At 58.4% G+C, this 57671-nt stretch carries 52 protein-coding genes (1 of these 52 cut by a window edge); 30 read left to right on the forward strand and 22 right to left on the reverse strand.

Annotation, left to right across the window (positions count from 1 at the left end; translation table 11 throughout):
• From EI293_RS16330 to aroB, 3 genes are all read right to left on the reverse strand, one after another.
• On the reverse strand, nucleotides 1–250 hold the 5' end (the start) of the coding sequence (locus EI293_RS16330) for a hypothetical protein (RefSeq protein WP_125439608.1). It extends 278 nt beyond the left edge of the window; 250 of the gene's 528 nt are visible here — the first part of the coding sequence; the start codon lies at nucleotides 248–250; its stop codon lies beyond the left edge, outside the window.
• Nucleotides 251–385: 135 nt separating this feature from the next.
• Entirely contained in the window at nucleotides 386–1528 is a 1143-nt protein-coding gene (locus tag EI293_RS16335; protein ID WP_246010683.1) for a 3-phosphoshikimate 1-carboxyvinyltransferase, read from the reverse strand.
• 200 nt (nucleotides 1529–1728) lie between these two features.
• Complete coding sequence (gene aroB / locus EI293_RS16340) at nucleotides 1729–2772, reverse strand: 3-dehydroquinate synthase (protein ID WP_246010684.1); 1044 nt, start codon at nucleotides 2770–2772, stop codon at nucleotides 1729–1731.
• A gap of 98 nt (nucleotides 2773–2870) precedes the next feature.
• Here aroB and EI293_RS16345 point away from each other — a divergent pair, with 98 nt between their 5' ends.
• The 7 genes from EI293_RS16345 (at nucleotide 2871) to lysS (ending at nucleotide 11886) form a co-directional block, all read left to right on the forward strand.
• Complete coding sequence (locus EI293_RS16345; protein ID WP_125439611.1) at nucleotides 2871–3356, forward strand: hypothetical protein; 486 nt, start codon at nucleotides 2871–2873, stop codon at nucleotides 3354–3356.
• 241 nt (nucleotides 3357–3597) lie between these two features.
• Nucleotides 3598–4791 carry a proline dehydrogenase family protein gene (locus tag EI293_RS16350; RefSeq protein ID WP_125439612.1) on the forward strand — a complete coding sequence of 398 codons (1194 nt, stop codon included), beginning with the start codon at nucleotides 3598–3600 and terminating at the stop codon, nucleotides 4789–4791.
• 49 nt (nucleotides 4792–4840) lie between these two features.
• Nucleotides 4841–5293, forward strand: coding sequence for a hypothetical protein (locus EI293_RS16355; protein ID WP_246010686.1), 453 nt, complete (start codon nucleotides 4841–4843; stop codon nucleotides 5291–5293).
• Nucleotides 5294–5478: 185 nt separating this feature from the next.
• Nucleotides 5479–6312: a hypothetical protein gene (locus tag EI293_RS22585; protein WP_317127227.1), complete on the forward strand. Its 834-nt coding sequence runs from the start codon at nucleotides 5479–5481 to the stop codon at nucleotides 6310–6312.
• Between the two features lie 329 nt (nucleotides 6313–6641).
• Nucleotides 6642–8789: a carboxy terminal-processing peptidase gene (locus EI293_RS16365; RefSeq protein WP_125439613.1), complete on the forward strand. Its 2148-nt coding sequence runs from the start codon at nucleotides 6642–6644 to the stop codon at nucleotides 8787–8789.
• 237 nt (nucleotides 8790–9026) lie between these two features.
• Nucleotides 9027–10064, forward strand: coding sequence for a hypothetical protein (locus tag EI293_RS16370; RefSeq protein WP_246010688.1), 1038 nt, complete (start codon nucleotides 9027–9029; stop codon nucleotides 10062–10064).
• Between the two features lie 265 nt (nucleotides 10065–10329).
• Entirely contained in the window at nucleotides 10330–11886 is a 1557-nt protein-coding gene (gene lysS, locus EI293_RS16375) for a lysine--tRNA ligase (protein WP_125439614.1), read from the forward strand.
• A 347-nt stretch (nucleotides 11887–12233) separates the two neighbouring features.
• Here lysS and EI293_RS16380 read toward each other — a convergent pair whose 3' ends face one another.
• A complete protein-coding gene (locus tag EI293_RS16380; protein ID WP_125439615.1) occupies nucleotides 12234–12623 on the reverse strand; it encodes a YtxH domain-containing protein in 390 nt (129 codons plus the stop codon).
• A 138-nt stretch (nucleotides 12624–12761) separates the two neighbouring features.
• On the reverse strand, nucleotides 12762–13196 hold the full coding sequence (locus EI293_RS22590; protein WP_125439616.1) for a CsbD family protein: 435 nt from the start codon (nucleotides 13194–13196) through the stop codon (nucleotides 12762–12764).
• A gap of 254 nt (nucleotides 13197–13450) precedes the next feature.
• Between EI293_RS22590 and EI293_RS16390 the strand changes: the two genes are divergently transcribed.
• From EI293_RS16390 to EI293_RS16405, 4 genes are all read left to right on the forward strand, one after another.
• The gene (locus tag EI293_RS16390; RefSeq protein WP_125439617.1) at nucleotides 13451–13681 is read left to right on the forward strand and encodes a Kazal-type serine protease inhibitor family protein; all 231 of its coding nucleotides are present in this window, start codon (nucleotides 13451–13453) and stop codon (nucleotides 13679–13681) included.
• A 44-nt stretch (nucleotides 13682–13725) separates the two neighbouring features.
• Entirely contained in the window at nucleotides 13726–14097 is a 372-nt protein-coding gene (locus tag EI293_RS16395; RefSeq protein WP_125439618.1) for a cupin domain-containing protein, read from the forward strand.
• A gap of 62 nt (nucleotides 14098–14159) precedes the next feature.
• Nucleotides 14160–15020: a dienelactone hydrolase family protein gene (locus EI293_RS16400; protein ID WP_125439619.1), complete on the forward strand. Its 861-nt coding sequence runs from the start codon at nucleotides 14160–14162 to the stop codon at nucleotides 15018–15020.
• Between the two features lie 660 nt (nucleotides 15021–15680).
• On the forward strand, nucleotides 15681–17129 hold the full coding sequence (locus EI293_RS16405) for a carbohydrate-binding protein (protein WP_125439620.1): 1449 nt from the start codon (nucleotides 15681–15683) through the stop codon (nucleotides 17127–17129).
• A gap of 241 nt (nucleotides 17130–17370) precedes the next feature.
• On the opposite strand, the gene EI293_RS16410 is transcribed toward EI293_RS16405, so the two are convergent.
• Both EI293_RS16410 and EI293_RS16415 read right to left on the reverse strand, forming a co-directional pair.
• The gene (locus tag EI293_RS16410; protein ID WP_170170412.1) at nucleotides 17371–18945 is read right to left on the reverse strand and encodes a M28 family metallopeptidase; all 1575 of its coding nucleotides are present in this window, start codon (nucleotides 18943–18945) and stop codon (nucleotides 17371–17373) included.
• Nucleotides 18946–19133: 188 nt separating this feature from the next.
• Nucleotides 19134–21356: a xanthine dehydrogenase family protein molybdopterin-binding subunit gene (locus EI293_RS16415; protein ID WP_125439622.1), complete on the reverse strand. Its 2223-nt coding sequence runs from the start codon at nucleotides 21354–21356 to the stop codon at nucleotides 19134–19136.
• Nucleotides 21357–21600: 244 nt separating this feature from the next.
• Here EI293_RS16415 and EI293_RS16420 point away from each other — a divergent pair, with 244 nt between their 5' ends.
• The 11 genes from EI293_RS16420 to EI293_RS16470 all read left to right on the forward strand — a co-directional run bounded on the left by EI293_RS16420 (nucleotide 21601) and on the right by EI293_RS16470 (nucleotide 32421).
• Nucleotides 21601–22395, forward strand: coding sequence for an alpha/beta fold hydrolase (locus tag EI293_RS16420; RefSeq protein ID WP_125439623.1), 795 nt, complete (start codon nucleotides 21601–21603; stop codon nucleotides 22393–22395).
• Nucleotides 22396–22509: 114 nt separating this feature from the next.
• Nucleotides 22510–23484, forward strand: coding sequence for a proline iminopeptidase-family hydrolase (locus EI293_RS16425; RefSeq protein WP_125439624.1), 975 nt, complete (start codon nucleotides 22510–22512; stop codon nucleotides 23482–23484).
• Between the two features lie 29 nt (nucleotides 23485–23513).
• A complete protein-coding gene (locus EI293_RS16430; RefSeq protein WP_125439625.1) occupies nucleotides 23514–23804 on the forward strand; it encodes a putative quinol monooxygenase in 291 nt (96 codons plus the stop codon).
• 18 nt (nucleotides 23805–23822) lie between these two features.
• Nucleotides 23823–24374, forward strand: coding sequence for a hypothetical protein (locus tag EI293_RS16435; protein ID WP_125439626.1), 552 nt, complete (start codon nucleotides 23823–23825; stop codon nucleotides 24372–24374).
• A gap of 46 nt (nucleotides 24375–24420) precedes the next feature.
• Nucleotides 24421–24750, forward strand: a complete 330-nt coding sequence (locus EI293_RS16440; protein ID WP_125439627.1) for a hypothetical protein — start codon at nucleotides 24421–24423, stop codon at nucleotides 24748–24750.
• An 89-nt stretch (nucleotides 24751–24839) separates the two neighbouring features.
• Entirely contained in the window at nucleotides 24840–26651 is a 1812-nt protein-coding gene (locus EI293_RS16445; RefSeq protein ID WP_125439628.1) for an ABC transporter ATP-binding protein, read from the forward strand.
• A gap of 337 nt (nucleotides 26652–26988) precedes the next feature.
• Nucleotides 26989–27252, forward strand: a complete 264-nt coding sequence (locus tag EI293_RS16450) for a barstar family protein (protein WP_125439629.1) — start codon at nucleotides 26989–26991, stop codon at nucleotides 27250–27252.
• 243 nt (nucleotides 27253–27495) lie between these two features.
• A complete protein-coding gene (locus EI293_RS16455; RefSeq protein WP_125439630.1) occupies nucleotides 27496–28200 on the forward strand; it encodes a hypothetical protein in 705 nt (234 codons plus the stop codon).
• A gap of 826 nt (nucleotides 28201–29026) precedes the next feature.
• Nucleotides 29027–30097: an SDR family oxidoreductase gene (locus EI293_RS16460; protein WP_125439631.1), complete on the forward strand. Its 1071-nt coding sequence runs from the start codon at nucleotides 29027–29029 to the stop codon at nucleotides 30095–30097.
• A 240-nt stretch (nucleotides 30098–30337) separates the two neighbouring features.
• The gene (locus tag EI293_RS16465) at nucleotides 30338–31036 is read left to right on the forward strand and encodes a hypothetical protein (protein WP_125439632.1); all 699 of its coding nucleotides are present in this window, start codon (nucleotides 30338–30340) and stop codon (nucleotides 31034–31036) included.
• 176 nt (nucleotides 31037–31212) lie between these two features.
• On the forward strand, nucleotides 31213–32421 hold the full coding sequence (locus tag EI293_RS16470; protein ID WP_125439633.1) for a porin: 1209 nt from the start codon (nucleotides 31213–31215) through the stop codon (nucleotides 32419–32421).
• A gap of 154 nt (nucleotides 32422–32575) precedes the next feature.
• Here EI293_RS16470 and EI293_RS16475 read toward each other — a convergent pair whose 3' ends face one another.
• A complete protein-coding gene (locus EI293_RS16475; protein WP_125439634.1) occupies nucleotides 32576–33592 on the reverse strand; it encodes a pectinesterase family protein in 1017 nt (338 codons plus the stop codon).
• A gap of 181 nt (nucleotides 33593–33773) precedes the next feature.
• On the opposite strand from EI293_RS16475, the gene EI293_RS16480 reads away from it, so the two are divergent.
• Nucleotides 33774–34382, forward strand: a complete 609-nt coding sequence (locus EI293_RS16480) for a DUF3885 domain-containing protein (RefSeq protein WP_125439635.1) — start codon at nucleotides 33774–33776, stop codon at nucleotides 34380–34382.
• Between the two features lie 98 nt (nucleotides 34383–34480).
• Here EI293_RS16480 and EI293_RS16485 read toward each other — a convergent pair whose 3' ends face one another.
• From EI293_RS16485 to EI293_RS16520, 8 genes are all read right to left on the reverse strand, one after another.
• On the reverse strand, nucleotides 34481–35299 hold the full coding sequence (locus tag EI293_RS16485; protein ID WP_125439636.1) for an enoyl-ACP reductase FabI: 819 nt from the start codon (nucleotides 35297–35299) through the stop codon (nucleotides 34481–34483).
• A gap of 124 nt (nucleotides 35300–35423) precedes the next feature.
• Nucleotides 35424–37097, reverse strand: coding sequence for a DNA repair protein RecN (recN, locus tag EI293_RS16490; RefSeq protein ID WP_125439637.1), 1674 nt, complete (start codon nucleotides 37095–37097; stop codon nucleotides 35424–35426).
• A 152-nt stretch (nucleotides 37098–37249) separates the two neighbouring features.
• Nucleotides 37250–38173: a type IX secretion system protein PorD gene (gene porD / locus EI293_RS16495; protein ID WP_125439638.1), complete on the reverse strand. Its 924-nt coding sequence runs from the start codon at nucleotides 38171–38173 to the stop codon at nucleotides 37250–37252.
• Nucleotides 38166–38819 carry a phosphopantothenoylcysteine decarboxylase domain-containing protein gene (locus tag EI293_RS22645; RefSeq protein ID WP_125439639.1) on the reverse strand — a complete coding sequence of 218 codons (654 nt, stop codon included), beginning with the start codon at nucleotides 38817–38819 and terminating at the stop codon, nucleotides 38166–38168. Before EI293_RS22645 ends, porD begins: the two co-directional genes overlap by 8 nt.
• 126 nt (nucleotides 38820–38945) lie before the next feature.
• The gene (locus EI293_RS22650) at nucleotides 38946–39503 is read right to left on the reverse strand and encodes a flavoprotein (RefSeq protein WP_125439640.1); all 558 of its coding nucleotides are present in this window, start codon (nucleotides 39501–39503) and stop codon (nucleotides 38946–38948) included.
• Nucleotides 39504–39620: 117 nt separating this feature from the next.
• Nucleotides 39621–39950, reverse strand: a complete 330-nt coding sequence (locus EI293_RS16510) for a DNA-directed RNA polymerase subunit omega (RefSeq protein WP_044001175.1) — start codon at nucleotides 39948–39950, stop codon at nucleotides 39621–39623.
• 130 nt (nucleotides 39951–40080) lie between these two features.
• Nucleotides 40081–40908, reverse strand: a complete 828-nt coding sequence (locus EI293_RS16515; RefSeq protein WP_125439641.1) for an outer membrane protein assembly factor BamD — start codon at nucleotides 40906–40908, stop codon at nucleotides 40081–40083.
• A gap of 111 nt (nucleotides 40909–41019) precedes the next feature.
• Nucleotides 41020–42687 (reverse strand): OstA-like protein, encoded by a 1668-nt coding sequence (locus tag EI293_RS16520; RefSeq protein ID WP_170170413.1) that lies wholly within the window; start codon nucleotides 42685–42687, stop codon nucleotides 41020–41022.
• Nucleotides 42688–42949: 262 nt separating this feature from the next.
• On the opposite strand from EI293_RS16520, the gene tilS reads away from it, so the two are divergent.
• From tilS to EI293_RS16540, 4 genes are all read left to right on the forward strand, one after another.
• Nucleotides 42950–44278 carry a tRNA lysidine(34) synthetase TilS gene (gene tilS, locus EI293_RS16525; RefSeq protein ID WP_125439643.1) on the forward strand — a complete coding sequence of 443 codons (1329 nt, stop codon included), beginning with the start codon at nucleotides 42950–42952 and terminating at the stop codon, nucleotides 44276–44278.
• Nucleotides 44279–44384: 106 nt separating this feature from the next.
• The gene (gene mdh, locus EI293_RS16530; protein WP_044001171.1) at nucleotides 44385–45326 is read left to right on the forward strand and encodes a malate dehydrogenase; all 942 of its coding nucleotides are present in this window, start codon (nucleotides 44385–44387) and stop codon (nucleotides 45324–45326) included.
• Between the two features lie 107 nt (nucleotides 45327–45433).
• A complete protein-coding gene (locus EI293_RS16535) occupies nucleotides 45434–46066 on the forward strand; it encodes a macro domain-containing protein (RefSeq protein WP_125439644.1) in 633 nt (210 codons plus the stop codon).
• A gap of 12 nt (nucleotides 46067–46078) precedes the next feature.
• The gene (locus EI293_RS16540) at nucleotides 46079–46780 is read left to right on the forward strand and encodes a DNA alkylation repair protein (protein WP_125439645.1); all 702 of its coding nucleotides are present in this window, start codon (nucleotides 46079–46081) and stop codon (nucleotides 46778–46780) included.
• Nucleotides 46781–46840: 60 nt separating this feature from the next.
• On the opposite strand, the gene EI293_RS16545 is transcribed toward EI293_RS16540, so the two are convergent.
• The 3 genes from EI293_RS16545 to mutL all read right to left on the reverse strand — a co-directional run bounded on the left by EI293_RS16545 (nucleotide 46841) and on the right by mutL (nucleotide 50784).
• Nucleotides 46841–47737: a rhomboid family intramembrane serine protease gene (locus EI293_RS16545; protein ID WP_125439646.1), complete on the reverse strand. Its 897-nt coding sequence runs from the start codon at nucleotides 47735–47737 to the stop codon at nucleotides 46841–46843.
• A 101-nt stretch (nucleotides 47738–47838) separates the two neighbouring features.
• Nucleotides 47839–48621: a rhomboid family intramembrane serine protease gene (locus tag EI293_RS16550; protein WP_125439647.1), complete on the reverse strand. Its 783-nt coding sequence runs from the start codon at nucleotides 48619–48621 to the stop codon at nucleotides 47839–47841.
• 108 nt (nucleotides 48622–48729) lie between these two features.
• Nucleotides 48730–50784 (reverse strand): DNA mismatch repair endonuclease MutL, encoded by a 2055-nt coding sequence (gene mutL / locus EI293_RS16555; protein ID WP_125439648.1) that lies wholly within the window; start codon nucleotides 50782–50784, stop codon nucleotides 48730–48732.
• A gap of 308 nt (nucleotides 50785–51092) precedes the next feature.
• Here mutL and EI293_RS16560 point away from each other — a divergent pair, with 308 nt between their 5' ends.
• On the forward strand, nucleotides 51093–54044 hold the full coding sequence (locus tag EI293_RS16560) for a glycoside hydrolase family 3 N-terminal domain-containing protein (protein WP_125439649.1): 2952 nt from the start codon (nucleotides 51093–51095) through the stop codon (nucleotides 54042–54044).
• Here EI293_RS16560 and EI293_RS16565 read toward each other — a convergent pair.
• Nucleotides 54041–54592 (reverse strand): peptidase associated/transthyretin-like domain-containing protein, encoded by a 552-nt coding sequence (locus tag EI293_RS16565; RefSeq protein ID WP_125439650.1) that lies wholly within the window; start codon nucleotides 54590–54592, stop codon nucleotides 54041–54043. The genes EI293_RS16560 and EI293_RS16565 overlap by 4 nt on opposite strands.
• Nucleotides 54593–54857: 265 nt before the next feature.
• Here EI293_RS16565 and bshA point away from each other — a divergent pair, with 265 nt between their 5' ends.
• Entirely contained in the window at nucleotides 54858–55994 is a 1137-nt protein-coding gene (gene bshA / locus EI293_RS16570) for an N-acetyl-alpha-D-glucosaminyl L-malate synthase BshA (protein ID WP_125439651.1), read from the forward strand.
• Nucleotides 55995–56140: 146 nt separating this feature from the next.
• Here the strand turns inward: bshA and EI293_RS16575 are convergent, their stop codons facing one another.
• On the reverse strand, nucleotides 56141–56680 hold the full coding sequence (locus EI293_RS16575; RefSeq protein WP_125439652.1) for a DUF7935 family protein: 540 nt from the start codon (nucleotides 56678–56680) through the stop codon (nucleotides 56141–56143).
• Nucleotides 56681–56885: 205 nt separating this feature from the next.
• Here EI293_RS16575 and EI293_RS16580 point away from each other — a divergent pair, with 205 nt between their 5' ends.
• Nucleotides 56886–57239: a HesB/IscA family protein gene (locus tag EI293_RS16580; RefSeq protein ID WP_044001160.1), complete on the forward strand. Its 354-nt coding sequence runs from the start codon at nucleotides 56886–56888 to the stop codon at nucleotides 57237–57239.
• 81 nt (nucleotides 57240–57320) lie between these two features.
• Here EI293_RS16580 and EI293_RS16585 read toward each other — a convergent pair whose 3' ends face one another.
• Nucleotides 57321–57662 carry a hypothetical protein gene (locus EI293_RS16585; RefSeq protein ID WP_125439653.1) on the reverse strand — a complete coding sequence of 114 codons (342 nt, stop codon included), beginning with the start codon at nucleotides 57660–57662 and terminating at the stop codon, nucleotides 57321–57323.
• Nucleotides 57663–57671: the final 9 nt, after the last annotated feature.

The following is a 57671-nucleotide window of genomic DNA, read 5'->3' on the forward strand; positions in this document are numbered from 1 at the left end:
TACCTACACTTGCTTGCCAGGGTAGTGGAGTATTGTCATTGGTACGCATCGACAGCTTGTATACTTCGATTCCCTGAATATCAGAAGGCACGAAATCGGCAACTAGGCCATTGATAATGGTAGTGGAATTGAGTAGATAGATAGGGTCCGCTTCGGGCCGTATGTAGGATTGGGGCTGTTGCGCATACGCTACATTGGCCATTGCCCACATACTTACCGCTCCAAGTACCAAGGGTTTACGAATAGTCATTTGGGGGAATAGTGTATATAGTTAGCAATAAACAACCAAAATCCATAAGCTAGTGATATAGGTTACCCAACCAGGTTGCCTACATCAAGCAGATAAATAGGTTGCTCATCTCTGATGGGCAACCTATTTATCTATCTAAAACACCGGGGCCGGCGTGGGGTCAGTCACGAAGCCGACCTTTTCCAGCTCCCGCCAAAACTGCGGATACGACTTGCGCACTACCTGCGGAGCTTCCAGCGTGAGTGGCCCCAACAGAGCCAGCGGGGCAAAGGCCATAGCCATCCGATGGTCGTGGTAAGTAGCTACCGTCTGGCCAGCCACGCGGAAATCCTGGCCGCTAACCTGGAACACGCCTGCGCCCTCGTCAGTCAGGCTCCCGCCGAACTTAGCCAACTCGTTTTGCAAAGCGGCAATCCGGTCGGTTTCCTTGATGCGCAGGCTTTCCAGGCCGGTCATGGTAGTAGGTATACCGAGGGCAGCAGCTACAACGGCTACGGTCTGGGCCAGATCCGGACAGTCGGTGAAATCCTGAGTGAGCGAGGCGTTAGGGGCGCGTTTGGTCAGGCGCAGCGTTTCGTCGGCCAAAAACTCGGTATGTACGCCCAACTGGGCCATAATGGCCACAATGGCTTGGTCGCCCTGCCAGGAGTAACGGCGCAGCGTCGGCAGGGTGAGGTGGGAGCCGGCCGGAGCCAGGGCCACCATGGCATACCAGTAGCTGGCCGCCGACCAGTCGCCTTCCACCGTGTAGTTGGTGGCCTCATAGGCCTGCGGGCGGACTTCCAACACCTCGCCCAAATCCCGGCACTGAGCCCCGAAATGCTGCATCAGCGCCAATGTCATCCGGATATATGGGCGGGAGCCTACCTTGCCGGTCAGCCAGATGCGCAGACCATGAGGCAACGTGGGACCCACCATCAGCAGGGCCGAAATATATTGGCTGCTGATGTCGCCTCGTACTTTTAGCTCCGTGAAATCGGCTTCCTCCGTAGCCGGCTGTGGTGTGCGGCCCAGCAGGCGCAGTGGGGGGTAGCCATCTTGGTTCAGGTACTCGATGCGGGCACCCAGCTCCTGTAGCGCATCGGCCAGTACCTTAATGGGACGTTCCTGCATGCGGGCGGTGCCGGTCAGCTCAGTCTGGCGGCCGGTCATGGCCAGGTAGGCCGTCAGGAAGCGCATGACGGTACCGGCATCCTCGGCGTCGAATACCGGCGCGGCCGGATCGGCCAGTAGCCGCTGCATGAGTTGCGTGTCGTTGGCATCGGAAAGATTTCTCAAATCCCCACCACCGGCCAGAGCACGGATGATGAGGGCACGGTTGCTTTCACTTTTAGAGGCCGGCACCTGGGCCGTGCCCCAAAGCTGGCCCGTAGACCAGGTAAGAGTCAGAGAAGAATTGATGGCGAAGGAGACTTACAGAGCCTGGCCGAAACCGTGCTCCTGAGTGATATAAGGGACCATTCCGGCACGCGGCCAACCTATAGGCGGTGGTAGTATCGCAATGCCTCGGCTATTTCGGTGAGCGTCACCGGCTGGTCGTACACCCCGCGCCCGATGCCTTCCAGCAGCGTGCAGTTGATGATGGAGCCGGAGTTTTTCTTGTCCTGAAGGGCAAATTGCGCAATGGCCTCCGTTTCCAGGCTCACAAACTGTACTTTCTCGAATACGGAGAACAGAAAAGTTTCGATGCTATCCAGCTCCCCGGTGCTCAGCAGGCCCTTCTGCTGGCTTAGCCAAGCCTCGCACACCATACCAGCGGCCACGGCCTCACCATGCAGAATCTCGCGGCCCGGCTGTTGCAACAGGTAGCTTTCCAGCGCGTGGCCTACGGTATGCCCAAAGTTGAGCAGCTTGCGCAAACCGCTTTCCAACGGGTCCTGCTCCACAATGCGCCGCTTCAGTGCCACCGATTCCTCAATAATCGGGGTCCAGTCCTCAATTCCCAGCACGCCTATGGAGTGGTTGCGGTTGAACGCTTCCGCGTCGGCAATCAGCCAGTGCTTTACCACCTCCGCGTAGCCCGATTTAAGTTGGCGCGGGTCGAGCGTCTGCAGAAACCGGGGCTCGATGCACACGGCTGCAGGCTCCTGAAATACCCCCAACTGGTTTTTGAAGCCCATAAAGTCGACGCCGGTTTTGCCACCCACACTGGCATCTACTTGCGCCAGCAGCGTAGTAGGCACCTGCACAAACCGAATACCGCGCTTGTACACGGCCGCCGCGAAACCGCCCAGATCAGTAACCACCCCGCCCCCCAGATTCACCAGCAGCGTGTGGCGGTCAGCCGATTGTTCCGTGAGAGCCGTCCAGACCGTTTCGCAGGAAGACAGCGTTTTGAACTCTTCTCCCGCCGGAATTTCCAGCAGGTGGAAGCCCGCAGGTAGCAAGGCCGTAAGCAACGGCAGGCACTGCCGGCTGGTGTTAGCGTCAACGAGGACAAAAACCTGACTTACAGTTCTACCAGCTACTATTTCCGCTAATGCCGGCAGAGCATCCGCTCCGATGAACAAGGTATCATTCAAAATTAAATGAGTTTTATTAAAAGTTTTCGACCAACGTTTGCAAGAAATCAGACAAAAATAGCTTGCTTTGATGCAACTATCATGATCTGATTCCGCTCATGAAAACGCAACTTACTTTCTATTCAGTTATGAAATCTCTTGTTCGTGGCTTATCCGTCACAACCTTTCTTGCCGTAGGCAGCCTTATTTCGTCCTGTAGCAAAGACGCACTGCCCACTTTTGAGGAGGGTTTGGTGGGCCGTTGGGAATGGCAGCAAACTGCCGCTCAAAGTCAGCGTTTACTAACCCCCGATAACACCGGCCATCGGGTAGTAGTAGAGTTTGACCGCCGGGGCCGGGCCCGGTTTTATCAGGATGGTACCCTAATCAGCGCAGCCGCTTTTTCGGTCCGGCGTGAGTTGGGAGGATTCGGCAAGCAGTCCAAGCATCTTATTATTTATCGGGGTTACCAGAACAATCAGTACTATTCAGTAACCGGTAACAGACTACAGTTGCAGGATACCAATGGTAAGCTGATGGCGCATACCTATATTCGGGTAGTTCCGGAGGTTTCGGCTCAGTTGCCCGACCATAAACCTTACTAACGCTTGGCGTATATGGGTCAACCACCACAGTCCGACACCGGCCGGCGGTAATTGAGCGTGCCAGTGCCTGCGCAGTGTCATCACTCCGCAAGAACAGGCATGAGGCCGGATACGACACAGTGAGGAAGTAAGCGGGAACCGACACGAGAAGCTCAGGCAATCATCCACCCACACGCAATGTTTACCGGTTATCTTTGTACCGGCAGCGTACCACCCGCGCTGCCGTTCAACGCTACCGCCCATGCCTGTAACGCAAGCCCCACCCATTTCCTTCGATGATACTGCCGTAGCCTTTGCGTCCAAGTCGGATGGCGAGTTGCGCAAGATGTATGCCCTGTTTGCGGCCATGAACAACAGTTCTCTGGTAAAAACCGGCGGCGGCCTCATGAAAGCCGCGCTGAAATGGCATCTCCCCGGTACTAAGTTTCTTATCCGAAAATCAATTTTCGGGCAGTTCTGCGGTGGCGAAACCATTCAGGAATGCCTGCCGGTCATTCAGGAATTAGGGCGTTATCATATCGGCACCATCCTCGACTATTCAGTGGAAGGCGAAGGAAACGATAAGAGCTTTGATGCTACTACCACCGAGTTGCTGGCAACTATTGACTTGGCGCACCGTTCCCAGCACATTCCGTTTTCCGTATTCAAAGTCACTGGCGTCGGTGACGCCGCTATTCTGGAGAAGGTGCAGGCCGGCAAAGCCCTGACGCCTGCCGAGCAGACCAGCTTTGAAAAGACAAAAAAGCGCATCAATGCCATCTGTGCCCGAGCCCACCAATACGGGGTACGGGTGTTTGTAGACGCGGAGGAAAGCTGGTTTCAGGATACCATCGACCAACTGGCTTATGAGATGATGCAGCGCTATAACCGGGAGTCAGCTATTGTCTGGAACACGTATCAACTGTATCGGCACGACCGGCTGGACGCGCTCAAAAAAGCCCAGGCAGCTGCCGTGGCCGGTGGTTATTATCTGGGCGGGAAGCTGGTACGCGGGGCATACATGGAAAAAGAGGGTCGGGTAGCCGCGCAGCAAGGACGTGAGAACCCCATCAATCCCACCAAAACAGCTACCGATGACCTGTACAACGAAGCTCTCCGCTACTGTGTGCAACACGCTGACCGCATCAGCATCTGTGCCGGCACGCACAACGAAGCCAGCTCGTTGCTGCTCACCGAATTGATGCAGGAGAATGGGCTGCGCCCCGGCGACCCTCGCATCTGGTTTGCGCAGCTTTACGGTATGAGCGACAACCTGAGCTACAATCTGGCCAATGCCGGCTATAATACGGCTAAGTATGTGCCCTACGGACCGGTAGAGGCCGTTATGCCCTACCTGTTGCGACGGGCCGATGAAAATACCGCCATTGCCGGTCAGACCAGCCGGGAGTTTATGCTGATTCAAAAGGAAATGAGCCGCCGCAAAGCTCGACCTTAGAGAAAAATCCACCGCCTATATAGTTGAACGGCACAGTTTTTGGCTGCCGTTGCCCGTCGCACCGGTTTTAACCCCGGCACGACGGGCTTTTTTTGCTACATTCCGCTTTCGTTTCCTCCCATTATTCCTGCCCATGACCGGCCGAGTACGCAGCCATTTAATTCGTTTCTCTCGCACTCAGGTAGGCACTACCAGCTACCTGAATCTGGTTCAGGAAGCTGAGCTTGGCCTCAACCTGGAAATTTCCCACGAAAAATCCCGGCTTAATGAAATCCTCGCCGAAATTTCCGAGAATGAGTACCAGGCCGGGCGGCCAATTCTGAGTTGCCTGGTAAAGGTGGAAGGCTCCAAGGGCCAGGGCGACAACTTCTATAAGCTGTGTGAACGGCTGGGCCTGGGCGAATGGCGTGAGTTGAAGCAACAGGAAGATTTTCTAAAAAATATGCGTCGGGAATGTCGGGCGTTCTGGCAGAATGATGATAATTTCGAAAAATTTGCGTAAGCAAAAACCGCGTTCCGGGCTCTAAAAAGGGCATAATGAGTGCTGGCAGAAGAAAGAGTGGATATTTTTTCCGCAACCCCGTTTTCGGCGGCTGCGTTAAGCACCATCGAAACCTACCCCGGCTTTCCTTTCCAAAGTAGCCGGTTGGGTAACTCTCTCCTACTCATTCATTAATCCCCCACCCCATGAACAACGATTCGATTAATCCCACTAATTCAGGTACTGGTTCAGGCGCTAACTATGGTACCGGCTCGGCTGGTACCGGCTACGGTACTGGTGCTAACACTACTTCCAGCGGCAACATGGGTAACGCTAGCACCGGCGACTCTTCCCTCAGTGGTTCTGCTGATACCAATCCTCATCATGACCACAGCGCAACCCAGAAGGGTGCCGCAGTGGCTGGCTCGGTTGGTGCCGCAGTAGGTGCTGGTGTTGACGCGGTTCAGAACACGGCTGGCGACGCTGCCCGTGCTGTAACCGGCAGCAACGAGACTTACGGTTCAGGCAACTCTTACGCTACGGCCACGTTCCGTGACCGTGCCAGTGCCGAGCGAGCTTATGAGTCGCTTTCCTCGCGGGGCTACAGCAAGGATGATGTGAACCTAATGATGTCGAACGAAACGCGTGACCGCCATTTCGGTGACAACACGCCTGATACTGACCTAGGTGATAAGGCCATGGAAGGTGCTGGTGTAGGTTCGGCCATTGGCGGTACTGCTGGTGCCATTATTGGTGCTATTGCAGCCATTGGTACTTCGGTGGCTTTGCCCGGTCTGGGCCTGATCATTGCTGGTCCTATTGCTGCTGCTCTAGCTGGTGCTGGTGCCGGTGGCCTTACGGGTGGCTTGGTAGGAGCTCTGGTAGGCTCAGGTATTCCTGAAGAACATGCCGCCGAATATGAGACTGACGTGAAGAACGGTAACATTGTGATGGGCGTACGTCCCCGCAGTGAAGAAGATGCTCGTTACTTCGAGGATGAGTTCCGTCGCCACAGCGGCGACAAAGTTCGTCGCTACTAATCAAGTAGTCAGGTTATTCTGAAAAAAGGCTCTTCCTCTCGCAGGAAGAGCCTTTTTTTTGTTGTTGAAGGCAATATTGTTCACCGCTAATTCATTTTTGGGTGGTTATTTGCTGAACCCTTATATTCACGGACAGGCAGTCCGGATATTGGTGCAACCCTTGGTCGTATTTCCAGCCCTTCACTAGTGCAACTGCTCCTGCGCGAAGGGCACTTATTAGGCTGGTATCTGCGTTGAGTGGTATAACCGGTAGCTCACAACGTGCGTAGGCCATTGTATGGGCTGCTGTCTGCCACCTGACTTTTCTTCATTTTCACCCCCGTTAGTTCATGTCTTCCCCCCGACTCAAAATAGGCCTGTATGCCTCGGTGTTGCTGGCGGTGTTCGTGCTGGCTTCTTACAAGCTATACCGGCGCAACGACGGCAACTCTCCGCAGAAGGACGAAGTGCTTATCAAGGCCATGCTGCAGGGCCTGAGTGCTGCTCACTATCAGCCGGAGCGTATTGATGACGCTTTCTCTAAACGCGTGTTCGATCTATATCTGAAGCGGCTGGATGGTAGCAAGAAATTCCTGCTCCAGACGGATGTAGCCCAGCTCAACCAGTACCAGAAGGAAATTGATGATGAGGTACAGCGCGGTACCCATGAGTTTCTGGATAAGAGTACACTCATTATGAGCCAGCGCGTGAAGGACGTGCAGGGCCTATACCGCGAAATCCTGGCCCAGCCTTTCGATTTCACGACTGAAGAAATCTTCGAAACGGAGCCGGATAAGGCTACGTTTGCCGCTAATGCCGCCGCCCAGCGCGAAGAATGGCGCAAGTTTCTGAAGTACCAGACGCTGGTGCGCGTTTCAGAGATGATGGACGAGCAGACCAAGAAAAAGGACAAGCCCCTGGCTTCAACCAACGTGACGCCGTCTGCTACCACTACGTCGGAGCCGACGCGTACGCCGGCCCAGATGGAAGTAGAAGCACGTAAACGGGTCCTGAAGTATTTTGATGACTACTTCAAGGACCTTTCACAGACGGATGCCAGTGACCGGCTGGCGACGTATGCCAACGTCATTGCTAATACCTACGACCCACATACCGAGTATTTCGCTCCCCGTGACAAAGACAACTTCGATATTGCCATGACCGGCCGATTTGAGGGTATTGGCGCGACGCTGCAGGAAAAGGATGGTCAGATTAAAGTAGCCGATATCGTACCCGGCTCGGCTTCGTATCGCCAGGGCGAATTGAAAGCCGGTGATGCTATCATCCGGGTGGCCCAGGGTGCTGAGGAGCCGGTATCGGTTGAAGGCTGGCGCCTCGATAAGGCTATCGTTCTGATTCGGGGCAAAAAAGGGACTCAGGTACGCCTGACGGTGCGCAAACCCGACAATAGCACCAAGGTTATTCCAATTGTGCGCGACGTAGTGGTTATTGAAGAAACCTACGCTCAGTCGGCTACTATCAATGAAAACGGTAAGAAGCTGGGGTATATCAAGTTGCCCAATTTCTACGCCGACTTCAATGACAACGGGGGCCGCAGTTCGGCTGCTGATGTGAAGAAGGAGCTGGAGAAGCTCAAGCAGGAAAACGTGCAGGGCGTGGTGCTTGACCTACGCTTCAATGGCGGCGGCTCGTTGCAGGACGCCGTAGAAATGGCCGGCCTGTTCATTGACAGCGGCCCGGTAGTGCAGGTGCGTGGTGGCCAGGGTGCCGCTACCATCCTCAACGACCGGGACCCACGCGTACAGTTCGGTGGTCCGTTGGTTATCTTAGTAAACAAGTACAGCGCATCGGCTTCCGAGATTCTGGCGGCAGCTATTCAGGACTACAAGCGCGGCGTGATCATGGGCTCGGCCAGTACGTATGGCAAAGGCACGGTACAGCGTATTTTCGACTTGGATGATGCGATGCCCGCCGAGTTCAATGCCATCAAACCTTTCGGTTCGCTGAAACTGACTACCCAGAAGTTCTACCGCATCAATGGTGGCTCTACTCAGTTCAAAGGCGTAATTCCGGATATCATTCTGCCAGATGCATACAGCTACCTCGACCAGGGTGAGAAAGAAACTGATTACCCGCTGAAGTGGGACGAAATCACGCCCGCCAAGTACCGCTCTTGGAACGGTGCTCCGGCCATCGACAAGCTTCGTCAGGCCAGCACGGCCCGCGTGAATGCCAGCCCCAGCTTCAAGCAGCTTTCGGATATGGTGCAGCGCATGGTGAAGCGCAAGGACGACACGAAAGTGTCGCTGAAGCTGACCAACTACCGCACCGAGCAGACACAAGCCAAAACCGAATCGGATAAGTACGAGGCCATTCAGAATGCGGCCCAGCCGATGACCATTGCGCCTTTGGCCTTCGACCTTCGCCAGTTGGGTACTGATACGCTCAAGGTAAACCGGGCCTCACGTTTTGTGAAACCCCTCAAAAAGGACATCACGCTGCGCGAGGCAGTAGCTGTACTGAAAGACCAGATCTAAGCTGTTTTTCAGGTATTACCCGACTTTACCCAAAGCCTCCGCACATTGTGCGGAGGCTTTTTTAGTGCCTTCTGGCATACCGTATCCCCTTTAGCAAACCACCTCTGCAAAACATTCTTACACGAGACAGCATAATCATTCATAAAGCACTAATAAACAACATATTGAACACCATAGAATCATGACAATATTTTTAGCAAATAAGAACCAAAAAATTAGTATCTTGGTTTATAAAGCATGACGACGATGAACATGGAAACGAATATCATTCCGCTGATTACTGAAGAGCAGAAGCTGGCTGAGGAAACTTGGCGCAAGTCCATTCCGGCCCAGGTGTTTCTGAACTACTTCTTCGCCATCAACTACCACATCCAAGAAGCCGATGACGCCATGGGCGGCCTGCAGCACCTGCCGTTCTTCCGGGCGCACCAAGCGGAGTTGGCCGAAACAGACGTGCAGGCCATTACCAAGATGCTGCACGCCTGCTGGAGCACGGAGTACGCCCTTCGCTCCACAGCCGAGCTCGGTGATGAGGACTACCTGCGCAACGCGTTGCACTGGACCTTCCCACAGGCGTACCACACCATTATGGCCGGGCTGCAGGCGTTTCTGTACACGGCCGGCGTACGCAGTAACAACCCTTCCCTTATCCGCCGGGAAGTGGGCCGGCTGGTAGTGCGCAACGCGTATCCGCGGCCTATTTCCTTCTACGCGGCCGGCGCATACGGCGACTTCAGCATTCACCGCCTGCCCCTGGCTGGCTATAAAGCCGGACTACACATTGCGGGCAAAGAAATTGATGCCCAGGCCCAGATTGGTCAGTTTTTGCGTACTACTCGCAAGATCAAGGCGCAGGCCACCCGCCAACAGGTGCAGGCCAATGCCAACACGGCTATCCGCAGCCAGAAAACCGGCAAGGTGCTGGACAAGTGGACGGCCGCTCACTGGCAGCAGATTACTTGGCGGCTGGGCTACACTACGCTGTTCGATCTGCTAGGCCGCCTGCGCATCTCGCAGACCAGCCGCGAGATTGAGCGTTTCGTGGAGGCTGACATCGACTTCAAGCTGTTCCATTACTCGCTACTCAACATCGTGAGCTACCTCAACGGCATCCACGAAACATATGTGGCGAAAGCCATGGGCCTGGAGCGCTACCAGCAACTGGTGGCCGAGCTGCCACGGCACCTGCAGCACTCCTTTGTAGAAGAGCGCCTGCGGACCCGCGTAGCCCCAACCCTGCGCGACGACGAGCCCACGATGCGCATGGCCGCCTAAATCACGGATTTTCCGGATTTCACGGATCCGTTCTGCTCTGCTTATTTAGTTTCTGACTCCATATACACGTAAGCGCCGGCCCTTTGGGCTGGCGCTTTTTGCTTGTACTTATGCCTGGGAGCAGCCAACATTAGCGGCCCGGCCCGGTAGTGTATTGCTGAAGGCGGAAAGAAATCCGGTACATCCGGAAAATCCGTCTGAATCCCTGATTATTTTTGCAGCTTGATTTGTCCGGCCCCAGGTGGGGCCCGTTACCCCCTCCCCCATGCAGCACCTCAGCGAACAGGAAACCATACGCCGCCAGAAGCTGGACGAACTCCGCAACCTCGGTATCGACCCGTATCCGTCCGAGTTGTTCGATGTGAATTTCTATGCGCAGGAAATTCAGGACAACTACCACCCTGAGCTCAACAACTTTCAGGAAGTGAGCCTGGCTGGCCGGATGATGTCGGTGCGGGTGATGGGTAAGGCCTCGTTTGCTGAGCTGATGGATGCTTCGGGCCGGATTCAGCTCTACATAAACCGCGACGAAATCTGCCCCGGCGAAGACAAAACGCTGTACAACTCGGTGTTCAAAAAGTTGGTGGACCTGGGCGACTTCGTGGGCGTAAAAGGCCATGTGTTCAAGACGCAGGTCGGCGAAACCTCCGTGCACGTTACTAGCTTTCAACTGCTGAGCAAGAGCCTGCGGCCACTGCCAGTGGTAAAAACCCGCAAAGACGAAGCCACGGGTGAGGAAGTGGTATACGACGGCCTGACCGACCCGGAAACCCGCTACCGCCAGCGTTACGTGGACTTGGTGGTGAACCCCCACGTGCGGGAAGCCTTCATCAAGCGCACCCAACTGGTGCAGGCCATGCGTAACTACCTCAACGATAAAGGCTACCTGGAGGTAGAAACGCCTATCCTGCAGCCGTTGTATGGCGGCGCGGCGGCGCGGCCCTTCAAAACCCACCACAACACGCTGGACATGACGCTGTATCTGCGCATTGCCAACGAGCTGTATCTGAAGCGCCTGATTGTGGGTGGCTTCGATGGTGTGTATGAGTTCAGCAAGGACTTCCGCAATGAGGGCATGAGCCGCTTCCACAACCCCGAGTTCACCCAGATGGAGCTGTACGTGGCGTACAAGGACTACTACTGGATGATGGACTTGGTGGAGGAAATGGTGGAGAAAGTAGCCCTGGCCCTGCACGGCAAAACGGAAGTGCAGGTGGGCGAAAACCTCATCAACTTTCAGCGCCCCTGGAAGCGCTACACCATGGCTGAGTCCATTGAACACTTCACGGGCTTCAACATTGATGGCAAGAGCGAAGACGAGCTGCGCGCTGCCGCCAAGGACCTGAAAGTAGGCCTCGACCCGAGCATGGGCAAAGCCAAAATCATCGACGAAATCTTCGGGGAGCATGTGGAGCCGAAGCTGATTCAGCCCACCTTCATCACCGACTACCCGGTGGAAATGTCGCCGCTGGCCAAGAAGCACCGCAGCAAGCCGGGGTTAGTGGAGCGGTTCGAGGCCATCTGCAACGGCAAGGAAATCTGCAATGCCTTCTCCGAGCTCAACGACCCCATCGACCAGCGTCAGCGCTTCGAGGACCAGCTGGAGCTAGGCAAGCGCGGCGACACCGAAGCCATGGTGCTCGACGAGGACTTCCTGCGGGCGCTGGAGTACGGTATGCCGCCTACGGCCGGTCTGGGCATTGGTATCGACCGCCTGAGCATGATCATGACCAACTCCAACTCCATTCAGGACGTGCTGTTCTTCCCGCAGATGAAGCCGGAAAACACCAAATCGGAAAACGCGCCGAAGCCGGAAGCCTAACCGGCAACCAGGGCCGCAGTAAAACAGGAGAGCCGCTTGCTGGTGTAGCAAGCGGCTCTCCTGTTTTACTGCTCCTCTATAGCCCTAACAAAAAGAAAGCCTCCCGCTAAAATGGTGCGAGAGGCTTTCCTACTATACAAACGGCTTACCCTTCTGACTGGGGTGTACGGGAGAACTGTGCGATGGACAGCGTGTGATTTTGCTGGCGGGTTGTTTGACCAGATCCTGCCAGAACCTCCACGAGTCGGCAATTTTACTCACCGTAACCTCTCCAATCTTTTTTCAAGCCGATTATACCGTTTTTTACGACTGCTTAGCCTTAAGGGTTGCAGGAGAGGGCTGTTTTTTTACGAGGCTTTATACCCTGGAAAGTGCCGCGTATCACCCCCAATGCCGTCGTAATCCGAATCGTTTTCTTGGGTGTCGTTATCAGTAGCGGTACCGTTGGCAGGGCCGGCGGCGGGCTGGTTCATGGAACTGAGCAAATCATCGGCCGAGGCGCGGTCAGTGGTGTGCTGCTCAGAATCGGCAGGGGCCTGGTCCTTCAATGAGGCCAGGCGAGATTTACCTTCCTGGAAAAGCTTATTAAGGTCGTCGCTTAGCTTAGAGGCTGATTTTTTGAGGCCGGAACGGGTTTCGTCGCCAGTTTCGGGGGCCAGCAGCAGGCCAGCAACTATGCCCGCCGTGGCGCCCACCAGCAGGGAGAGAATGACTTTGCCTTTCGTGTCGTCTTGCATGAGAAAAGGAGATTTGAGTGACGGGATAGAGCCGCCGGCTGCAGGCCGGGAGTTTTGTAACGCAGGCCAGCCACCGGAGGTTAAACAAAAAGCCGCTCCTTCCGAGGAAAGAGCGGCTTTTTTGGCTGTTGAAACGGCCTACAGGTCGTTCAGCATTTTTACGATTTCGCCTTTGGCTTTGCCCAGCTTGTTCTGCAGGCGGCCTACCAACTCATCACCTTTACCGTCGGCGTAGTCTAGGTCATCGTCGGTCAGCTGCGCATATTGCTGCTTCAGCTTGCCTTTGGCGGTATCCCAGTCACCCTGCAGTTTCAGTTTAGCACCGGAGCCACTCAGGCCTAGGTCTTCCAGCTTCTCGATATAGCCTTTGAACTTCGAATCGAGGTCTTCACCGTATTTCGAAAGCTGCTCACCCAACTGGCCGCTGTACTTAGTGGCAGCGCTGCCAATTTTTTCGCGGGTGGCTTTGCCTTTGTCGGGAGCCATCAGCAGACCGGCAATGATGCCAGCACCGGCACCGGCCAAAGCAGCGAGGAGAATTTTACCGGAGTTGTCTTCTTCGTGATACGACATATTCGTGGGGGAGAGAAAGGGTTGAAAATAGGGTTGCAAGAGAAGCGGTAACCCAGGCTGCCGAAGCAGAGCGCAGTTTGTTAATGGAGCAAGCTGCGCCGGATACCGGATATGGGCAACTATACGAAGCCCTGCGGCCGGGGTTTTGCGGCGAAGCAAAAATTAGCATTCAAAAATATACTTTCCGTGCTGATCAGCTGGGTAGCACTTCCGTATTTTGGCTTATCATCGGCCTTACCACCTATCAACAACTCATGAAAATACACCCTGCCCTACTGGCGCTGCCGCTGTTCCTGGCGGCCTGCCAGCGCGAAACCGCTCCCACTTCCGATTGTATTGATACCAGCAAAATCCGGAAGGACTCTATCTGTACCATGGAATACGCCCCCGTTTGCGGCTGCGACGGCAAAACGTACAGCAACCCCTGCCAGGCCACTAACGCTGGCGTTACCAGCTCCACGCCCGGAGCCTGCGCCGGCCAGTAAGCCTACGGAGCATCTTTTTTACCCTGAACTTTCCGCTTTGTCTCATGTCAGAAAAACGTTATTTCCGCCAGCAGAACCCGTTTGTAGTGCCCACCACCGATGGCAAGCTCATTGAGGAGCACATCGGGCAGGCCAGTACCGGTACCGCCGCGTACAGCGTGGCCCACATGGTGGCCCCGCCCCAGTGGAGCGAGCCGCACCAGCGCCCCGAGTTCGATGAAGTGACTATTGTAGTGCGGGGACGCAAACGGTTTGAAATTGACGGCGACGTGGTGGAGTTGGGCGCGGGCGAGTCGTTGCTGATTAAGGCCGGGGCCCGGGTGCGCTACTCCAACCCGTTTAATACTGAGTGCGAATATTGGTCGGTGTGCGTACCGGCCTTCTCGCCCGCTACCGTACACCGGGAGCAGGAATAACCGCCGCGCCTCCACCGGCATATGCGTAGCTTACTCTTTCTTTTTCACCGTCTTTCTACCCCATGGACCAGCGCATCATCAACCTCTTCGACGAATACACCCACGCCCCGCTCAGCCGGCGCGACTTCCTGGACCGGCTGCACAAGCTGGCGGGTGGCGCGGCCCTGGCGGCGGCGGCCCTAGCCGTACTGGAACCCGGCTACGCCCAGGCCGCCACCGTAAGCGAGCAGGCCGATGATCTGGTGACTGAAGAAGTGACTTGGCCCGGCGAGGCGGGCGTGACCATGAAAGGCTACCTGGTGCATCCGAAAGGCAAGAAAAAGCGCGGCGCGGTGGTCATCATCCACGAAAACCGGGGCCTCACGCCGCACATCAAGGACGTGACGCGGCGCGTAGCCCAGGCTGGCTACCTCGCGCTGGGCGTCGATGCGCTGTCAGTGTTCGGGGGCACGCCGGCCAATGAGGACGAGGGCCGCACGCTCATTGGCAAGCTGGATAAGCAGCAGAACCTGAACAACTACCTGGCCGGCCTGCGCTACCTGCGCCAGCGCCCCGACTCGAACGGCAAGACTGGCTGCGTGGGTTTCTGCTGGGGCGGGGCCATGGCCAACAGCCTCGCCGTGCACGATGCCCAGCTGAACGCCGCCGTGGCCTACTACGGCACCCAGCCCGCCGCCCCCGAAGCGGCCCGCATCAAGGCGCACCTGCTGTTGCACTACGCCGGCCTCGATGAGCGGGTAAACGCCGGCAAAGGCGCCTGGGAGGTGGCCCTAAAGGCGGCCGGCGTGAAGTATGAGCAATACGTGTACGAAGGCGTCAACCACGCCTTCAACAACGACTCCTCCCCCGCTCGCTACAACGCCGAAGCCGCCCAGCTGGCCTGGAGCCGCACCTTGAAGCTGTTTAAGGAGCAGTTGGGGTAATAGCGCCCGGTTATGATTCTATTTATTTCCTTGCTGATTCTTGGGCCACTGCTTTGGATTCTTAGTCTGGTGCTGCTGAAAAGCTGGCGCTACTTCTGGGTGTATTTCGTGGCTAATCTGGTACTACTGGTTGGCTACCTGGCAATTCTTAGTACCAGCTCACTCCCCTATTTCGGGCACGATGAGTACGGGCTCCGCCGGCTACTTATCCTAGTGGCAGCCATTATATTACATGCAATGCTAGGCTTTTTCTTCGCTCTTGGTTTCGAGTTTCGTCAGCGGCGTGGGCGCGGTACCAATTCTATGTTAGAATAGATGTACTGTCAGGCCCTTAATGCACATGACTTGACGGTTCTCATTCCGTAGAATATTCCAGCGCGCGTTGACTGGTTTTTTAACATACTTCGCACTTTTTACGTGTTTTTTAGCCGCACCGGCCCGCCAGCTTCCCAGCTGCGCGGGCCGGTTTTTTGCCGGTTTACAGCGGTTCGGGCGTTGTGCGGTAGGCGTATAAGCTATTCAGCAAGCGACAGTTGACTGGTGGCGGGAGGCTTGCATTTGAGGAGAATTGTGTGAAACCTTAGCCAACCCCCAAGGCCTCGCCACCGGTTTCCGGCCTGGCTACACCGCTCTTTCGTTCCACCAATTCCCACACAACCAATGAAACACCGGTTTACCTCCCTCCTGGGAGCTGCGGCGCTGTACCTGCTCGGCTCCTTTTCCTCCCACGCCCAAACCTACCAGCAGGTGTGGGCCGACGAATTCAACGGCAGCATCAGCTCCAGCTGGGTATTTGAAACCGGCGGTGGCGGCTGGGGCAACAACGAGAAGCAGTACTACCAGCGCGCCAACGCCAGCGTGGTGAACGGCATTTTGCAGATTACGGCTCGCAAGGAGAACGTGGGCGGCTACCCGTACACGTCCTCGCGCATGAAAACGCAGGGCACCAAGGAGTTCAAGTACGGCAAAATTGAGGCCCGCATGAAGCTCCCGCTGGGCCAGGGCTTGTGGCCAGCTTTCTGGATGCTGGGCAGCAACATCAACACGGTAAGCTGGCCGGCCTGCGGCGAAATCGACGTGATGGAGCACATCAACGCCGAGAACAAAGTGTACGGCACCGTGCATTGGGACAGCAACGGCCACGCCGAATACGGCGGCAACATTATCACCTCCCCCGACGCATACCACGTGTACTCCATTGAGTGGGAGCCGGCCTACATCCGCTGGTTCGTGGATGGGGTGAAGTACCACGAAATCAACATTACGAACAACACCGGCGGCACCGAGGAATTTCAGCGGCCCTTTTTCCTGCTGCTGAACCTGGCCGTGGCCGGCAACTGGCCGGGCCAGACGGTGGACGAGAGCAAGCTCCCCGCCACCATGTTCGTGGATTACGTGCGGGTGTTCCAGAAAACCACGGCGGCCACCAGCCGGACCATTCAGGCGGAAAGCTACTCGGCCATGAACGGCATGCAGCTGGAAACCACCACCGATACCGGCGGCGGCCAGAACGTGGCCTACGTGGACGCCGGCGACTGGCTGGCCTACAACAGCGTAAACTTCCCGACTTCCGGCAACTATCTGCTGGAATACCGCGTGGCCAGTCCCTCGGGCGGCACGCTCTCCTCAGACCTGAACGCGGGGGCGGTGCAACTGGGCAACACGGCCATTCCGGCCACGGGCGGCTGGCAAAACTGGACGACCGTCTCGAAAACCGTGTACATTAATGCGGGTACGTACAACTTCGGCGTATTTGCCCAAACCGGCGGCTGGAACCTCAACTGGATTCGGATTACGCCGGCCAGTAGTGCCCGCGCGGCCAGCTCTGCGGCTACGGCCGCCGCCCCGGCCGCAATAACCGGCATTTTCGACGTGGCGGTGTACCCCAACCCGCAGGTGGCTGGCGCGCCGCTCAGCATTCAGCTGCAAAATGCCGACCTCACCCAGCCTACCACCGTGCAGGTACTGGACGTAAGCGGCCGGCAGGTATGGCAGCAGACGACCTTTGGCAGCACAGTGGAAGTAAGCCACAGCCTGCCCGGCGGCGTGTATTTGATTCAGGCCACCAACGCCGCCGGCAAAATCACGAAGAAGCTGGTGGTGCAATAGGTGAATTTGTGAAGTGGTGAAATTGTGAAAGGACTGTCATTGCGAAGCCGGAGGCCGAATCAATGACAGTCCTTCGTAATTCACAAAGCCTTAAAAAGCAGAAAGCCCCTGACGTCCGTGCTGGCGTCAGGGGCTTTTGCGTAGGTCAGAAGTTCGTGCTTCGTGAGGGAGCTGTCATTGGTTCGCGCTGCTCGCAATGACAATATCCACAATTTCACCCTTCACAATTTCACCATTCCCGCTACATCCGCTGCTCGGGCTTGGCAACGGGCAGGGGTTTGCGGGGCAGCTTAGCGTCGCGCATGGCGGCCTGGTACACGAAGGACGCAACCAGCACGGAAGCCTGCTTCAGATCATCGGCGGGCAGGCGCTCATAGGTGTCCATGTTGGTGTGGTGGGTGCGGGTGCCGTAATCGAGCGGGTCCTGAATGAACTGGAAGCCGGGCAGACCTACGGCATCGAACGAGAGGTGGTCAGTGCCGCCGGTGTTGCGCAGCGTGACCGTGGTAGCACCCATATCGGCGAAGGGCTGGAGCCACTCCCGGAAGATGGGTGCGGCGGCCTCGTTGCCCTGAGCGTAGATGCCTCGGATTTTGCCGGCCCCGTTATCGAGGTTGAAATAGGCGGCCAGCTTCTCGTGGTCGGGCAGCAGCTTCATGGTGGCGGGGTCGGCGAAGTGGTTTTTCACGTAGCCCCGCGAGCCGAACAGGCCCTGCTCCTCCTCGCCCCACAGCGCAATCCGGATGGTGCGGCGCGGCTGCACGCCGCTGGCCTTCAGAATGCGCACAGCCTCCATCATGATGGCGCAGCCGGCGGCGTTGTCGGTGGCGCCGGTGGCGGCGTGCCAGGAATCAAGGTGGCCGCCGAGCATCACCACTTCGCTCTTGAGCTTTTTATCGGTGCCCGGAATTTCGGCCACCACGTTGTAGCCCTTCAGGTCCTGACTCTGGAAGCGGGTGCGGGTTTCCAACTCCAGCTCCACCGGAATACCGGCATCAGCCAGTCGAATCAGGCGCAGCTGGTCCTCGGGAGCCATTTCCAGCTCGGGCAGTACGGGCTTGGCGTCGGCGGCGTAGGGCGCGCCGTTGCTGGTGAAGAACGTGCCATCGGAGCCGCCACGGGTACTCAGAATCGCCGCCGCGCCTTCGCTCAGAATCATATCCGACATTTTGGTGCGCAGGGCCATCATGGTACGGCGCTGGGCCATACGCTTCTCCATTTCGGCGGCGTCGGGCGTGGCGGTGGGCGGCTCGGGCTTGAAGTCGGCCATTTTCTGCAGGTCGGCGTCGGAGTGGCGCCGGGCGTCCGGCTCGAAGCTGGGTTTGGGCGGATTAGCTACGTCCAGCAGCACAATTTTGTCGCGCAGTTGGCCTTTGTACTTGTCCAGTTCGGCCTCCGTAGTGGCTTTCACCACCACCACCTGCTTTTTAAGCGGGCCGTTGGTGCTGGGCGTCCAGGCTTTGGGGGCCCCGATGAGGGTGTGGTAATACGGCGCCGTCATGGCCACGTACGACTTCTCGATGTCCCAGCCGCGGCCGAAGGTGCCCCAGGGTTCCACGTTGGCTTTCACCAGGCCCCAGTCGCCGAGCTGCTTCTTGGTCCACTCGTTGGCGCGGGTCAGGCCGGCGGAGTTAGCCAGGCGCGGGCCGCACACGTCGGTCAAATAAAAGGCCGTTTCCATTACTTTGGAGCGGTTCAGGCCTTCATCTTTGATTTTGGCAAGCATGGCCGGATCGGCCTTGGTGCCCTGCTGGGCCAGGGCCGGGGCGGCCACCGCCAGGCTGGTGCCCAGGGCCAGGAGTCGAAGTACGTTCATCAGGAGTTGGTTGGAAAGTGGAGATTCAGGACCCTAAAGAACCAAAAAACCCGCTCACGTTGCGCCGCCGGCCCAACGGCTGGCAGCCGGCGGGCCGGCGGCCGTGTGGTTCGTTTCCACGAAGTCAGAACAACGTCAGCTTATGACAACCGGCCCGACGGCTTTTAGCCGCCGGACCTTACCTATTGCTACACCAGCTTGTCCGGCGTAATCGGTAGCTCGCGGATGCGCTTGCCGGTGGCGTGGTACACGGCGTTGGCCACGGCGGCGGCAAAGCCGATCAGGCCGATTTCACCGATACCTTTGGCTCCCATCGGGTCGAGGCGCAGGTCGGGCTTGTCGATGAACAGCACGTCGATTTCGGGCATATCGGCCGCCACGGGCAGATGGTATTCGGCCAGCTGGTTGTTGAGGAAGCGGCCGTAGCGGTGGTCCATGCGCGCCTGTTCCAGCAGTGCCTGCCCAATGCCCCAGGTAACGGAGCCGTACACCTGCGAGCGGGCCGTGTGCGCATTCAGCACCCGCCCCACGTCCAGCGCCGACACCACCCTACTCACCCGCACCTGCCCGGTGGCCTCGTGTACCCGCACCTCCACAAAGTTGGCGCAGAACGATTTGCCGGAATAGGCTTCCTGCTGCGGCCCCTTATCGGCCTCACGGGTCAGATCCAGCCCCATCAGGCTGTGCTGCTGCAACAGCTCGGCGTAAGTGAACTGCTCCTTCGGCCGCTTAATTTGACGGATTACGCCGCTTTCAACCGTTAAGTCCGCGAGTTGCAACCGGCGTTTTTTCCAGGCGGGGGCGCTCCGGGCCAGCTCCAACAGCCGCTGCCGCAGCGCGGCGCACACCTCATGCACCGCCGTCCCCACCGAGGTAGCGGTGTGCGAGCCAAACTGCCCCGGCGCGGGCGGCAGGCTGGAGTCGCCCAGCTCAAACCGGATATTTTCCACCGGCACGCCGCTGGCATCGGCCGCAATCTGGCTCATGATGGTGGCCGTGCCGGGGCCTACGTCGGCGGTGGCGCTTTGTACCAGTAGGCGACCATCGGCAAAGAGTTGGGCCCGGGCACTGGCCTTGGTGCGCTCCGATTTGTAGATACCCATGCTCATTCCCCAGCCCACCAGCCACTCGCCGGCGCGGGTGGCGCGGGGCTGTGGTGGCCGGCGGCTCCATCCGAAACGCGCCGCGCCCTGCTCGTAGCAGGCCCGCAGCTCATTGCTCGACCACGGCTTATCGCCTACCGGGTCCACGTCGGCAAAGTTTTTCAGGCGCAGCGCCAGCGGGTCCAGGTCGAGGGCGTAGGCCAGCTCATCCATGGCCGACTCCATAGCAAACGAGCCGCTGGCCTCGCCGGGGCCGCGCGTCCAGGCGGGCGTGCTCAGGTCCAGCGGCACCAGCTGGTAGCGGGTATTGATGTTCGGGCAGCGGTAGGCCGATTTGGTGGGGTCCACGATGCGCTCGGCAAGCTCTTCGTAGCGCGAAGTCTGCCCGAAGGCCGTGTGGGTGATGCCGGTGAGCTGCCCATCGGCCGTGGCGCCCAGCCCGACTTTCTGGATAGACTGCGGCCGATAGCCCACCATATTGAACATCTGGTCGCGCTGCAGGGCCACCTTCACCGGCCGGCCCGTCAGCTTCGCCCCCAGAATGGCGGCCACCTCCTGCGGCCAGATGCGCGAAGCCCCGCCAAACGCCCCGCCTACGAACGGCGAATGCACCTGCACCTGCTCGGCCGTAAGCTGAAACATGCGCATCAAATCCTTCTGGGCCACGCTGGGGGCCTGGGTTTTGTTGTAAACGATGAGCCGCGCGCCCTCCCAGCGGGCAATGGCGGCGTGGGGCTCCATAGGGTTGTGCACCTGCACCGGCGTGCGGTATTCCTGCTCTACCCGCACGGCCGCCTGCTGGTAGGCGTCGGGCTGCCCGCGCAGATAATCCTCGGCCTTTTTGGGCTTGATGCCCCGGGCGCGGTGGGCGCTCAGGTCAGTTTCCGACGCCAGTATTTCGTACTGCACCCGCACCAGCGCGGCGGCGTGCTGGGCGCGTTCCAGCGTATCGGCCAGGGCCAGGGCTACCGGCTGGTTGCTGAAATACACCTGGTCATCGTGAAACACGCGTAGCTCCTGGCCCTCCAGGCGCGGGTTGTTGTTGGCGGCGGCCTCTTGGTAAGCGGGCACACCGGGCGAGTTGCGGTACGTGAGAACAGCCAGCACACCCGGGGATTTTTCGGCGGCCGTGGTGTCCAGGTCTTTGATGCGGCCCCGGGCAATACGGCTGGTCACCAGCACACCATGCACCACGCCCGGCACGGCATGCTCGGCAGCGTAGCGGGCTTGGCCCGTGACTTTGGCGCGGCCGTCTACCCGGCGCAGGGGCTGACCAATACTGGGATTAGCAGGTTGCGGATTATTCATGGCGGCTGGTTACGGCGTGGGATGGTTGGGGTTTGTGTCTACGGGAGCCGGCAACTCAATGCTGCATCAGACCGGGCGGGCTTCTGTTTGGTCAGTATTTTTCCCATTCTGAAACAGGCCTACGCCTTCAGGGCCCGCCGAAGCATCAGGACATACTACTATATCCTATTTTGAAAATATATTGATTCTGCCCCTACGTTTTCGTAACTACCTTATTTCTATCCCATTCCGGCAATTACATGCTATGACAGTGCTCAAACGTAATAACGTGCGCATAACGGGCCGAGGCTCCCGGACGTTGCTGTTTGTGAACGGCTTCGGCTGCGACCAAAGCATCTGGCGCTATATCACGCCCGCCTTATCCGAGCAGTTTCAGCTGGTGCTTTTCGACCACGTCGGGGCCGGCCTTTCCGATGTCACGGCCTATGAGCCCGCTAAATATGCATCACTCGACGGCTACGCCCAAGATGTACTCGATATCTGCCAGGAGCTGAATCTGCGAAACGTTACGCTCATCGGGCACTCAGTAGGGGCCATGATTGGCATGCTGGCCGCCATCCGGGAACCCGGACTTTTTCAGCAGGTGCTGATGCTGTGTCCTTCACCCTGCTACCTCAACGAAGCCGGCTATCAGGGTGGTTTTGACCGGGCTGATATTGAGGCCATGCTCACATTTATGGCGCAGGATTTCGTGGGCTGGGCTGATTCATTCGCGCCTTTCATCATGGGCAACCCCGACCGCCCTACGCTCTCAGCCGAACTTGCCCACAGCTTCTGCCAGAGCGACCCTGCTATTGCCAAACAGTTTGCCCGCGTCACCTTCCTCTCCGATAACCGCGCCGACGTCAACAACCTGCAAACGCCCTGTCTGCTGCTGCAATGCGCCCGCGACCTAGTGGCCCCGCTGGCCGTGGGAGCCTACCTGCAAGCCTGCCTGCCCCAGGCCACCCTCGTTACCCTGCCCGTGGCCGGCCACTGCCCCCACGTCAGCGCCCCCACCGAAACCCTGGATGCGCTGGAGGCTTTCATGGCCGCCTGACGGGAGCCGTCTACTGTATCGGTTTTACCAACCCGTTTGGTTTGAAAGGTGCCCTCTGCGCAACCGGAATCTTTGCGGATATTGGAGTCGTCTTTCCTCCTTATCTGCTATTCCGTGTTGTTTCGCTCCTTTCTATTCGCGTTGCTGTGCTTCCTGCCATTTCTCACCAGCGCCCAGTCGCCCGTCCCCGACAGCAGCTACGCCGCCAAGCTGGCGGCCCCCGGGGTGAAAATGATTTCCATCGACGGCAAGTACAAAGTGTGGACCCAGAAGGTGGGCGCGGGCAAAATCAAGCTACTGGTGCTGCACGGCGGCCCCGGCAACACCCACGAGTACTTCGAGAACTTCCCGCAGTACCTGGCCAAAGAGGGCGTGGAAATCTACTACTACGACCAGCTCAACTCCTACCACTCCGACAAAACTGACGACCTGAGCGTCTGGACCATTGCGCGCTTCGTGGAGGAAGTGGAGCAGGTGCGGCAGGGCCTGGGGCTGGATCAGTTCTATTTGCTGGGCCATTCCTGGGGCGGCATGCTAGCCCTGGAGTACACCGCCAAGCACCCTGAGCACATTAAAGGACTCATCACGTCCAACATCGGTTACAAGGCCACAGTGTTCAACAAGCACCGCTTTAGCCAGTACGCGGACATCATCCGGCGGCAGGCGGCGCAGGAAGGCAAAGTCATTGCCGGCCTCGATACGATGGGGTTAATGAGTCTCTCCCCGTACATCACGCCGGCCGTGACCAAGGAGTTTCGTAGTCTGCACATGATGCGCCGCCAGCCGGAGCACCCCATCTTCACGCGCAGCCAGGCCCACATCACCCGCGCCTACGCGGGCGCCTTCATGCCCTTCATGCTGGCCTGGGACTTCTCCGACCGGCTGGCCGCCATCAAGCCGCCCACGCTGGTTATCGGCGCGCAGCACGACTTTGTGCCGCCGGCCGATATTGCCTACATGCAAAAGCACATTCCCAACGGCCAAGCCTATGTCTGCCCCGAGGGCTCGCACTACGCCATGTGGGACGACCCCGAGCACTACTTCCCGGCGCTAATCAAATTCCTGCGGAAAACGGAGCGGAAAGGGTAACTTCAGTTCACACTTTCCACTTCCTTGCCATGACGGTCGAATACATCCGCTACCGCATTGCCGCCGCGCCGCAGCCGGCGTTTCTCGAAGCCATCCGGCGCGCCCACGAGCTGCTGGCCGCCGCCCCCGAGTGCCTGCGCTACGAACTCGCGCACTGCGAGGAAGACCAGGAATTGTTCGTGTGGCGCATCGAGTGGACGTCAGTGGAGCAGCACCTGAACGGCTTCCGCAAGAGTGCGGCATTTGGGGCGTTTTTCCAGCTGGTGAAGCCATTTTACGCCAGCATTCAGGAGATGAACCACTATGCGTTGGTGGAGTAAAATTATACTTCAGAAGTTATGAAAAAGTGGACTTCTACTCTATTTCCATTCCTTTTGCTCTGCCTTTTGCTGACAAACTGTGTGGCCGTCAGCAAGCGAAAATCTTGGATGTGGCGCAAGTTGAAATCAGACACTACTTCAGATCCTTACGTAGGCTTTATTGAGATAAACCTGCTCAAAGAAGTCATCTGGATTCCGACTCCGATTATCATGACAGAAGTCAATTGTTCGCGCAATTACTTGTTAGACATTGATTTTCACACGGAAACGAAGAATGAGTATCGCAAACTAGACTCCATACGCTACAGCATTATTACCTCAGATAATCGAATAGTTAACGAGGGAGTGTTACCTATCAAGAATGGAGAGCTTAGTATTCGCTCATATTCGCCTGGTATTTATCGGGCTCAATGCACAACGGAGCCCAGCATACACCTAGGCAAACAGAAACAGGCACTCAACGGTACTTTCACCATCTATGCTACTGACATTAATGGTCAGCCGAAAGCTGTTCACGTCACCGATGTTATTCTCAATTACTACAAGCCCAGAATCATGAGTTTCTTTTAGCTTTTCTCACTTACAGCTCTCCCTGATCCGCTCTATTCCACTTGTTATGATTTGGCATCCAATTTCGCTTGAAGACCTCTACGACGACATACTTTCCGCAGAAGTCGAGATGCGCGGCGAACTAGAACGCTTGTGGGAACTGGTGAAAATCTTTCCGGAGAAGTGGCAATACGACACCTATGGCAGCGGAGAGGACAGCTTTTGGGTGGTGGCAGTCTGCGGCCGACGCATCATTTGGTACGACGACATAGAGGAGCATTTCTGTCTTTCCGAATACAATACCTACGGTCACTTCGATAAGAATACAGTACACGGAGTGGCATCTGGATTACAGAATAATGTTCAGGCATTATTGGCCAGGATACAGTTCCACTAATCAATGCGGGTTATCTCCTTCTTCTTACCCTACAACCCCCGCCCCGTCCCGCTCGTCTAACCGGCAACTCCTCACTTAGCCGCTACTGCATGAGTCTCTGGGAAATTATCAGGCGCCTGTATCCTTACGTGCTGCCCTACCGGCGGCTGGTCATTGCTACGCTGCTGCTCACGCTGGTGGGCTCGTTGGCGGCGCAGGTAAACCCGTTTGTGCTGCGCTACACCGTGGATACCGTGCAGGGCATGCTCGACCGCAACCAGGCACTGGCCGAAGGGTTTGAGTTGCTGCTGCTGGTGAGCGGGCTGCTGCTGGGCAAGGAAATCATCAACACCGGCATCCAGTTCGGGCAGAAGTTTTACGGCGAGAAAATCCGCATCAACGTGAGCAGCACGCTGGTGCGCGACGCGGTACACAAGGTGCTCAGCTACCAGCTCGGCTTCTACTCCGACAGCGGTAACCAGACCGGCAAGCTCCAGACCCGCATTGACCGGGGCGTGGAGAGTCTGATGAAGCTGGTGCAGAACTTCTTCATTGATATTCTGCCGCTGTTTGCCAACTCCATTGTGGCCCTGGTGGTCATGTTTGCCAACAACCTGTACGTGGGGCTGGTGGCCGTGGCGGTGCTGCCGGTGTACTTCTGGCTCAGCTACCGCCAGGCCGATAAGCTCAACGGCACCCGCCGGGCGTTGCGCGGCCTGCGCGAAGCCCGCAGCCAGGGCCTCGTGAACCTCATCGACTCGGCCGTGGTCATCAAGAGCTTCGTGCGCGAAAACTACGAGGAGCAGAAGCAGGCCCAGGTGCAGCAGAACCTCCAGGAAGCCCAGTTGGAAACGCGCAAAACCAACTTCCTCTACGACGGCCTCAAAACCTTCACCGAGCAGATCGGCGTCGTGCTCATCATCATCTTGACGGCCTACCTGGTGCTCGACCGGCAGATCAGCATCGGGGCTATCATGTTCCATATCCTGCTGTTCAACAACGTGTCGGCCCCCATCCGGCAGCTGCACCGCATCTACGACGAGATGAACGACGCCCTCACCTACGCCGAGGGCTTCTTCGATATTCTGGATGCCGAGGACGCCGTGGAGCCCACCGGCCCGCTCCGGCCCGACCACCTGCAGGGCACGTTCGACATCTGCAACGTGGACTTCACCTACCCCAGCGGCACCCAAGCGCTGCACGATGTCTGCCTGACCATTGAGGCTGGCAAAACCACCGCGCTGGTGGGCCTGAGCGGGGCCGGCAAGAGCACTATCATCAACCTGCTCTGCAAGTTCTACGCCCCCGACTCGGGCCGAATGCTGCTCGACGGCCGCCCGCTGGCCGACTACGACACCCACGCCCTGCGCCGGCAAATTGGGCTGGTGCTGCAGAAAAACCACATTTTCAAGGGTACCATTGAGGAGAATATTCGCTACGGCGTGATGGACGCCACCCTCGACCAGATCAAGGCCGCTGCCCGCCAGGCCTACCTGCACGAGCAGATTATGGAGCTGCCCAACGGCTACCAGTCCGACGCCCAGCAGCTCTCGGGCGGGCAGCAGCAGCGCATTGCCATTGCCCGGCTGTTCCTCAAGAATCCGCCCATCATCTTCCTCGACGAGCCCACCGCCTCCCTCGACGCCATTGCCACCGAGCAGATCAAGAACTCCCTCGATGCCATCAAGCAGGGCCGCACGGTGGTCATCATCTCCCACAGCCTCGCCCAAATTGTCGATTCCGACTGCATCTACGTGATGAAGCAGGGCCGCATGGTGGAAAGCGGCACCCACGAGCACCTCTACGACCTGCGCGGCACCTACCGCGAAATCTTCGACGCCTCGGCCCGCAGCCTCAACATCGAGAAGCTGGCCCGGGTAATGGTAGACGATGAGGATGAGGTAGGTGACACGGCGGGGTGAAAATGATTTTAGTATTTTAGGGAAGCTAAGGACCTTTAGCCATTACTTATACACCATGCTATTCGCACAGGCTACTATGGCTTTCCCCATTGTCTTTCCCTTATTATTTGGGGTAGTATTTGTAATCATCTATCTGAGTATGATTCTTATTAATACGCTTGCTACAGCAGTAAATAAGTATCAGCAACGCTCATCTTTACCCGTTATCAGCCTTACATCTATTACAATTGCATCGTGTATCGTAGCTACTTTAGCATGCATCTATTTCGTATACATCCTATCCACGCAGCCTCTTATAAATTAAGAGTCCACCTGTAATTTTACAGGATTGACACCCATGACCCTCGACCTCACCGGCATCACCAGCAAAGCCGCCCTGCACCAACTGTTCAAGGAGCAGCTGGGCTTTGAGGAATGGTACGGCCCGAGCTGGGACGCCTTCTGGGATTCGGTAGTGGCCATTGTGGAAATGCCGCCCGTACTCACGCTGACCAACTGGGAGGAATTTGCCCGCTGCTGCCCCCGCGACATGGAGATTCTGCGGCAGGTGATGCAGGACTACGCCGAGGAAATGGCCCCCAAGCGGATTGAGTTAGCCTGAACTGGCGCGAGTGTAGGCCCAGCCGTAACGCGCCGGTAGCCGGCAGTAGCGCGAACTTTGTAGTTCGCGCCCCCGCGCCGTTGAAACGATTCTACTGGCGCGGGGACGCGAACTACACAGTTCGCGCTACTGCCCAAAATATTCCCACGTTGCCTGCTTGCCAAATTCCGGCTTCTCAATACCTTACAACCGGCCCGCGCCTGGCGGTCCGGGCTATGTTATTCCATTCCTTACTTCTTTACCATGTCGGCTTACCGGAGTTATTTCGACCACTTTTTTGCGACGATGCCCATCTCGCGCACCAACTTTAAAGCCCTGGGCCAGGGCACCCACACGGCCCTGACGCAGGCCGCCCTCGGGGCCGAGTTCAACGCCCACCTCACGGCCCTGCAAACCGCCCTCGACGGCTTCGATGAGAACCTGACCGACGCGGCCGAGCCCACCGCCGGCGGCACCGAGGCCTACCGCGCCGCCCGCAAGCAGTGGCTGCTGTTCGTGGATGACGCCATGAAGGACTACGTGACGCCCCGCCTGCGCAAGCTGCCCGCCTACGCCGATTTCAAGCGGTACGGCAAGAGCAAGCTCGCCGGCCTCGACCAGGCCGCGCTGCTTCAGGAGTCCAAGCTGTTGCTGGAGCTGTATGAGCGGTACGCCGCCGAGCTGGGCAACCCCGGTCTGCCCGCCGCCGCCCGGGCCGCCTACCAGCAGCTCTCCGCCGCCGACCTCAGCCGGGATACCACCGGCGCGGCCAAATCCCAGGCCCGCGTGGCCCTCACCACCGACTGGCTCACGCTGGCCCGCGCGCTGCGCCGCCTCAAGGCCCAGTTGGAGCTGCGCTTCGAGGACCCCGAGCAGGTGTACCGCTTCTTCGATTTCAGCAAGACGCACGCCGCCACTAAAAAGGCCGCCAAGCTCCCCCGCATCCCGGCACCCGCCCCAATGTCTTAGAGCGTGTTTGGGAATTTATGAAAACGTCGTTTCTGTCATGCTGAGCTTGTCGAAGCATCTCTACCGCTTCGTTGAAAAGCCCCATACGAAGCGGTAGAGATGCTTCGACAAGCTCAGCATGACGTTCTTTTCAAATTTCCAAACACGCTCTTAGCCTCCGGCCTGGCCCGCTTCGGCTTCCAGAGTAGCAAAAGCCGCCCCCGCCTTGGCCGGGGCGGCTTTTGCATGTATAAACAGTGCCCCCGTCCTTGCCTACCCCCGCTTTCGGAAACCATGTAGCCAGGGTAGGCAAGGACGGGGGCTCTTTTGATGATGCGCAAGTGCGTGCGTCCTTTCCTACCCCCACTTTCGGAAACCATGTAGCCGGGGTAGGCAAGGACGGAGGCATTTTTGGTGATGTGGAAATGCCCGTTGCCTTGCCTACCCCCGCCTACTGCTGTTTCGGAAGCCTGACTGCCCCGCACTGGCCCCGCACTGGCGCGAGTTTAGGCGCAGCCGTAACGCGTGACCAGCTTTGGCGGGGCGGTTGCACCTTCCCTGCCGCGCCAGCGGCAAGCCGGTACCGCGCCGGCCGTAGCAGCTGGGTGAGCGTTACCGTTCGGGCGGGGGAGGCACAGCCTACCGGCATGGGAAGGCACGCGTTACGGCTGCGCCTAAACTCGCGCCAGCAACGGCCAGCAACGTCAGCTAACGACAACCGGCCCGACGGCTTCCAGCCGCCGGACCGGCACGGCCTTTCCGAAACAAGACAAATCCGCCATCCGGCTGTTGTAGCACCTTGCGCCGTACACAAAGCGGCAACCACATTCCCCGAATTTCCCTTCTCATGCAGGATATAGCCCTTGTAGTAGGTGCCAGTGGCATCATCGGCAGCAACCTGGCCCGCGAGCTGGTGGCTCACGACTGGCCCACCTACGGCCTGGCCCGCACGCCCCGCCCCGACGACGTGCCCGGCCTGCACCCCGTAGCGGCCAATTTGCTCGACCCTGCCAGTCTGCAAACCGCCCTGGCCGACCTCGCGCCCACCCACGTGTTCATCACCAGCTGGATGCGGCAGGACACCGAGGCCGAGAACATCCGCGTGAATAGCCTGATGGTGCGCAACCTGCTGGAGGCCCTGACCCCCAAGAAATCGGTGCGACACGTGGCGCTGGTCACGGGCCTGAAGCACTATCTGGGGCCGTTTGAGGCCTACGTGAATGGCGGCACCCCGCCGCCCACGCCCCTGCGTGAGGAGCAGCCCCGCCTCCCGCTCGACAACTTTTACTACGCCCAGGAAGACGAGGTGTACGCCGCCGCCGCCCGCGACGGGTTTACCTGGAGCATTCACCGGCCCCACACCATCATCGGCAAGGCCGTGGGCAACCTCATGAACCTGGGCACCACCCTGGCCGTGTACGCCAGCATCTGCAAGGAAACCGGCCGCCCCTTCCGCTGGCCCGGCTCCGAAGCCCAGTGGAACGGCCTCTCCGACGTGACGGACGCCCGCATGATCGCCCAGCAGCTGCGCTGGGCCGCCACCGCTGAAACTGCCCAAGACCAGGCCTTCAACATCGTGAACGGGGACGTATTCCGCTGGAGTTGGCTGTGGCCGCGCCTGGCCGCGTGGTTCGGGGTCGAGTCCGTGGGCTTCGACGGCACCATGCACCCGCTGGAAGCCGAACTGAGCCAGGATGCCGCCGTGTGGCGCGAAATTGCCGAGCGGCACGGCCTCACCGAGCCCACCCTCGACCGCCTCGCCTCCCCCTGGCACACCGACCTGGACCTGGGCCGCCCCATCGAAGTGATGACCGACATGACCAACAGCCGCAAGCGCGGCTTCCTGGCCTACCAGTCCACCGAAGATTCCTTCTTCGACCTGTTCGCGCAGCTCCGCACCGACCGTTTGATTCCGTAGTAGAGACGCAATATTTTGCGTCTCGTCGTTGCTGATGTTGTTCAGTAAGCCCAACGCCGTTCGTTCGACGACGAGACGCAAAATATTGCGTCTCTACGCCGTTCTAACCGGCCTCAACCACGCTGCTAAGCGTCGTTGGGGCCGGTTTTTGGTTTTTATCCGAGCCTTTGCCGCGGGCCGACGTATACGCAAGCAGAACAGCGGCGCACCTGCGCCGCGTAGTCCATTTAGCTTTTCCATATGCAGAAGTTCACCGTAGAACGCCTCACCTTTGATACCCTCACCCAACTGCCTAACTCCTGGGAACCGGCCGATTATAAGGACCTGCTCACCAAAACCGGCTACGACAACCCCGACGACATAGCCGCCAACGAGCTGACCGACATGGCCCACATGGCCCTCACTGACCTGGAGCCCACCGAAGCCGCCCAGCTGGTGCTGGAGTATCTGTTCGAAGACCAGCTCACCACCGGCCAGATCGAAAACCTGGCCCACCAGATGCTCACCGAAAAGCTCTGGGAAGAAAACCCTGAACTGGAGCAGCACGAAGGTTTCTTCAAGGCCACCCAACTGCTCTACACCGCTTACAATGGCAAGTTCCCCCGCGCCGAAGCCGTGCAGTTCCAGGTGCAGCTCACCGCCGAAGACGCCGAGGCGCTGAGCATCTTCGACCAGCAGCCCGAAGCCCCGCTCCTACGCCTGCTGGCCCAGGGCATGCCCGATAACACCTTGCTCAAGCGCCTTTTCCACGAGCAACTCGACGGCACCAGCTTCCCCGAAGCCCCCAGCATCATCTGGCAGCTCACGCCTTCGAAAAAAACCGAGAAATCCGTAGTCTTTGACGTGGTCAGCTCCGCCTACTGGCTCGATGATTTCAAGTACGCCGACACCTACGAAGCCACCACCCAGGCCGACGCGGTAGCCGAAACGGCGGAGTAGCTTTCAGTAGCGCGAACTTTGTAGTTCGCGCTACGACCGGCCCAACCTCATCCGGCCCCCGTTACCCCAGGGCAGCGGGGGCCGAATGGTGCAGATGGCATTGGTAACACTGGCGTAATACACCGGACACATTCATGAAATGATAATGCCGCACTTTGTGCCAGCATTATCATTTCATGAAGAAACTGTTAATCACCCTGTTGCTGCTGGCTGCCGGCCGGGCCCACGGCCAAGCCGCCGACTCGGTTTCCTCGGAGCCGGCCCCGACGCCTAAGTGGTATCAAACTGTCTCCATCCGGGGTTACGTGCAGGCCCGCTACAACCGGCTGCTGGAAACCAACCCCGACCTCACCTGCGAGCAGTGCGACCGGTCGTGGGGCCGCAACGGCGGGTTTTCGCTGCGCCGGATTCGCATTATCTTCTTCGGGCAATTGCACGAGCGGGTGTATTTCTACCTCCAGCCCGATTTCGCCAGCACGCTCAGCGGCAGCTCTTCGCTGAACGCCACGCTCCTGCGCGACGCCTATTTTGATGTGGGCCTCGACAAGGCCAGCCAGTTTCGGGTGCGGCTGGGGCAGAGCAAGATTCCGTTTGGGTTCGAGAACATGCAGTCCAGCCAGAACCGCTTGGCCCTGGACCGCAGCGACGGTATCAACAGCTCCTTTTCCAACGAGCGGGATCTGGGCGCCTTCCTGTACTGGGCCCCCACGGCCGTACGCCAGCGCTTCAGCCGCCTCGTGAAAGACGGCCTGAAAGGCTCCGGCGACTACGGCGTGGTGGGCCTCGGCGTATTCAACGGCCAGACCGCCAACCGCCCCGAGCTCAACAACCAGCGCCAAATCGTAGCCCGCGTCACGTACCCGCTGGAAATCGGGGGCCAGATCATCGAGCCGGCATTGCAGGCCTACACCGGCGAGTACGTGGTGAACCGCGACCAGCTGTCCAGCGGCGTGAAGCACCGCCCCGACCTGCGCTACCCCGACCAGCGCATGGCCGCCACCTTCGTGGTGTATCCGCAGCCCTTCGGCGTGCAGGCCGAGTACAACGTGGGCCGCGGCCCCGAGTTCAACCCCAGCACCGACAGCATTGAAACCCAGCGCCTGCACGGCGGCTACCTGCTCCTCAATTACCGCCTGCAATACAAAGGCCAGCAGTTTTACCCCTTCCTGCGCGCCCAGTACTACGACGGCGGCAAGAAGCACGAGCGGGACACCCGCAGCTACCAAGTGCGCGAGGCCGAACTGGGCGTGGAGTGGCAGCCCTTCCCGAGCTTCGAGCTGGTGACGATGTACACCCTCTCCAACCGCCGCTTCGAGGATTTCCAGAAGCCCGACAACCGCCAGCGCGGCGGCCTGCTGCGCCTGCAGGCCCAGCTGAATTTCTGAGGTGGCCTGTTATCTTGCTGAGCCGAGGTAAAGACCGTCATGCTGAGCGCAGCCGGAGCATCTCTACCGCTTCGTTGCAATAGCAATCCAGATAAAGCGGTAGAGATGCTTCGGCCGCGCTCAGCATGACCGTTGTGGATATTCCAGTTCCGCCTCAATCGGCCGTGGGGTCCCAGTTGCGCAGCACGTTCTGGCGGGTGTACTGCCGGGCTTCGGCCTCGGAAAGCTGCCGGGCCCAATTGACGCGCCTGGCGGGGGCGGCTCCGGGGCCGCGGCTCTGAAACTCGGCGTAGCGGGCGGTTTGCTTGTTACTCTCCTTGTCCCAGTGGTCCCAGCCTTCGGGCTTGATCTGCCGGCCCAGCTCGCAGCCTATAAACACGGTTTTGGCGTAGGGCCGCCAGGGCCGGCCCAGGTAGAAGCTGTTGGCCGGGGCGTCGCCGGTTATGCGGCACTGGTTGAACACGTAGCCGTAGCGGGTGCTGTCGGGCGTGGAAGCGGCCGTGACGAAGCCACTGGTTTTGCAGAAAATGGTGCACTTCTCAAACCACGCCGTGCTGCTGCCGAAGATGAAATCCACGGTGCCTTCGATGTAGCAATCCTGGTAATACTGGCGGCTGCCGTAGCCGTAGGTGTACAGCGTGTCCTGGAAACCCAGGAAGCGACAGTTCCGGAACCGGGCTTTGTCGCCGGCCACCCACACCGCCACCGCCTGCCCCACCGGCCCCGAGGAGTTCTGAAACGTGAGGTTTTCGGCCGTGAAATCGGAGCCGTAGATGTAGCAGCTGGCCGAGCCCGACGTGCCTTTGTCTTCCCCGAAAATGTTCTTTTTCTGGTTGTAGTCGTCGTACGTCAGGATGGTTTGCTCCCGGTCCTCGCCCACCAGCTGCACGAATTGCTTGGAGCCGGCCAGCAGCAGCTTCTCCTTGTACACCCCTTTTTTGACGAAGATGGTCGTGACTTTCTTTCGGAAATCGGGCACGGCATTGAATGCCTCCTGCACCGTCCGGAACTGCCCCGACCCATCCTGCGCCACCACAAAATCGTAGGCCGGTGCCACCTGCGCCTGACTCAGCAGAGGCCAAAGCAGCGCCAACACCAGCAGCAGACGCGTCAGACTATTACGGGTGGAAAGATTGGCAAACGAACGCACATTCAACGGCTGGAAGGACATAGGCAGGGTAATGTAGCAGCCATCGAAAACAGGTGCTACTCCGAGCGAAATCACCGCTGATTCTTCGGAGGCATCAAGCTACATGATACTGCTAAGGGCTGGTTTATGACAGCAGAAGTGCCGTTATTTCCTCGCAAACGATGTCGGGAACGTTGCCGCGTCGTCAGAACCTGTTTGCTGTATGCCTTCTCCACTAGCCCAATTCCTGCAGCAGCACGCCACCAAACCACTGGATACACGCTTATTGTATTACGAGCTGCCTACCTGGATTCGCTTTGACCTGCAAGGCACCCTTTCGCCCGATGACGCCGGATACTTTGCTCAGGTCTTGCATCGAGCCAGTACCCTATTCGAGGCAGCCTTCGCACCGACTGACGAGGTGTTGCTAGTGTACCAGAAACACCTATACAAACGTCACCGAATCCGCAGCAATAGCTACTTGTTCCAGCAGATGGGCATCGGCAAGCGAGACATCACGTTTCGTAATTGGCGGGCTATACCTAACCCGAAGTGGTATAGTGAGGGCCGTTGGAACGAGGCACTTTATTCTACCGCCGCGGCCCAGATACCGCATCAAGCGCTGCTGGCCGCCATCAGCTACCAGGATTTTCCAGACCAGAACAAGACAGCAATTCATGGTCGGCTCCACTTTTTCAACCGGACCCGGGGACTCATTTTCTTTATGTACGATGACCGTGGCCTACTCATCAGCAGCAACACCCCTGAGACAACCCGACCCTTATATCAGGAATACAAGACTGGATTCTCGACTATGACCGAAAAACCATAGACGCGCTGTTTGCAGACGCTACTCCCCGCAACACCTGAACGCAACAACGCCCAGCCAAACCGGCCGGGCGTTGTCGTTCACTGGAAAATTCGAACAGGCTACTGCTTGGCGTTCGACATTAGCTCTACGATTTCCTCCGAGATGCCGGTGGTGCTGAAGCCGCCGTCGTGCATGAGGTTCTGCATGGTCACGTAGCGCGTCAGGTCCGAGAATAGCGAGATGCAGTAGTCGGCACAGGCTTCGGCCGGGGCGTTGCCCAGCGGCGAGAGGCGGTTGGCGTACTCGTAGAACGCATCGAAGCCGCTGATGCCGGTGCCGGCCGTGGTTTTGGTGGGCGACTGCGAGATGGTATTCACGCGCACTTTCTTGAGCTTGCCGAGGCGCTGGCCGTAGCTGCGGGCAATGCTTTCGAGCATGGCCTTGGCCTGCGACATGTCGGTGTAGTCGAGGAAAGCGCGTTGGGCGGCAATGTAGCTCAGAGCCACGGCCGAGCCCCACTCGTTGAAGGCGTCCTGCTTCTCAGCCACGGCCAGCATCTTATGGAACGACAGCGCCGACACGTCGAGCGTTTTCTGGTACCACTCGTAGTTCAACTCGCCGTAGTGCTTGCCCTTGCGGATGTTGGCGCTCATGCCGATGCTATGCAGCACGAAATCGAGCTTGCCGCCGAGGTGCTCCTGGGCTCCCGAAAACAGCTTCTCCAGGTCCTCCATGGAGGTAGCATCGGCCGGGATGATGGGCGCGTTGCACTGCTCCGAGAGTTTGTTGATTTCGCCCATGCGCATGGCCAGCGGGGCGTTGGTGAGCACAAAGCGGGCCCCTTCGGCGTGAGCCTTCAGGGCGACTTTCCAGGCAATGGATTCTTCGTTTAGCGCGCCGGAAATGATACCGACTTTGCCCGCGAGCAGGTTTGACATCTTGAGTGATTTAGTGATTTAGCGACTTAGTGAGCAGGAAAGTAATGCATCCCTTTCCATTTCATTACCAACAAGAGGCAGCAAGTTAAACAATCACCAAATCACTAAATCACTAAATCACCATTTACCCCGCCATTTCCACCCCACGCAGCGCCAATAGCTCCCGGGCACTCTGGGTGGCGTGCTGGCTGGGATTGGCCCCGGAAATCATCTGGGCAATTTCCTGGATACGCTCCTCCTGGCTGAGCTGACGGATGCGGCTCACGGTGCGGTCGGCGCGGTCTTCTTTGTACACGAAGTAGTGCGCGTCACCGGCGGCGGCCATCTGGGGCAGGTGGCTGATGGCAATGAGCTGATGCTTTTTGGCCATCTGCTGCATCATGCGGCCCACTTTCACCGCAATTTCGCCGCTGATACCCGTGTCAATTTCATCGAACACGATTGTCGGCAGAGCCGTCTTATCAGCCAGCATGTACTTAATGCACAGCATCAGGCGCGAGAATTCCCCACCCGAGGCGGCCTTGCTCAGCGTCTGGGGCTGGGCGCCTTTGTTGGCCGAAAACAGGATACTGATACTATCGGTGCCACTGGCGCTGGGTGCGCATTCCTGGTGCTGCACCACAATGCGCGCGTGCGGCATACCTAAATCCATAAGCAAGGCGGCCAGTTCCTTTTCGAACTTCGGAAACACTTTGCGGCGGGCTTCTGAGAGGCGCAGCGCCTGTTTCTGCACGGCGGCCAGGCTGGTTTCCACCTCCCGGCGCAGGCGGCTGATTTGCTTATCCAGGTTAAGTACGGAGCTTACTTTGTCGCGCAGGTCAGCGCGCACGGCCAGCAGGGCTACCACATCCCGCACCTGGTGCTTGCGCTGAAGACTGTAGAGTACGTTCAGGCGGCCCTGCAGCTCATCGATACGGGCCGGATCACCCTCTGTACGGCGTTCTACCGCCTCAATTTCGGCGGCCACGTCGTGCAATTCAATCAGGCAGCTATCCAGGCGGTGCTTTAATTCCCGCACTGGTTCTGAGTACGCCGCAATCTGGCCCAGCAGCGTGGCGGCGTCCTTCAGGGCACTGGTGGCGCAGTATTCATTTTCTGCTATTCCCTGGAGCGCATGGGTGAGCTTGAACTTGATTTCCTCAGCGTGCTCCAGCTCCTTTACTTCCTGCTCCAGGTCATCCTGCTGCTCATTATCCAGACTGGCCTCCTCCAGCTCATTGAGCAGAAAGCTGTGGTAATCCAACTCTTTGTTAGCCTGGGCCACCTGGTCTTCTAACGCCTTCAAGTCGGCATCCTGCTTGCGGTACTGCCGATAAGCGTTGCTGTACTGGCCCCGCGTGGACACTAACCCGGCGTACAGGTCCAACAGATTCAGCTGAAACATGGAGTCGCCCAACAGCAGCGTATCGTGCTGGGAGTGGATATCCATGAGGTTAGCCCCAATATTGCGCAGGGTTTCCAGCGTCACGGGCGTATCGTTGATGAAGGCGCGGCTTTTGCCAGCCGGACTGATTTCGCGGCGCAGAATACATTGCCGGTCATAGTCCAAGTCTTCGGCCTCGAAAATATCCTGGAGTTGATATCCGCTGATATCAAACTGCCCCTCAATCACACACTTCTTGTCGGTGTCGAAGAGCATGCGGGAGTCGGCGCGGTTGCCCAGCAGCAGCCCAATAGCCCCCAGCATAATCGACTTACCCGCTCCTGTTTCGCCGGTAATGATGTTGAGCAGCGCCGATGGCCGCAACTCCAGCTTCTCAATGAGGGCGTAATTCTGAATCCGCAGATCAACCAGCATAACATGAACCAAATGAGGCCGGTACGCCGGCCGCAGCTACCAAAAAAGTGAGGCTACGGGCCGGCTGCACAAAACCGCGTCTAGTAGCTTTAGCAAAGCTACTAGTTCATTTAGTCAGATGCTAATTAATTTTGCCCTCGGATTTCCCCAGATCAAGGTTGCCGCAGAATGGTCTGGTATTTCGCCGAGTTGGTCGGGTCCATTTCCGTAAGCAGCGTGGTTACCTGGGTTTTCTGTTCCTGACTGGGGCTGGTACGAAACACATCCGAAATTTCGGCGGCTTTGGTGGTGAAGAAGGCCCGGGCCAGTAGGGTGCCGGGCCGCCGCTGTACGGCCTGCTGCACGCCCTGCAGCGCCGTAGCCATACCGGCCCGGGCCTCCTCAGGCTTGGTAATAAAGATGTCCATTCCCTGCCGGTAATACGCGTAAATGGCGCTCCGGAAAGCTTCCAGCTGTGGGTCCTGCAGGTTGTTGAGCAGCCAGTACCGGTTACCGTTGTTGGTATCCTTCCAGCCCTCGTCGGCCTCATTGGTCACGTTCTGGGAGGCCGCATTGACCAGAATCGTGCGGGCCCGGTCATAGTACGGCGAGCCGCTCAAGGGCGCGAAGCTGTCCTGGTCCATCCCGATGATGATGTAGGCATAGAAGGTCAGCAAAGACGACAGGTTCCCCACAAACGTGTTCTGCGAGTAGTCAATCGGGTTCTGGGGCGAGTAGTTGAAAATCCAGCCCCGGTCAGCGAAGCTCAGCACGTTGGTTTCGTAACCCGTACCGTACACCGGCCGCGTACTCAGAATCCGGACGGTGGCTTTAAATGTCCCGTTCTGCGGAATTTCGGTAATGCCCACGAACACCTTACAGCGGATTTTCTCCTCAGGGCGATACACTTGGTTGGTGAAGGCGCGGGTATTCAGGAACGTCTGCATGGCGTTCTTCATCTCCTGCACCAGCTGCCGGTCGGAAATGGTCACGTTTTCGGTGGTTACCGTTACTTCGGACAGCAGCTCCTGCGCCTGTACCGGAAGCGTGAGCAACAGAACGGGCAACAGCAAAAATAACGGCAGAAACTTACGCATGAGGATGGGGCAAACGGGTCAGAACGGCGCGGACAATATCACGGGCCACTTCAGCTTTAGATTTCAGGTCGAAGATAGTTACCCGCCCGTCAGCTTCCAGCAGCGTGATTTTGTTGGTATCATGGCGGAAACCGGCCCCGGCGTCACGCAGGGAGTTGAGCACCACGAGGTCAAAATTCTTACGTTGCAGCTTACCGAGGGCGTGGGCCTGCTCGTTCTCCGTTTCCAACGCAAAACCCACGGAAAATTGTTCGGACCGCTTGATTTTCCCCAGCTCGGCAGCAATATCCACGTTCTTCACCAGCTCCAGCAGCAGCGTGTCGCCTGCCTTCTTGATCTTGTTTTCGGCAACGTGCGCCGGCTTGTAGTCAGCCACGGCCGCCGCAAATACCCACACATTGGCCATAGCAGCCTCGGCCACGGCGGCCTGGTACATCTCATCCGCCGTCTGCACGCGCACCGTCCGGATGGAGGGGCTGGTTGGGTCGGGCAGATTGGTCGGGCCGCTGATGAGGAGCACCTCCGCGCCTTCCGCCGCAAACGTCTCGGCCAGCGCGTAGCCCATTTTGCCCGTGCTGTGGTTGCCGATAAACCGCACCGGGTCTAGCGGTTCATAGGTAGGGCCGGCAGTAATGAGGACGCGCATGGGCGAAGTCAAAATAAAAAGGTGCAAGGGAAAAGTGCCATTGATTAGTCAGAGCACGGGGTTGGCATACGCTAATCAAAGATATGATTCAGGCGCCTGATGAAAGCCCCTTTGACTTTTCACTTTTTATCTTTCTCCTCCCTGAAAAAACTGTTCCAGTGCCTGCACCATATCCTCCGGCTCCAGCATGCGGCCGGGGCCGTTGAGGCCGCTGGCCAGCTCACCAGCCGGCGACTCCCACACCGTGTTGCCATACTCGCGTAGCCGACGCAGATTAACCTGCGTGGCCGGGTGCTGATACATATCCAGATCCATGGCGGGGGCCATGAACACGGGGCAACGGGCTGAGAGGTACACAGCATCAAGCAGCGTGTCACAAAGCCCGTTAGCCAAGTGAGCCAGCGTATTGGCGGAGGCCGGGGCCACCACCAGAGCATCGGCCCAGAGGCCCAGATGCACATGGTTGTGCCACTCGCCGGCCTGCTCGTCTTTCAGAAAACCCTGCAAAACCGGCTGCTTCGATAACGTGGCCAGCGTCAGGGGCGTGACGAAGGCAGCGGCAGCAGGCGTCAGAATTACCTGCACGCTGGCACCCGCCTTTACCAGCAGCCGCACCAACAAGGCCGATTTATACGCGGCAATGCTGCCGCATACACCCACCAGAATTTTGCGCCCTTGTAGCATATAACGAAAATCAGTACTGAGGGACGATAATAGCCGAACGCAAAAGCGCCATGCTCAACCCGGCAAAAAGCGTGATGGGTTGGGCATGGCGTATTTGCGGTCAGGCAAAGTAGCAGGTTAGCCTTTTACTTCTTCTTCGGCCGGCGTGCGGAAATGCACCTTGCCTTCCAGGAACTCCTCAATAGCGAGGTTGGTGGGCTTGGGCAGCCGCTCATAGTGCTTGGAAATTTCGATTTGCTCACGGTTCTCGAACACCTCTTCCAGGTTGTCGACGGTGGTAGCAAACTCGGCGAGCTTGCCGTTCAGCTCTTCCTTCAGCTTCACCGAAATCTGGTTGGCGCGCTTCGAGATGATGGCCAGGCTCTCGTACACGTTGCCGGTTTCGTGGGTGAAATCCGACATATTGCGGGTTACAATGGAGGCCGAAACGTTGTTGGGAGTCTTCATATTCTTCTTAATGTGAAAAATGTGCGAGGAAAAATGCGCCTAGGATGGAGAATGAAGAACTGAAAAAGTGAAGCAGCAAACAACTACGCTCATTTTTCCGGTTCAACCCATGGTTAGGCCATTCAAAAATCTATTTGGCCGCCGTGGGGTCGGCGGGCTTGAGCTTCTCGACGGCATTGCGGGCCGTATCGTACATCCGCTCTGCTTCTTTGAGGCTTTTGCTTTGCGGGAAAGCATCGATGAAGTTCTGGTAGAACGCAATAGTTTCCAGATACCGTTCCCGCTGCTTTTCCTCCACGCTTTCCGTGGCCAGATCAAATTGGGCACTCAGCTTCAGGAAAGCAGCCTGCTCGCCGTACGCCGATGAGGGATATTGCTGCTGGAAACCGGTGAAGGCCGTTACGGCTGACTGGTAGTAGCGCAAATCGTAGTACAACCGGGCACCATTGAACGCCTTGTTTTCCAGCTTCTTCTGCAACTCCTGCGACATACCTTCGGTTTCGGCGCGGAAGCGGCTCTCAGGAAACCGGTTCAGAAAATCCTGAATCACCTCAATGGCCGAGTACGTGTTGGTCTGGTCGAGCTGAAACTCCGGCGAGTCGCGGAACAGGGATTTAGCCTGCATGAAAGCAGATTCCTCAGCGTACGTAGAGTTGGGATAGGTTTCGTAGAACGTCTTGAAGTAGTACGCACTCAGCGTGTAATTGCGCTGCCGGAAGTTGGTGTTGGCGAAGTAGAACTGCGCTTTTTCTGCCTCCGGACGGCCTTTGAGCAACGGAATCAACTCTTCCAGCAACGTACCGGCCTTGAAAAAGTCGCCTTTATCGTAGTACTGAATGGCAGCTTCGTACTTCTTGTTCACGTCGGTACTCTTGAGCAGCTTCTGATAGCCGGTACAGGAGCCGAGCAGCAAGGTGCTCAATAACAGAACAAAGAAGGCAGGACGGAAAGACAGCATAAGGGGCGCAAAGGTAAGAAGAATCGGTGAGGCAAATCAGTTGTCGGCTATCTGTGGCCAGTTGCCGGCGCAGAAACGGAGCCGGCTGGTCCGGTTACTGCCTTTCTGCCACTATTTCTTCACGGGTTTAGGAGCGGTTCGGGGATTGGTGGCCGGCTTTTTCGACGCGGCTTTTTTGGTAGTTGTTTTCTTGGCGGGCGTCTTTTTCGCGGGTGCCGCCTTTTTTTTAGGTTTGGCAGGTACCGGTGCAAAGTGTTTTCCTAATGTCTGGCGGCGGGTGGGGCGCTCGGTGAGGCGCCAGCGGAAATCCTTTAGTTTGGCATCTTCCGCCTTGAGTTCGTTGGGCGGAATGAACTGGGCTTCGGGGTTGGTGAGAAAACTGATGGTCTGCAGCTTGCTGTCCTGAAAGCGCAGGGCCATAGTAGCCGACACGCTTTTGTTCACGCCCGACACGGCCGTGTCGCCTTCAAGAGCATAGTAGAGGCTCTCGGCGTTGCCAAGCACATCAATTTTTTTTATGGCCTTCTCCCCGAAGTACGCCACCATGTTGCGGCCCTTTACCTGGTTGAAGTTGCCCAGCGTATCCTCCCCGATGCTGAAGGCGTGCCCAAACAGCCGCATCTGGTCAATTTTGCCGCGGCGCTGCTGAATCTGCATGGAGTCGGCGGTGAGCTGGTTGCCCTTGTTCCAGAGCACCGGGTCGTGGCTGAGGTAGATGATAGAGTCCTGCCGGTCGTAGGTGAGCGAGTCGCAGCGGCCCTGCAGATCCGCGCGGAAGATGCGCACCTTGCGGTAGGCGTAAATCACGCCGGCCTTGTTCTGGGGCGGACGACCTTCCACGCTCACCAGCGTATCGGCCGACAGATACAGCGTGTCCTTATCGGAGATGTTGCGCATCACGGGCTGGCTACCGTACACCTTGGCGCGGCCCTGGGCCCGCCAATACCGCCCCACGTCGCCCCGAATAACGAGGTTGTCCTTTTTGGAAGTCATCGACACTCGGCCGGTGGCCACGCCGTACTGCCGGGCTTCGTCGTAGTACAGCTTGTCGCCGCCCAGCAGGTAGTTGGGCGTCTCGATTTTGGCGTTGCGGGCGAAGTTGGAAATCTTGGTAGCGGTGTTGTAGTTGCCGTTTTCCGCGTAGATGTTGCCCTGCTTGCCCTTGATGCGCGTCGGACCGAAGAAGTAAGCAATCTTGCTGACAGTATTGTACTGCAGCGTGTCGGTATCGATGGTATTTTCCTTGGTCACCAGCTTCACGTTGCGCTTGAAGCTGAACACCTTGCTGACTGTATTATAATAGCCAAACTGACTGTCGAGCGTATTTTCGGGGTCCTGGAGGTGGCCGCCGGTGCTGTAGTACGCCAGGTTGTTGTTCAGGTCGTAGTCGAGCAACTGGGTGGTGAGCGTCATGCGCGGGTCGCGCATGGTCACGTTGCCGGTTATGCGGGCCTTGCGGGTGTCGCCATCATAGGTGCCCCGGTCGCCGGTAATGGTGATGGTATCGTTCTGGATGATGCGCACGTTGCTGAAGGCCTCCAGCGCGTTGCGCTCGGTGTACTGATACGCCGAGTCGCAGTAGAGCAGCGTGGTACCCTGGCGGAAACTCACGTTGCCGATCAGCTTGCGGATTTCCACCCCGTTAAAGTCGCCGCCCTGCAATTCAGAAGCCGTCAGCAATTCAATCTGCTGGCCTTTTTGCGGGGTTACGGGTGGGTTGCCGGCACGCGCGGCCGGGCGCTGCTGGGCCCAGGCCAGGGCCGGCAGCAACAGCAACAACAGAAGAAAAAGAGGCTTCGGGAACGACATTTCGGCGCAAAGGTACAGAAGGGCCGCTGCTAACGGTTTTCTTTGTGGAATAGTACAGGTCTTCTGTTTAGAGCGAAGGTTAGCTCCCCTCCCTGGAAAGGAGGGGCTGGGGGTGGTTGACACTCTTTGAACGTCTTTTTTAGCTCTAGTATATAGCCTGTTCAATTGTCATCAACCACCCCCAGCCCCTCCTTTCCAGGGAGGGAAGCTAGCCCTAGATTTCACTTCCCTCATGCTTGACCGGATTCAACCCTTCATTCAGGAACACGCCCTCTTCTCCCCTACCGACCAGCTGCTGGTAGCCGTCAGCGGCGGCCTCGATTCGGTGGTGTTGGCCGACGTGCTGCACCGACTGGGCGTGAAGTTTGGGGTGGCGCACTGCCACTTCGGGCTGCGGGCCGAGGAAGCCGACGCCGACGAGCAGTTCGTGCGCAAGCTGGCCGAGAAGTACGAGGCGCCCTACTTCGTGGAGTTTTTTCAGACCAAAAAGTTTGCCGAGCAGGAAGGCATTTCGACGCAGATGGCGGCCCGCGCTTTGCGCTACGAGTGGTTTGAGCGCATCCGGGCCAGCCAGGGCTACGCCGCCATTGCCACCGCCCACCACCAGCGCGACACCGCCGAAACCATGTTGCTGAACCTCACCCACGGCACCGGCCTGGCCGGTCTGCACGGCATCCGGCCCAAAACCGGCCATTTGGTGCGGCCCCTGCTGGCCGTGAGCAAGCCCGACCTCTACGACTACGTAGTAGAAAACCGCCTGATCTGGCGGGAGGATGCCAGCAACGACTCGCCAGTGTACCAGCGCAACCGCCTGCGCCTAGAGGTGCTGCCCGTGCTGCGCGACATCAATCCCAGCCTCGACCATACCATGAGCGTCACGGCCGAGCGCGTGGGGGCGGCCGAGGAAATTGTGCGCCGCTACGTGGAGGAAACCGCCGCCCAGGCCCAGCGCCAGGAGCCCGAGGCCACCTACCTCGACATCCGTTTGCTCCAAAAAACGGCCGCCACGGCTTTAGTGCTGCACGAGTTGTTGCGGCCCTTCGGCTTCAGCTACCTCGTCACCAAGGACGTTGTGCAGAGCTTCGGGGCCGAGCCGGGGCGCCGCTTCGAGTCGCCGACGCACCAACTGGTGAAGGACCGCGACCAGCTGGTGATTACCCCGCGTAAGCTCCAGAAGTTCGGCACCCACCAGCTCCAGGCCGGACAGGAGGTTCTCAAAATTGACGGCCTGCACCTGCGCACCGAGCTGCTGGAAGTAACGGAAGGCTACGACGTACCGAAGGGCAAAGCCGTAGCGGCTCTGGATGCCGACGTGCTCAAGTTCCCGCTCACGGTGCGCCCCTGGCAGGAAGGCGACTGGTTTATGCCCATCGGGATGAAGGGCAAAAAGAAACTCTCCGACTTCCTTATCGACCAGAAAGTACCCCTCAACCTCAAAGACAACGTGTGGGTGCTGGTTTCCGCCGACGGCAAGATTGCCTGGGTTATCGGCTTCCGGCCCGATGAGCGGTTCAAGGTGACGGAGAATACGGAGCGGGTGCTGGTGGTGAAGCGGATGTAATCTATTCAACTGGCGGCTTCATTTCTTCCGTTGCAAGGCCGCACCTCTCGGCTCTATCCCGTAGCTTTACGCGCATCCCATAGTTCACACCCAATTCCATCCACTGATGAAAGTTACCGTAGTTGGAGCCGGCAACGTAGGCGCGACCTGCGCCGATGTACTGGCCACCCGCGAAATTGCCAACGAAATTGTGTTGGTTGACATCAAAGAAGGCTTCGCCGAAGGCAAAGCCCTTGACATCTGGCAGAAAGCCCCCATCATCGGCTATGATTCGCGTACGGTGGGCGTCACCAGCGACTACGCCCGCACGGCTGACTCCGACGTGGTGGTGATTACATCCGGCCTGCCCCGCAAGCCCGGCATGACCCGCGACGACCTGATTTCGACCAACGCCGGCATCGTGAAATCGGTAACCGAGCAGGTGGTAAAATACTCGCCTAACGCCATCATCATCATCGTGAGCAACCCGCTCGACGTGATGACCTACCAGGCCCACCTCACCTCCGGCCTGCCCCGCGAAAAAGTATTCGGCATGGCCGGCATCCTGGACACGGCCCGCTACCGTGCTTTCCTGGCCGAAGCCCTCAACGTGAGCCCCAAAGACATTCAGGCGGTCCTCATGGGTGGCCACGGCGACACCATGGTGCCCCTGCCCCGCTATACCACCGTAGGCGGCATCCCCGTTACGGAGCTGATCGACAAAGCAACCCTCGACGCCATTGTGCAGCGTACCGCCCAGGGCGGCGGCGAGCTGGTGAAGCTCATGGGCACCTCGGCCTGGTACGCGCCTGGCGCGGCTGCGGCTCAGATGGTAGAGGCCATTGTGCGCGACCAGCGCCGTGTGTTCCCGGTGTGCATCAAGCTAGAAGGCGAGTACGGCATTGATGGCGTGTACCTGGGCGCTCCGGTTATCCTGGGCAAAAACGGTATTGAGAAAGTAATCGAGCTGCAGCTCAACGACGAGGAGAAAGCCCTACTGGAAACCTCGCGCGGCCACGTGAAAGAAGTAATGGACGCGCTGGACAACATGAGCAAGGCTTCGGCCTAAGCTTCTCCAGCCTCCGATAGAAACCGGCCGTTCTGCGCAAGCAGGGCGGCCGGTTTTTTGTGACCAAGAAATGCCGGAATGCGTAGTTTACGGTCCTAAACCCTTCTATGCACTTTTACTTCACGGACACCAACTCAGAAATTACGGACGCCTGGCAGCGCGTTTTCGCCGATGTACCGCAGGTAACTATCCGGCATGGCTCTATTTTCGAGGTGCCCGCCGATGCACTGGTAAGCCCGGCCAACAGCTTTGGCTACATGAATGGCGGCATCGACTTTGCCATTTCCAAAACGCTGGGCTGGCACCTGGAAAAGGATCTGCAGCACGTCATCCGGGAGAAGTATTACGGGGAGTTGCTGGTGGGACAGGCGGAAATACTGCCCACCGGCCATGCGCCGTTTCCCTACCTGATTGCCGCGCCTACCATGCGCACGCCGATGACCATTACGCGGGGCCCGAACGTGTACCATAGTATGCGGGCGCTGCTGCTGCTGCTTGAACACGGCCACCTGCCCGATGGCCGTGTTGTAAAGGATGTGGTGCGTACGGTGGCCATACCGGGCCTGGGCACGGGTGTAGGGCAGGTAAGACCACTGGTATGTGCCCGCCAGATGCGCCTTGCCTGGGAGGATGTATTGCACCAGAAACATGCCACCGTGGCCGGTTGGGAGGAAATGTGCGGCAATTACGCCTACTTCTACACCCACAACCAGTCCGACATCCGGTACAACATTCCCTAATCCACCCGCAGCATGCTCACCGCCCATGATGTACTCGTTCGCATTCACGCCCTGGCCGACCCGGAGCGGGCGGTAGCGGTGGCCCGCTTCTTCAAAACCGGCCCCGGTGAATACGGCGAAGGGGACCAGTTTCTGGGCCTTACCATGCCCCAGCAGCGCCTTTTGGCCCGGGAGTTTCAGCAGCTACCGCAGCAGGAAGTACTCAGGCTACTGCACAGCCCCTGGCACGAATGCCGCTCGGTGGCGCTGGTGATCTGGACGCTGCAGTTCACTAAAGCCGGACCTGCCGGGCGGACAGCCATTTATGAGCAGTACCTGGCCAACCGCCACTTCGTAAACAACTGGGATTTGGTAGACATCACCTGCCCCAATATTGTGGGAGGCTATCTGCTGGATAAAGACCGGGCCCCGCTTTATGAGCTGGCAGCTGAAAACCACCTGTGGAGCCAGCGGATGAGCATTGTATCTACGCTGGCTTTTATTCGAAAGGGCCAGTTTCAGGACACGTTTGCCGTAGCAGAGCTACTACTCTCCCACCGCCACGACCTTATTCATAAAGCTACCGGCTGGATGCTGCGGGAGGTAGGCAAGCGCAACGAAGAAGCCCTCGAAGAATTCCTGACTGACCACCGGGGCCAGCTGCCCCGTACTGCTTTGCGCTACGCCATTGAGCGGCTGCCGCCTGCCCGACGAAATTGGCATATGGGCAAATAAGAAGCCCGCTGCAAACAATGCAGCGGGCTTCTTATTTGCTTAGAGAGCTGGGTTTGAAGCTTATTTCTGGCTGGCCCGGAACAGTTTCTGCTTTTCATCCTTCGACAGACTTTCATAGCCGGAGTGCGAAATCTTATCCAGAATCAGGTCGATTTCGTCTTGGCCGGGTTGGGTAGCCGGGCCTTTCTTGACGGCTGGTGCGGCGGCTGTAGCGGCGGCACTGCGGTGAGTTACGCGCAGGTTAGGACGCCCCGTCACGAGGCGGACAACCCAGTCGCCCACTGCCTGAATGGGGCGGCCCAGGTCGCGGCCGGCCTGGAGCTGCTTCACGAACAGGAAGCCAAGCAGGGCCCCGCCCAGGTGAGCTATATCGCCCCCGGCATTGCCGCCATTCACCCCCGCAATGCTCACCAGCACCACCACCGCCGCAATGTATTTGATGCGTACCGGCCCCAGCAGGATAATGGAGAACGTGTAATCGGGCAGGAGCGTGGCGGCGGCCAGGATAACGGCCGTAACGCTGCCGGAAGCCCCGTACAGGATAGCCGGACCTACCCGGAACGCGGGAATAAAGTTGAACGCCAGCAGGTAAATTACCGCGCCTGCTAAGGCCCCCAACACATACAGGCTCACCAAACGCCGGTCGCCCAGATACTCCCGAACGAGCCCGCCAAACCAGTACAGATTGATCAGATTGAACAGGATGTGAAAGAAGTTTATGTGAACGAAGCTATACGTGAGCAGCGTCCAGGGGCGGGTAAGCAGGAGCGCCGGCACCGAGGGCACCGCCAGCCAATCCATGAGCAGCAGGTGGGCGTCCCGGTTTTTGGTTATCACAAACATAACCGTGCGAAACAGCACCAGAAACACGAACACCAGCACATTAATCAGCAGCAGCTGATTCAGGGCATTATCGCGGCGGCTAAAGGCGGTTCGGATATCGTTGGCAATGCTCATCGAGAAGGGCGGGTAGGGAAAACAGACCGGGTGGAAAGGAATCGGGAAGGAATGTCCACAATTTTCGTGCAAGCGGCGTCACCCGGCCCACACCTGACAACCTAGTACAGGCGTTTTCGGTTGCGCTGCCATACCAGCAACACCAGGAAACCAACGAGCATTCCGCCCAGGTGGGCAAAGTGCGCCACATTGTCGCCGGGCACGCGGTGAATGCCAAAAGCGAATTCGTAGAGCCCATAGAGCACCACGAAGTACTTGGCCTTAATGGGAATCGGTATCGGAAACACCACTAGCTCAGTGTTCGGAAACAGCCAGGCAAAGGCCAGCATAATCCCGAACAATGCCCCCGAGGCCCCCACCATCGGCCCATTCAGGCTGCCCTGGTAGAGGCTATCGAACTGCGCCAGGCTTTGCTGGATTACGTACGTGTTGCCCGGGTTTTTATGCAGCTCGTAGGCCGAGGACTTATATGTATCCACTAACTCCGGAATGTTCGTTTCCACGAAATCCAGCAGGTTCAGATCCGTCGGGGCGGCGCGGAAGGCTTCCAGTTGCTGGCCCATGCGGTGCACCTCGTAGGTGCGCAGCCCGTCGTAGAGCGCACCCGCCCCCACTCCGCAAATCAGCCAGAACGTCAGGAACCGTTTGGCACCCCAGCGCTGCTCCAGCAGCGGCCCCAACGACACCAGGCCAATCATGTTGGAGAAGATGTGTGCTCCGTTGGCGTGCATAAACATGTACGTCACTACCTGCCACAGGCCAAACGCGGGGGAACCTACCGGATACAGCGCCAGAAAATCAAGCGGTAACAGGTACTTGCTCGCCAGAAACACCACCACGTTGGCGATGAGCAGATTGCGAACCATGGGGGTAAGCTGGAACATAGGGCAAGCGAAAAGAGCAAGGTTTACGGGTTGAAACTACGCAGATACGGCCGGACTGGTGAACCGATTCCACCGCCGGCTATACGGGCCGGCTCATCAGTCTGCTACTTACTTTCGGAACAGCTCCTGGAGCTGGCCCAGCTCCAGCATCACGATGGTGCGGCGGCCGTCGGGGGCGTAGTTGGGCACGGAGCAGGCAAACAGCTTGTCTACAATGGCCGTCATTTCGCGCTCCGAAAGGCGGGTACCGGCGGCGCTAGTGGCTACCCGACGAGCCAGGACCCGGGCCATTTGCTCGCGGCGGTCCAGCTTCAGGGAGCCGGCGGAGTTACGAAACTGCTCAATGAGGCCTTCCAGAAGCTCTTTTTCGTCGCGGGCCGGTACATCGGCCGGAATTCCTTCCACGGCAATGGTATTTTTTCCAAAATCGGTGAACCGAAACCCCAACGCCCGCAACGGCTCCTCCACCTCCCGCAGAATGGCGAAATCCTGCGGGGTGAACGTAATGGTGCGCGGGAACAGCAGCGTCTGGGAGGCACTTACCTCGCGCTCCAGGTTCTGGGCGTACTGCTCGAACAGAATCCGCTCCCGGGCCGCCACCTGGTCAATGAGCATCATCCCCGACTTCACCGGCACTAATAGAAACTGCTGATGCAGCTGCAGCACCTTATTGCCCGGCCCGGTGCTCGACTCCCGCAAGGGCAGCTCCGGCGAGGCAGTAGCCGCCGTACCCGGCAGCACCAGCGGCTGAAATTCCGGCGCGGGGCCGGAAGTGGGTTGCCCAGCCAGCAGATCGAGGCCGGCGGGCAGGTCTTCGTCGGGCAGTAACCCGGCAACGGGCAGTTCCGGCGTGAGCAGGTCGGGCGCGGTGGGCACGGGTACGCCAACGGCGGTGGCTTCGTGCTCCACATCGGGTACGCTAATCTGGCTCAGGCTCTTGTAAAAAGCTTCCAGCTCGCGCTTGGCCTGCTCAGTGGGCCGGGGCGGCAGTTGCCGCTCGTAGGCATCCTGACTGGCCGGGCGGCCAGGGTTGCTGGCAGCGGCCCGGGCCGCCGAGGCCAGCGCATCGGGTTGGTAGCTGTCATCGAACGGGTTCTTCTCGTTGCCCGACAGCCGCAGCGGCTGAATGGGGGCGAAGTTCACGTTGCCATCGAAATCCAGCGAGGGAGCCATGTTGTGCAGGCCCAGGCTTTGCTTGGCAGCGGCCCGCACAATGGCGTACACCGTTTTCTCATCCTCGAACTTGATTTCGGTTTTGGTCGGGTGTACGTTGATGTCGATGGACTTGGGGTCCAGCTCCAGAAACAGTACGTAGAACGGGTGCGTGTCTTTGGGCAGCAGGCCCTCGTAGGCCGTCAGCACCGCGTGGTTGAGGTAGGCCGAACGGATAAAGCGGTTATTGACGAAGAAAAACTGGTCGCCCCGGCTTTTCCTGGCCGATTCCGGCTTACCGATGAAGCCCCGCACGGCCAGAAACGGGGTTACCTCTTCCACCTGGGCCAGCTGCTCCTTGTAGCCGTTGCCCAGCAAAGCCACAATGCGCTGGCTCAGCTTACCAGCCGGCAGATTGAACACCTCCAGATCATTCTGGAACAGCGAGAAGCCGATTTGCGGGTTGGCCAGCGCCACGTGCTGAAACTCATCCAGAATGTGTCGCATTTCCACCGCGTTGCTCTTGAGGAAGTTACGACGGGCCGGCACGTTAAAGAACAGGTTTTTCACGCTGATGCTGGTACCATCGGGGCAGGCCACGGGCTGCTGGCTGGTAATCTGGGAACCTTCTACGAGCAGCAGAGTGCCGGTGTCCTGATCAGGCTGCTTGGTGCGCAGCTCTACCTGAGCCACCGCCGCAATGGAAGCCAGTGCCTCGCCCCGGAAACCCAGAGTACGAATGCGGAACAGGTCCTCGGTGGTGCGGATCTTGCTGGTGGCGTGGCGTTCCAGGCTCATCCGGGCATCGGTGGGACTCATGCCCTGGCCGTTATCCACCACCTGCACCAGCTGTTTGCCGGCGTCTTTCACGATGAGCTGCACCTGGGTAGCCCCGGCATCCACGGCATTTTCCAGCAGCTCCTTTACGGCCGAGGCCGGCCGCTGCACCACCTCGCCGGCGGCAATCTGGTTAGCCAGGTATTCAGGAAGAAGTTGAATGATATCGGCCATAAACGAGCTAGAAACGGAAGAAAAATAAAGGTAGCCAACAGCAGGTTCCGGCGAGCTATCGGCCTGATAACAACCGGGCTCGGGAATTTATCCGTAAGTTTGCGGCCAACTTTTGTGTGTACCAGGAGAGACATATTCTCTGGTTCCTGCGTTGGAAGGTGAGGAAGGCAGGGATTCAAAGGCCATCAACAGCGGCCCCTAACCCGGCTGACCAGCCTACCCGGCACCCTTTTTGGAGGGGCAAAAGTAGAGCTTTTCGGCTCGTCTTCTGTTTCTCAATCACCCCTCAGCACGAACCACCGGAGCCGATGCTCAAAGACTTTCGGATTGGCATCTTCCTGTTAGTACTAGCCTTTGCAGGCCTGCTCGTTTCTTCCTCGGCACCGCGTGAAGATGGGGCCCGCCCGATGTCGGCGGCCGAGCAGAACTGGGTGGACAGCGTATTCAGCTCCCTTACTCCCGATCAGCGCCTGGGCCAGCTCTTTATGGTGGCCGCCTATTCCAACAAGGACAAGCGCCACGCCCAGGCCATTGAGGGCCTGGTGCGCAACCAGGGCATTGGCGGGCTGATGTTTCTGCAGGGTGGCCCCCGCCGCCAGGGGCTCCTGACCAACCGCTACCAGGCCGCCGCCAAGGTACCCCTGCTCATTGCCATGGATGCCGAGTGGGGCCTGGACATGCGCCTCGATTCCAGCATGCACTTCGCCAAGGGCATGACCCTGGGTGCCATGGACGACGACCAGTACGTGTACCAGATGGGCCGGGAAATTGCGCTCAAGCTGAAAACCCTGGGCGTGCACGTGAGCTTTTCGCCGGTGCTCGACGTGAATTCCAACCCCGATAATCCGGTTATCGGCAACCGCTCGTTCGGCGAGAACAAGGAGCAGGTGGCCACCCGGGGCATCCGCTACATTCGGGGTTTGCAGGACCACGGCGTGATGGCCGTGGTGAAGCACTTCCCCGGCCACGGCGACACCGACGTGGACTCGCACGTAGCCCTGCCGGTTATCAACTCCGACATGGGCCGCCTCACCAACGTGGACCTCTACCCTTTCCAGAAGTCGATTGAGGAAGGCGTGATGGGCGTGATGGTGGGTCACTTGTATATGCCGCTGTTTGATACGGTGCGCACCCTGTCGGCCACGGTTTCCAAGAACCTGGTGACCGGGCTGCTGAAGGAAAAGATGAACTACCGGGGCCTCGTGTTTACCGATGCCCTGAACATGAAGAGCGTTTCGAGCCTGTACAAGGCAGGGGAGCTGGACGCGCTGGCCCTGGCCGCCGGCAACGACGTGCTGCTGTTCTCGGAGGATGTGCCAACGGCCCTGGTGAAAATCAAGGAGGCCATTGCCGCCGGCACCATCGACCAAGCCGATGTGGACCAGCGGGTGCGCAAGATTCTGCGGGCCAAGTTCTGGTCCGGCCTCAACAAGTACCGCCCCATCGATGTGCCCAACCTGATGCAGAACCTGAACCGGCCTCTGAGCCGCATGGTGCAGCAGGAAATCTATGAGCACGCCACCACGGTGGTCAAAAACGAGGACGATATCCTCCCCTTTCACCGCCTCGATACCTTGCGCATTGCCGCCGTGACCATCGGTTCCGATGCGGCTACCTACAAGGAAATTATGGGCAAGTACCAGAACGGGCCAGTGTTCAGCGTACCCAACCGCTACGCCCCCGATTCCACGTTTGCCCGCATCGGCGGCCGGCTTGCGCCTTACAATGTGGTGGTGGTGAGCCTGCACAACATGAACAACACGCCCACCCACAGCTACGGCATTGGGGAGGGCACCTTGAAATTCCTGAAGGAGCTGCGCGCCAATCCCAGAATCAAGACGGTGGTAGTGGCTTTCGGCAATGCCTATTCGCTGAAATATCTGGAAGAAAACCGCAACCTGGTATGCGGCTACGAGGACAATTACCCGGCCCAGCTGGTGGTGCCGCAGGTGCTATTCGGGGCGTTGCCGGCCAAAGGCCGTTTGCCCGTTACAGTATCCGAAAACCTGAAAGCTGGTACCGGTCTGCCCACGCCCGACTTCAAGCGCCTGCGCTACGGTACACCGGAAGAAGCCGGCCTGGATTCGCGCATTCTGGCGCAGATTGACAACGTGGCGCTGGAAGCTGTGGCCTACGCCGCCGCCCCCGGCTGCCAGGTGCTGGTAGCCAAGGACGGCATGGTGGTGTTCGATAAAAGCTACGGCTACGCCACCTACGACAAGCAACAACCCGTCAACAATACCACCCTCTACGACCTGGCCTCGGTGACCAAAGTAGCTGGTACGCTGCAGGCCATCATGTACCTCAAGGACCAGGGCAAGCTCAACCTCGATGATAAGGTATCGGCCTACCTGCCCGAGCTGAAAGGCACGAATAAGAAAGACATGACGGTGCGCGAGGTGCTCATGCACCAGGCAGGCCTCAAACCCGGCATCCCGACCTGGGAGAAGACCATCACCAAAGCCGGCCCCAAACCCACCTTCTACGCCAGCACCGAATCGGCTGATTTCTCCCGCGAGGTAACGCCCGATTTGTTCAGCCTGCGCACCTCCGAGGATTCCGTCTGGACCTGGGTGCAGCGCTCCGGCCTGCTGCCCAAGGTAAAGGGCAAGTACCCGGTGGAATATTCAGATCTGAGCTTTATGATTCTGAAGCGAGTGGCTGAAAAAGTGCTGAAGCAGCCCATCGACGAGTTTCTGCAGAAGAACTTCTTCCAGCCGTTGGGGCTGGGCACGATGACCTACAACCCGCTCAGCAAATTCCCCAAGTCGTGCATTGCGCCAACGGAGAATGACACCTATTTCCGCCGCACCCAGCTCCAGGGCACCGTACACGACCAGACGGCAGCCATGATTGGCGGCGTGGGCGGCCATGCGGGCCTGTTCTCGAATGCCAACGACCTGGCCGTACTCATGCAGATGAACCTGCAGAATGGCCGCTACGGCGGGCAGCGCTACTTCCAGACGCCGGTAGTCACGGAGTTTGCCCGCAATACCGAAGCCGGCAACCGGCGCGGCCTGGGCTGGGACCGGGGCGACCCGACCAAGCCTGAAGGTCCCACCAGCAACCTCTCCCCAGCCAGCACTTTTGGCCACACCGGCTTCACGGGTACCTGCGTGTGGATGGACCCGGAAAACAAAATCCTCTACATCTTTCTTTCTAACCGCGTGTACCCCGACGCCGGCAATAACAAGCTGCGCCAGTACAACATCCGCACCCGCATCCACGACGTTATCTACAAGTCGCTGCAAAAGACCTAGCGCTTCTGCTGTGGGGGCAAGTCAATGTGGAGATACGTGAGAGCACCAATCTTTACTTGGTCAGTTACTACAGACTTATAGTTTTCAGCCTGAATTGTTAGTTGCCTGTTAGCCGATTTATACGGCCCTACACTTCCGACCCAGCCTATGCGAAAAAAGCCTTTGTCATCAGTAGCGGCCATTTTTACATCGCATGATTCAGGCTGAAAGTCGCCGAATCGAAGTTGAATAACCGCACCGGAAATCGGTTTGTGTGTAATGCTGTCCACGATTCGGCCGTTCACCCATGAAGCGGTTGTATCAAAATACGCTACAAGCACAGAATGAAACGCGGCACCATTGCGCCGATATGTCTCTATGTCATAATTAGGTGGGGCACACGTCGCACAAGTTTCGATACGCATTTCGCGGGCTACATCAACATCGAACCATCCCTGCTGCGCCTGAGCAATAGACTGTACGCCCAACAATCCGACTACCATCAAAAAGCATCTAAGCACGGGTATCATTCTGATAGTTTGCTGGTTGACGAATACAAATGAAGTCATAAAACAAAACTACCCATTCGCGGCTTTACACCGGACAAATACTGCTGACAAGCGGCCATATCCGCAAGTCGCTGCAAAAGACATGACCTGTTGTCCGGCTTTTCCGTTTCTTTGATTCCGCAATCGGCGGTAGGGCGTTCCTCGGAGCGACTTGCCGCCGATTTTGTTGTCCTTCTCACCTGAAGGCCTCCTGCTTCCCTCCTCTCATCTTCTCTCGGGTCCGTTTGCTCCGCCGAATGACACCTCAGCCCAAGCTACTGCTCTCATGAACATCGGCATTGTCTGTTACCCTACTTTCGGCGGCTCCGGCGTGGTGGCCACCGAGTTGGGCAAAGCCCTGGCCCAACGCGGCCACCGCGTGCATTTCATCACCTACAGCCAGCCGGTGCGCCTCGATTTCTTTAACGAGAATCTGTTTTACCACGAGGTGTACATTCCGCCCTACCCGCTGTTCCAGTTCCCGCCCTACGAGCTGGCCCTGGCCTCCAAGATGGTAGACATTGTGCAGAACGAGAAGCTTGACGTGCTGCATGTTCACTACGCAATTCCGCACGCCTCGGCGGCCTACATGGCCAAGCAGATTCTGCTCACCCGCGGCATCCGCATTCCGGTCGTCACCACCCTGCACGGCACCGATATTACCTTGGTGGGCAAGGATGCCAGCTACGAGCCGGTGGTTACGTTCAGCATCAACCAGTCGGACGGCGTAACGGCTGTTTCGGCGGATCTGCGCAAGGAAACCTACGAGTACTTCGCCATTGAGAAGGACATTGAGGTGATTCCGAACTTCATCAACCTCGTGCGCTTTCAGAAACAGGATAAGGCCCATTTCAAGGCCGCCATTGCCCCCAACGGCGAAAAGCTGCTGGTACACACCAGCAACTTCCGCTCGGTAAAACGGGTGGAAGACGTGGTACAGATCTTCGCCGGGGTACGCAAGCAGATTCCGGCCAAGCTGCTACTGGTCGGTGACGGCCCCGACCGGCCACGCATCGAAAAGCTCTGCCGCGAAATCGGCTACTGCGACGATATCCGCTTTCTGGGTAAGCTGGAAGCCGTGGAGGAAGTCCTCAGCATTGCCGACCTGTTCCTAATGCCTTCCGAAAAGGAGAGCTTTGGTTTAGCTGCCCTGGAGGCTATGGCCTGCGAGGTGCCCGTTATCAGCACCAACGCCGGCGGCATTCCGGAGCTGAACGAACACGGCCTCACCGGCATGACCAGCGAAATCGGCGACGTGCCCGACATGGTGAAAAACGCCCTGTTCGTGCTGGAAGAAGAAAACCTGCCTCGCTTCAAAGCCGCCGCCCGCGCCCACGCCGAAACCTTCGCCGTGGAAATCATCGTGCCCCACTACGAAGCCTGCTATCAGCGCGCCATTGTGGCCTCGTTGGCAACGGCCTAGGAGGTAAAGAGAAGAAGCCTGTCATCCTGAGCGGAGCGAAGGACCTTGTTACTACTGGACGACTATCGTGTAGATGACTCGTTCAGTGATAATAAGGTCCTTCGCTCCGCTCAGGATGACAGGCTTTTTTACTACTTGACCTTCCTCTAGAACATGGCCACCGCCTCGCGCTTCACGGCCAGCAGAGCGGCTTCTACGGGGTCGGGCTGGTTGTCCTGCATGAGGGTTTCCAGCACGCGACGGGCCAGTTCGGGGCCGCGGGCTTCCTGGGGGTTGGGCAGGCTGCGGAACTGAGTGCTCACCAGGTTCACTACTGATTCCTGCGCCTGTTTCACGGCGGCCCAGGTGTCGGGCTGCATGTAGAGCTGCTGGCTTAGGTTGTGCTCCACCTCGGCCCGGATTTCCTGGAGCAGCAGGCGGTGGTAATCGGCGGCGGGCAGGCCGGCGCTGCTCACGCGTACCAGCAGGTTGCTGGGGCTGATGCGCTCCAGCAACAGCGTCACGCGCTCCAGGGCCTGCAGACGCAGCGGCAGCGTGGTTTTGCTGGCTTCCAGGCGCATTTCAATGAGGCGGCGCTGCTGCTCCCGCTCCAGAAACTGCTGAAACAGGTAGTAGATAGCCCCCGCCACAATCAGGGCCGGCAGAATTATTTTGAGCAACTCGAAGATATAGGCGGTAGAATCCATGCGAGAAAAAAGAAGTGGCGAAACGCCGTCGGGAAGTGGTACCGGAGCAAAGATAGGCCGTGAACCGGAGGGCCCAAGCCGTTGTTGTACGACCAAACGCAGCAAACACCCGGCGTAGTACGGCAGGGCCTTTCCGAAGGAACGCACCGCTACTGCCAACCGCTTCGTATCTTTGTCGCCTTACTTTCCTAAACACGAACTCACTATGGCAACGGCCGTCTCCACGAAACTTGCTCCCATCAGCCTCACTTCCCGCGCGCTGGACGAGGTGCGGAATATTCTGGTTGAGAAAAACGTCCCCGGCGAATACGGCCTGCGCGTTGGCGTGCAGGGCGGCGGCTGCTCGGGCATGAGCTACCTGCTGGGCTTCGACAAGCCCAAAGACCAGGACGAAACCTTCGACCTCGACGGGGTACTGCTCATCATGGATAAGAAACACGCCATGTACGTGCTGGGCATGGAGGTTGACTTCCAGGATGGCCTCAACGCCCGGGGCTTTGTATTCAACAACCCCCAGGCCAAGAGCACCTGCGGCTGCGGCTCCTCATTCTCGTCGTAGTCGCTCCGTTTTTTGTCACAAAAAAGCCCCCAACCTTGCGGTTGGAGGCTTTTTTGATTTCCGGCAGTACGCTCAGGCTGGCTAGTTAAGCAGGGTCACCACGGCGGCCGGATCTTCTACCTCAATGATGAGCTGGTTGTACTCGTCGTGCTCCAAGTCAATGATGATAGCCTTATCGGCGTTATGCACGTCCCAGAAAATACGCTTGTCTTCGTGCAGAAACGTGCCGGCGGCCAGCAGACCGGGAATGTGGGTGCCGGGCATGCGCCAGCCCTTCCACCAGCCTTTCAGCACCTCGGCATCCTGCCGGGCCCCGGTAATGTGGCGGCGCGGAATCTGCAGCTGACTTTTGAAGGCCCAGAGTTTGTGCAGGCCTTTGACGTGGAAATGCACATCGTCGCCCTGAATGGATACGTCGACCATAGTACTGGA

The sequence above is a fragment of the Hymenobacter perfusus genome (genome assembly GCF_003944765.1).
Classification (GTDB): domain Bacteria; phylum Bacteroidota; class Bacteroidia; order Cytophagales; family Hymenobacteraceae; genus Hymenobacter; species Hymenobacter perfusus.

Coding starts and splice junctions, on each gene's coding strand:
- EI293_RS16345 (WP_125439611.1), top strand. CDS start 2,871: ATGAAAACGCAACTTACTTTCTATTCAGTTATGAAATCTCTTGTTCGT.
- EI293_RS16350 (WP_125439612.1), top strand. CDS start 3,598: ATGCCTGTAACGCAAGCCCCACCCATTTCCTTCGATGATACTGCCGTA.
- EI293_RS22585 (WP_317127227.1), top strand. CDS start 5,479: ATGAACAACGATTCGATTAATCCCACTAATTCAGGTACTGGTTCAGGC.
- EI293_RS16365 (WP_125439613.1), top strand. CDS start 6,642: ATGTCTTCCCCCCGACTCAAAATAGGCCTGTATGCCTCGGTGTTGCTG.
- EI293_RS16370 (WP_246010688.1), top strand. CDS start 9,027: ATGACGACGATGAACATGGAAACGAATATCATTCCGCTGATTACTGAA.
- lysS (WP_125439614.1), top strand. CDS start 10,330: ATGCAGCACCTCAGCGAACAGGAAACCATACGCCGCCAGAAGCTGGAC.
- EI293_RS16380 (WP_125439615.1), bottom strand. CDS start 12,623: ATGCAAGACGACACGAAAGGCAAAGTCATTCTCTCCCTGCTGGTGGGC.
- EI293_RS22590 (WP_125439616.1), bottom strand. CDS start 13,196: ATGTCGTATCACGAAGAAGACAACTCCGGTAAAATTCTCCTCGCTGCT.
- EI293_RS16390 (WP_125439617.1), top strand. CDS start 13,451: ATGAAAATACACCCTGCCCTACTGGCGCTGCCGCTGTTCCTGGCGGCC.
- EI293_RS16395 (WP_125439618.1), top strand. CDS start 13,726: ATGTCAGAAAAACGTTATTTCCGCCAGCAGAACCCGTTTGTAGTGCCC.
- EI293_RS16400 (WP_125439619.1), top strand. CDS start 14,160: ATGGACCAGCGCATCATCAACCTCTTCGACGAATACACCCACGCCCCG.
- EI293_RS16405 (WP_125439620.1), top strand. CDS start 15,681: ATGAAACACCGGTTTACCTCCCTCCTGGGAGCTGCGGCGCTGTACCTG.
- EI293_RS16410 (WP_170170412.1), bottom strand. CDS start 18,945: ATGAACGTACTTCGACTCCTGGCCCTGGGCACCAGCCTGGCGGTGGCC.
- EI293_RS16415 (WP_125439622.1), bottom strand. CDS start 21,356: ATGAATAATCCGCAACCTGCTAATCCCAGTATTGGTCAGCCCCTGCGC.
- EI293_RS16420 (WP_125439623.1), top strand. CDS start 21,601: ATGACAGTGCTCAAACGTAATAACGTGCGCATAACGGGCCGAGGCTCC.
- EI293_RS16430 (WP_125439625.1), top strand. CDS start 23,514: ATGACGGTCGAATACATCCGCTACCGCATTGCCGCCGCGCCGCAGCCG.
- EI293_RS16435 (WP_125439626.1), top strand. CDS start 23,823: ATGAAAAAGTGGACTTCTACTCTATTTCCATTCCTTTTGCTCTGCCTT.
- EI293_RS16440 (WP_125439627.1), top strand. CDS start 24,421: ATGATTTGGCATCCAATTTCGCTTGAAGACCTCTACGACGACATACTT.
- EI293_RS16445 (WP_125439628.1), top strand. CDS start 24,840: ATGAGTCTCTGGGAAATTATCAGGCGCCTGTATCCTTACGTGCTGCCC.
- EI293_RS16450 (WP_125439629.1), top strand. CDS start 26,989: ATGACCCTCGACCTCACCGGCATCACCAGCAAAGCCGCCCTGCACCAA.
- EI293_RS16455 (WP_125439630.1), top strand. CDS start 27,496: ATGTCGGCTTACCGGAGTTATTTCGACCACTTTTTTGCGACGATGCCC.
- EI293_RS16460 (WP_125439631.1), top strand. CDS start 29,027: ATGCAGGATATAGCCCTTGTAGTAGGTGCCAGTGGCATCATCGGCAGC.
- EI293_RS16465 (WP_125439632.1), top strand. CDS start 30,338: ATGCAGAAGTTCACCGTAGAACGCCTCACCTTTGATACCCTCACCCAA.
- EI293_RS16470 (WP_125439633.1), top strand. CDS start 31,213: ATGAAGAAACTGTTAATCACCCTGTTGCTGCTGGCTGCCGGCCGGGCC.
- EI293_RS16475 (WP_125439634.1), bottom strand. CDS start 33,592: ATGTCCTTCCAGCCGTTGAATGTGCGTTCGTTTGCCAATCTTTCCACC.
- EI293_RS16480 (WP_125439635.1), top strand. CDS start 33,774: ATGCCTTCTCCACTAGCCCAATTCCTGCAGCAGCACGCCACCAAACCA.
- EI293_RS16485 (WP_125439636.1), bottom strand. CDS start 35,299: ATGTCAAACCTGCTCGCGGGCAAAGTCGGTATCATTTCCGGCGCGCTA.
- recN (WP_125439637.1), bottom strand. CDS start 37,097: ATGCTGGTTGATCTGCGGATTCAGAATTACGCCCTCATTGAGAAGCTG.
- porD (WP_125439638.1), bottom strand. CDS start 38,173: ATGCGTAAGTTTCTGCCGTTATTTTTGCTGTTGCCCGTTCTGTTGCTC.
- EI293_RS22645 (WP_125439639.1), bottom strand. CDS start 38,819: ATGCGCGTCCTCATTACTGCCGGCCCTACCTATGAACCGCTAGACCCG.
- EI293_RS22650 (WP_125439640.1), bottom strand. CDS start 39,503: ATGCTACAAGGGCGCAAAATTCTGGTGGGTGTATGCGGCAGCATTGCC.
- EI293_RS16510 (WP_044001175.1), bottom strand. CDS start 39,950: ATGAAGACTCCCAACAACGTTTCGGCCTCCATTGTAACCCGCAATATG.
- EI293_RS16515 (WP_125439641.1), bottom strand. CDS start 40,908: ATGCTGTCTTTCCGTCCTGCCTTCTTTGTTCTGTTATTGAGCACCTTG.
- tilS (WP_125439643.1), top strand. CDS start 42,950: ATGCTTGACCGGATTCAACCCTTCATTCAGGAACACGCCCTCTTCTCC.
- mdh (WP_044001171.1), top strand. CDS start 44,385: ATGAAAGTTACCGTAGTTGGAGCCGGCAACGTAGGCGCGACCTGCGCC.
- EI293_RS16535 (WP_125439644.1), top strand. CDS start 45,434: ATGCACTTTTACTTCACGGACACCAACTCAGAAATTACGGACGCCTGG.
- EI293_RS16540 (WP_125439645.1), top strand. CDS start 46,079: ATGCTCACCGCCCATGATGTACTCGTTCGCATTCACGCCCTGGCCGAC.
- EI293_RS16545 (WP_125439646.1), bottom strand. CDS start 47,737: ATGAGCATTGCCAACGATATCCGAACCGCCTTTAGCCGCCGCGATAAT.
- EI293_RS16550 (WP_125439647.1), bottom strand. CDS start 48,621: ATGTTCCAGCTTACCCCCATGGTTCGCAATCTGCTCATCGCCAACGTG.
- mutL (WP_125439648.1), bottom strand. CDS start 50,784: ATGGCCGATATCATTCAACTTCTTCCTGAATACCTGGCTAACCAGATT.
- EI293_RS16560 (WP_125439649.1), top strand. CDS start 51,093: ATGCTCAAAGACTTTCGGATTGGCATCTTCCTGTTAGTACTAGCCTTT.
- EI293_RS16565 (WP_125439650.1), bottom strand. CDS start 54,592: ATGACTTCATTTGTATTCGTCAACCAGCAAACTATCAGAATGATACCC.
- bshA (WP_125439651.1), top strand. CDS start 54,858: ATGAACATCGGCATTGTCTGTTACCCTACTTTCGGCGGCTCCGGCGTG.
- EI293_RS16575 (WP_125439652.1), bottom strand. CDS start 56,680: ATGGATTCTACCGCCTATATCTTCGAGTTGCTCAAAATAATTCTGCCG.
- EI293_RS16580 (WP_044001160.1), top strand. CDS start 56,886: ATGGCAACGGCCGTCTCCACGAAACTTGCTCCCATCAGCCTCACTTCC.
- EI293_RS16585 (WP_125439653.1), bottom strand. CDS start 57,662: ATGGTCGACGTATCCATTCAGGGCGACGATGTGCATTTCCACGTCAAA.